The organism is Streptomyces sp. NPDC053513, assembly GCF_044544765.1.
Lineage (GTDB): Bacteria > Actinomycetota > Actinomycetes > Streptomycetales > Streptomycetaceae > Streptomyces > Streptomyces litmocidini.
Genome location: NZ_JBITXP010000002.1, coordinates 1 through 57166, shown reverse-complemented (window position 1 = coordinate 57166; position 57166 = coordinate 1). Strand labels below are relative to the sequence as shown.

The window sequence follows — 57166 nt, the reverse complement described above, 5'->3', positions numbered from 1 at the left end:
AAGCAGTTCGGCGAGAAGACCCCCGAGAACGACGCCATGCTCGTCGGCATCGGCGAGAACGCGGGCGTCGTCGACGTCGGCCAGGGGTACGCGGTCACCTTCAAGGTCGAGTCGCACAACCACCCCTCGTACATCGAGCCCTACCAGGGCGCGGCCACCGGCGTCGGCGGCATCGTCCGCGACATCCTCGCCATGGGCGCCCGCCCGGTCGCGGTCGTCGACCCGCTGCGCTTCGGCGCGGCCGACCACCCCGACACCAAGCGCGTGCTGCCCGGTGTCGTCGCCGGCATCGGCGGCTACGGCAACTGCCTGGGCCTGCCGAACATCGGCGGCGAGGTCGTCTTCGACTCCTGCTACCAGGGCAACCCGCTGGTCAACGCCGGCTGCATCGGCGTGATGAAGCACGAGGACATCCACCTCGCCAAGGCCTCCGGGCCCGGCAACAAGGTCATCCTGTACGGCGCCCGCACGGGCGGCGACGGCATCGGCGGCGTCTCGGTCCTCGCGTCCGAGACCTTCGACGACACCAAGCCCACCAAGCGCCCCGCTGTCCAGGTCGGCGACCCCTTCCAGGAGAAGCTCCTCATCGAGTGCACCCTGGAGATCTTCAAGGAGAAGCTGGTCGCGGGCATCCAGGACCTCGGCGGCGCCGGGCTCTCCTGCGCCACGTCCGAGCTGGCCTCCGCGGGCTCCGGCGGCATGCGGGTCGACCTCGACCTGGTGCACCTGCGCGACGCGACGCTCTCGCCCGAGGAGATCCTCATGAGCGAGTCGCAGGAGCGCATGTGCGCGATCGTCGAGCCCGAGCACGTCGACCGCTTCCTGGAGATCTGCGAGAAGTGGGACGTCATCGCCACCGTCATCGGTGAGGTGACCGAGGGCGAGCGCCTGGAGATCTTCTGGCACGGCGAGCAGATCGTCGACGTGCCGCCGCGCTCCGTCGCCCACGAGGGCCCGACCTACCACCGGCCGTTCGCGCGCCCGGACTGGCAGGACGCGCTCCAGGCCGACGACGCCGGCAAGCTGCCCCGGCCGCAGGACGGCGCCGAGCTGAAGGACCAGGTCCTCAAGCTCGTCTCCTCGCCGAACCAGGCCTCCAAGTCCTGGATCACGGACCAGTACGACCGGTTCGTACAGGGCAACACGGTCCTGGCGCAGCCCGAGGACGCGGGCATGGTCCGCATCGACGAGGAGACCAACCTCGGCGTGGCCATGGCGACCGACGGCAACGGCCGCTACGCCAAGCTCGACCCGTACACGGGCGCGCAGCTCGCGCTCGCGGAGGCGTACCGCAACGTCGCCGCCTCCGGCGCCAAGCCGCTGGCGATCTCGGACTGCCTGAACTTCGGTTCGCCCGAGGACCCGGCCGTGATGTGGCAGTTCGCCGAGGCCACCCGTGGTCTCGCGGACGGCTGCCTCCAGCTGGGCACCCCGGTGACGGGCGGCAACGTCTCCCTCTACAACCAGACCGGTGAGGTCGCCATCCACCCGACGCCCGTCGTGGCCGTCCTCGGTGTGATCGACGACGTCAACCGCCGCACCCCGATCGCCTTCGCGGAAGAGGGCCAGCTCCTCTACCTGCTCGGCGACACCAAGGAGGAGTTCGGCGGTTCGGCCTGGTCCGAGGTGATCCACCAGCACCTCGGCGGCATGCCGCCGGCCGTGGACCTCGACCGGGAGAAGCTGCTCGGCGAGATCCTGATCTCGGCCTCGCGCGACGGCATGATCGACGCGGCGCACGACCTGTCCGACGGCGGTCTCGTGCAGGCGGTCGTCGAGTCCTGCCTGCGCGGCGGGAACGGCGCGCGCCTGGTCGTCCCGGAGGGCCTGGACGCCTTCACGTTCCTCTTCAGCGAGTCGGCCGGCCGTGCGGTCGTCGCCGTCCCGCGCAGCGAGGAGCTCCGCTTCACCGACATGTGCGGCGCGCGGGGCCTGCCGGCGACCCGGATCGGTGTCGTCGACGGCGACGCGGTCGACGTGCAGGGCGAGTTCACGCTCTCCCTGACGGAGCTGCGCGAGGCGCACGAGGCGACGATCCCGGGCCTGCTGGCCTGATCGCTTCCGCGCGGAGCCTGATCGCTCCCGTACGGAACGGAGCCCCCGCCCTTCCCGGGCGGGGGCTCCGTGCTGTCAGCCGGTGCCCCAGAAGGAGTCCGTCTCCGTGATGTCGGCGACGCACTCGTCGATGTCGGAGATCTTGTCGCCGACGACGGTGAAGAAGAGGCCGCCGTCCATCTCGATGCCGCGGTCGCCGCGCTCGGCGAAGAACCGGTGCGTGGCCATGGCGTGGCCGCGGCCGTCCACGTAGACGCCCTTGAGCTCGACGCGTAGGGTGCCGCCGCTCAGCTCACCGAGCATCCGGTAGTAGCCGCCGAGGACGTTGTCGCGCCCTTTGTAGTGCCCGGATATCTGGCTCTCGCCGGGCACGTGGTGGGTGCAGTCGCTGGTCATCATGGAGCCCAGCGTCTCCATGTCGCCGCTGCTGAACGCTTCGTAGCCCCGGCGCACCAGGGCGGCGTGGGGGTGTTCGTGGTGGGTCATGGTCCCGTCGCCTGCTTTCGCTGCGATTGGCTCCGTTCCTTCCAGTCTCGGGGCTAGCCTCGGGCCATGCCACCTGCCAAGAAGCGCCCCCGCAGCTACGACTCCGCCAGGACCCGGGGGGCCGTCCTGGCCCAGTTCCGGAACGTCCGGGAGGCGGTGACCGCGCTCACGCCCGAGCAGCTGGACGGGCCGACGCGCCTGGGGGAGTGGACGGTACGGGACCTGGCGGCGCACCTGACGATGGTGCTCGCGTCCCTGTCCCGGAAGCTCGCCGAGCCCGAGCCCGCGCGGAAGGAACTCGCCCTGGTCGACTGGCCCCTGGCCACGGCGACGGCGGCGGCGAGCATCGACGAGGACACCCGGGCGATCGACACGGGCGACCTGCCGGCGCTGTACGCGGAGACCCTCGCGCGGTACGAGGAGGCGCTCGCGGCCGTCTCCGACGAGCGGCTCGTCCCGAGCCGCTTCGGCGCGATGAGGCTCGGGGACTTCCTCGTGACCCGGACCGTCGAACTCGTCGTCCACACCGACGACCTGAACGCGGCGACCGGCGCCGACGTCCCGTACGACCGTCAGGCGCTCGCCGCCTGCACCCGGCTGCTCGCCGACGCGCTCGCGGCGAAGGCGCCGGGCGGGGCGGTCGAGGTGCGGATCCCGCCGTACGCGGTGGTGCAGTGCGTGGAGGGCCCCCGGCACACCCGGGGCACCCCGCCGAACGTGGTGGAGACGGACCCGCTGACCTGGCTCCGGCTGGCGACGGGCCGTACGGAGTGGGCGGTGGAACTGGACGCGGCGCACGTCAGCGCGAGTGGGGAGCGCGCGGATCTGAGCGGTCTGCTCCCCCTGATGGGCTGACCCCGGAACCGTACGGCCGCCCGATCCGTCCCATCGACATGCCGAAGCCACGCGCACTCGCCGTCCTGGTCCCCCTCCTCCTGCTCACCGCCTGCGGTACGGAAGGAGGGGCGGGGAGCGGCGCGGCCGCGGGAGAGCCCGATCTGCCGGTCGCGGGCACGCACTGGACGGTCGACGCCGTCACGCTCGACGGCCGCAGGTCGGCCGCGCCCGACGGCGCGCGCGTCGACTTCGAGGAGAACGGCGGCGTCACGGGCGACACCGGCTGCAACTCCCTGGACGCCGGTGTGGTGGTCGAGGGCGACACCCTCACGGTCACCCCGCACAGCGTGACCGAGAAGGGCTGCCCCGCCGACCGGCAGCGCTTCGAGGAGGAACTGCTCAAGGCCTTCTCGGGCCCGCTGAAGGGGACGCTGAAGGGCGACGGCCTCCGGCTGGCCTCGGCCGACGGGCGGAACGGCGTGGAGCTGACGGCCGAGGAGGAGGCGCCGCTGCGGGGCACCACCTGGAAGGTCGAGGGGCTGGTCTCGGGCGACACGGCCTCCTCCCTGCCCGCCGGCAGCGGGGCCAAGGCGCGCCTCGTCCTCGGTGCCGACGGCAAGCTCACCGGCAATCTCGGCTGCAACGACTTCTCCGCGACCGCCCGCGTCGACGAGAAGGCCCGGACGCTCACCGTCGAGGGCCCGGCGGCGACGACCCGGATGATGTGCACGAGCCCGCAGATGAAGCTGGAGACGCGGCTGTACGAGCTCCTCGACGGCCCGCTCACGTATCGGCTGAACCACCGAACGCTGACCCTCACCGACGCCTCCGGCGAGGGCCTCACGACGACCGCGACCGCCCGCTGAACGGACGCCGACTGCGGCGTCCGTCACATCGCCGGACCGCCCCGGGCCTGGTACGAGCGTCCGCTCGTCGGGGCCCGGGGGCCGGAATCCCTTACCCCGCCTGCTTCGTGGGCCTCTCCAAGCCGCTTTCGATCATTTCGTGCGATCGCACGAGTGCGGGCACCCCCGCATTTCCTCAATTCGGACCAGTGGTCGAGCCCGTCTACACTCGGAAACGTGCCACGCGGAGACGGTCGACTCAATCACGATCTGCTCCCCGGTGAGAAAGGCCCCCAGGACGCTTGCGGCGTCTTCGGTGTCTGGGCTCCGGGTGAAGAGGTCGCAAAGCTCACGTACTTCGGGCTCTACGCCCTCCAGCATCGGGGTCAGGAATCCGCGGGAATCGCGGTCAGCAATGGCTCCCAGATCCTCGTCTTCAAGGACATGGGACTCGTCTCCCAGGTCTTCGACGAGACTTCTCTCGGTTCCCTCCAGGGTCATATCGCGGTCGGTCACGCCCGCTACTCGACCACCGGGGCCTCCGTGTGGGAGAACGCGCAGCCGACGTTCCGGGCGACCGCCCACGGCTCGATCGCGCTCGGCCACAACGGCAACCTGGTGAACACGGCGCAGCTCGCCGAGATGGTCGCCGACCTGCCCAAGAAGGAAGGCCGCGCGACCCAGGTCGCCGCCACCAACGACACCGACCTGGTCACCGCGCTCCTCGCGGGCCAGGTGGCCGAGGACGGCACGCCGCTCACCATCGAGCAGGCGGCCGCGAAGGTCCTCCCCGACGTCCGGGGCGCCTTCTCCCTCGTCTTCATGAACGAGCACACGCTCTACGCGGCCCGTGACCCGCAGGGCATCCGCCCGCTGGTCCTCGGCCGGCTGGAGCGCGGCTGGGTGGTCGCCTCCGAGTCCGCCGCCCTCGACATCTGCGGCGCGACCTTCGTCCGCGAGGTCGAGCCGGGCGAGCTGATCGCGATCGACGAGAACGGCATCCGTACCTCGCGATTCGCGGAAGCGAAGCCCAAGGGCTGCGTCTTCGAGTACGTGTACCTGGCCCGTCCCGACACCGACATCGCCGGCCGGAACGTGTACCTCTCCCGCGTGGAGATGGGCCGCCGCCTCGCGAAGGAGGCGCCGGTCGAGGCCGACCTGGTGATAGCGACGCCGGAGTCCGGCACCCCGGCCGCCATCGGCTACGCCGAGGCCTCGGGCATCCCCTTCGGTGCCGGCCTGGTGAAGAACGCCTACGTCGGGCGCACCTTCATCCAGCCCTCCCAGACCATCCGCCAGCTGGGCATCCGGCTGAAGCTGAACCCCCTCAAGGAAGTCATCAAGGGGAAGCGGCTCGTGGTCGTCGACGACTCGATCGTCCGCGGCAACACCCAGCGCGCCCTGGTCCGGATGCTCCGCGAGGCCGGTGCGGCCGAGGTCCACATCCGGATCTCCTCGCCGCCGGTCAAGTGGCCCTGCTTCTTCGGCATCGACTTCGCGACCCGCGCGGAGCTGATCGCCAACGGGATGTCGGTCGAGGAGATCGGCAAGTCGCTGGGCGCGGACTCGCTCTCGTACATCTCCCTGGAGGGGATGATCGAGGCGACCACGATCCAGAAGCCGAACCTCTGCCGTGCCTGCTTCGACGGCGAGTACCCGATGGAGCTGCCGGACCCCGAGCTGCTCGGCAAGCAGCTCCTGGAGACCGAGCTGGCCGCCGGCCCGGCCGCCACCGCGGCCTCCGACGCCCTCCGTCGCCCGTAAGACCCCGCTGCACACCCGCAGTACGACACGAAAGTTCTGAACCCATGTCTCAGACCGACAGTGCCGCAGGCGGCGCCAGCTACGCGTCCGCGGGCGTCGACATCGAAGCGGGCGACCGCGCCGTCGAGCTCATGAAGGAGTGGGTGAAGAAGACGCAGCGCCCCGAGGTCCTCGGTGGCCTCGGCGGCTTCGCCGGTCTCTTCGACGCCTCCGCCCTCAAGCGCTACGAGCGTCCGCTGCTCGCCTCGGCGACCGACGGCGTCGGCACGAAGGTCGACATCGCCCGCCAGATGGGCGTGTACGACACGATCGGCCACGACCTGGTCGCGATGGTCATGGACGACATCGTCGTCTGCGGCGCCGAGCCGCTCTTCATGACCGACTACATCTGCGTGGGCAAGGTCCACCCGGAGCGGGTCGCCGCCATCGTCAAGGGCATCGCCGAGGGCTGCGTCCTGGCCGGCTGCGCCCTGGTCGGCGGCGAGACGGCGGAGCACCCGGGCCTCCTCGGCCCGGACGACTTCGACGTCGCCGGCGCGGGCACGGGCGTCGTGGAGCACGACCGGCTGCTCGGCGCGGACCGCATCCGTACGGGGGACGCGGTCATCGCCATGGCGTCCTCGGGCCTTCACTCCAACGGGTACTCGCTCGTCCGGCACGTGGTCTTCGACCGCGCGGGCATGACCCTCGACCAGCGGGTCGAGGAGCTCGGCCGGACGCTCGGCGAGGAGCTCCTGGAGCCCACGAAGATCTACTCGCTGGACTGCCTGGCCCTCACCCGGACCACGGACGTCCACGCCTTCAGCCACATCACGGGCGGCGGCCTCGCCGCCAACCTGGCGCGGGTGATCCCGGACGGGCTGCACGCCACGGTCGACCGCTCGACCTGGACGCCGGGCGCGATCTTCGACCTGGTCGGCAAGGCCGGCCAGGTGGAGCGCCTGGAGCTGGAGAAGACCCTCAACATGGGCGTCGGCATGATGGCCGTCGTGCCGGCCGAGTCCGTGGACGTGGCCCTGGCGACCCTGGAGGACCGCGGGGTCGAGGCGTGGGTCGCGGGCGAGATCACCGAGCGCGGGGCGCACACGACCGGCGCGGAGCTGGTCGGGGACTACGCCAAGTAGGAAGTACGCCGGGGCGCCCCTGAGGGGGCGCCCCGTTCGCGTACCCGCTTCCGCCGGGATCGGCGGGATCCGCAGGAACAGCGGGGTCAGGGCGCGGACAGCACAGAAACCCGGCCGGGTGACCCCGGGGCCGGGTTTCGGTGATTCAGAAGGTCAAGCGCGACGCGGGGACGTGCTCGGACCGGACTGGTCGTCCTCGTCCTCGTCGTCCGTGTTGTAGAGATCCGCGTACTGGGCGTACGGGTCGTCTTCCTCGTCGTCGTCCTCGAACGGCTCGCCATTCGGCGGCTGGCTCGAAGTCGAAGCGCCCAGCTCATTGGCCAGACGCGTCAGGTCCGTCCCGCCGCTGCTGTACTTCAGCTGGCGGGCGACCTTGGTCTGCTTGGCCTTTGCCCGGCCGCGCCCCATGGCTCGACCCCCTCGGTGACGGGGCTCGTCGGCCCCAGAGTCTTGACACGCGTTCATGGTTCGGAACGGACTCTCGACAGAGAGACCGGTCCGTAGGGCTTCAACGGTACCTGTTTCCGTGGGTCTACGGTACGCCGCGCGCATCACATACCCCGGTACAGAACCTTCGAGGTGCCCTTTCCTCGCTGGTCAATCGCGATTTTAACCTCTTCTGGGCCGCCGACCCGCCGAAAGGGGTGAGCGAAGTCTCCCCGGCGACGGGCCGGCGTCCCGTGCTGACGCGCGGCGCGGGATCAGCGGCGGCGGGCGTCCGCCATCCGCTGCTCGGCGATCCGGTCGGCCGCGGCGGCCGGCGGAATGCCATCGGCCTTCGCACGTGCGAAGATCTCCAGGGTGGTGTCGAAGATCTTCGTCGCCTTCGCCTTGCAGCGGTCGAAGTCGAAGCCCTGCAGCTCGTCGGCCACCTGGATCACGCCACCGGCGTTGACCACGTAGTCGGGCGCGTAGAGGATCCCGCGCGCCTCCAGGTCCTTCTCGATGCCCGCGTGGGCGAGCTGGTTGTTGGCCGCGCCGCAGACGACGCTCGCGGTCAGGAACGGCACGGTCTCCTCGTTCAGGGCGCCGCCCAGCGCGCAGGGCGCGTAGACGTCGAGGCCCTCGACGCGGATCAGCGCGTTCGTGTCGGCGACCACGGCGACCTGCGGGTGCTTGTCGGTGATCCGGCGCACCGACTCCTCGCGCACGTCGGTGATCACGACCTCGGCGCCGTCCTCCAGGAGGTGCTCGACCAGGTAGTGGCCGACCTTGCCGACGCCGGCGACGCCGACCTTGCGGCCGCGGAGGGTCGGGTCGCCCCAGAGGGTCTGCGCGGCGGCGCGCATGCCCTGGAAGACGCCGAAGGCGGTGAGGACGGAGGAGTCGCCGGCGCCGCCGTTCTCGGGGGAGCGGCCGGTGGTCCACTGGTTGGTGCGGGCGATCACGTCCATGTCGGCGACGTAGGTGCCGACGTCGCAGGCCGTGACGTAGCGGCCGCCGAGGGAGGCGACGAAGCGGCCGTAGGCGAGGAGGAGCTCCTCGGTCTTGATCTGCTCGGGGTCGCCGATGATGACGGCCTTGCCGCCGCCCAGGTCGAGCCCGGCCATGGCGTTCTTGTACGACATGCCGCGCGACAGGTTGAGCGCGTCGGCGATCGCCTCCGCCTCGGTGGCGTACGGGTAGAAGCGGGTGCCGCCGAGGGCCGGGCCCAGGGCGGTGTTGTGGAGGGCGATGACGGCCTTGAGGCCGGTGGCGCGGTCCTGACAGAGGACGACCTGCTCGTGGCCACCCTGCTCCGAGTGGAACAGAGTGTTCAGTACGTCGCCAGGAACGCCGGTCACATCGGTCACGGTGGTGACTCCCAAGTACGAAGCGGCGGTTTCGGCCCTCCCTGTGGGTGGGGGAGGACCAGTTCGGCAAGAGAGTAAGTCCTACCTGGGCGTAGATCGGCCGCAGTGCCGAGGATCACCCCCTCCGGGGGTACCTCCGTGGAAGGATTTGCGACATGTCGGTCGCCTCCAAGGTCCCCGTTCCCTATGCGTCCTATCTGCGGGTGTACGAGCCGCTGGCCGCGTTCCCCGAGCCGGAGCGGTCCCACTGGGCGCGCTACGCGCGCCGGCCGGGCGTCCCGGGGGCGCAGGAGGAGCTGCGCCGCTCGCTCGCGGACCTGCTGCCGACGCCACCGGTCCCGGTGCCGGTCCACGAGAGCGGCGAGGCCTTCGTCGCGCACCTGGACGGGGTGGTGGTGATCTGCCCGTGGCGGACGCGGCTGCGCGGCTGGCTGGCGATGGAGGAGCTGGCGGCCGGCCCGTATCCGGCGGCGGTGCTCGACGCGATGCTGCCGCCGGTGGTGCGCGCCCAGGTGGCGAGCGACTACGAGCGCTGGCTGAGCCGGAACCCGGACGCGCGGCCGTGGATCCGTACGGGGGTCTGGCAGGTGCCGCTGCGCTGGTTCGCGCTCTTCGGGGACGAGGAGCGGGAGTACGAGCCGGGGGACCCCGGGAGCACGGTCGCGGGCCGGGCGCCGGTGCTGCGTTACCGGACGACGATGGCCCAGGCGCGGCGGCGGCTCGCGCGGGCGCTCAAGGCGCTGCGGGAGTCGATCGACGAGGGACCGATGACGCGGGGCCTGGTCGAAGTGGGGCGCTGGCTGGAGGAGTTCCACCCGCGGGCGCTCGTGGAGCTGGACTTCGGCGGCCTGGTGCACGCGCTGCCGGCGCGTTGGCTGGCGGAGGACCGGTCGGCGGCCCAGTTGGCGGAGGGGATCGCCGCGTTGCGGGACGGGGACGGAGAGGCGGCGAGCGAGGTGTACGGGCGGCTCGCGGAGCGCTGGCGGGCCGTCAGGGACCTGCGGTTCGCGAACTGACACCAGTCGGACAAGTTCGTCAGGTCGGTATCGACAAGACATGTCCGGCGGGTGTAAATGATCTTCGAGGCGGTGGCCGGTTTCGGTGGCCGGATCGATGCCCGTCCGGCCGGCCGGGGCTTTCGCACCGGCGGCGCGGGGACGTTGGTCCCGATCCGGGCCTTTGGCTCAAGCGTGACGGACAGCACGTAACGCACCCTTGCGCCCATCACCCACCCTCGTGCCAAAATAGGACAAGGAGTCCGGGGAGGGTTCCTTCCGCCCAAGTTCGGGCGGAACGCTCAGCATTGCACTCTATGGGGGGTCTGAGGACTCCTGATCGCTCTGTGACTGATCGTCACAGTGGCGTGACTGTCCGTTATGGCATGGTCAGTCGACTTCCGCCGCTGATGAACACCTGCGAGGGCAATTCCATCGGTTTGGCCGACGCGGCTGGACGGATGGTGTAGTTGTAGTGCCGAGGACAAGCCGTTCGTCCTATAACCGACTCGACCCGCTTCTGCCATTTCGGGCATGGCGGGTCAAGGTGCAGAATTTAGAGGAAAGAACCGAGATAGGTTCGGTTCTCCCGAGGAGGCCGCTCATGACCGCTCGCACCCCTGATGCCGAGCCGCTGCTGACCCCCGCCGAGGTTGCCACGATGTTCCGCGTGGACCCGAAGACGGTTACCCGTTGGGCGAAGGCGGGCAAGCTCACGTCCATCCGCACCCTGGGTGGGCACCGCCGGTACCGCGAGGCCGAGGTCCGCGCCCTGCTGGCGGGCATCCCGCAGCAGCGCAGCGAGGCCTGAGGTCGCGCAGAACCCTGCAGCACCCTGCAACACCCCGTAACACCGGGCCTTTCCGGATCCCCCAATCCGGTCGCCCACCCCTAGCACTGCCGACGGACTCCTGCCCCAACAGGTCTCCGTCAACGATCGCGCTGGACTCCGCCGGGTCCAGCGCGATCTTTTTGTGCCCGGCGCCACACTCCCTCCGGGGCGGGACCCTCCGGGGTGGTGCCCAGGCTGGTGCAATTGCACATATTAAATCGGGGTGGTGTAGGGAGGGTGTAAGGACAGGGGTTTCTGAAACTCTTTCAGTGACTCCCGTCACACTGCGGAAGTCTTGCCAAGGAACAGCCTCCCACTTCGCGGAACGCCCCCAACCCGCCGTTGGTCATGGGTCGGTGGGACTTTCGTCCTCGGCGCCGTCCGCCGGCTCCTCGGGCTCCGGAGCCCCCGGCATCGAGATCTCCGGCTCCGGGGCCTCCATGGCGAGCCGCAGGAGGCGATGGCAGACCGGGCACTGGCGGGTGAGGTGTCCGTACCGCGAAGCGGCCGCCAGATGGGCGCGCAGCAGCGCGCGGGTGTCATGTCGTGCTGCGGACGCCGCGGCCATGCGCGACCACCTCCGGTGTGGGCCCCCGACTCCCTGAAGTCCGGGGTACCGGCGGACGCGTGACCCCGTCAAGACACGGGAACACAACGAAGGCCCGCATCTCACGATGCGGGCCTTCGTAGAGGCGATCCTGACGGGACTTGAACCCGCGACCTCCACCTTGACAGGGTGGCGAGCTAACCAACTGCTCCACAGGACCTTGGCTGCGAGAGAGACTGTACAGCAGGTCAGGGGGTCTGGTCGAACTCACCGACGGCGAGGGTCCCACTACGGGGCCGGTGGCGCCTCACGGGGTCTGCCGCGCCCCACGGGGCCGGTGGCGTCTCACCGGGTCTGCCACGCCCCACGGGGCTCGTCGCGCCCCATGAGGCCGGTCCCGTCCCACGGGGCCGGCCCCGCCCCAGGGACCGGCCCCGTCCTACGGTGCCGCCGCGTCGATCGCCTTCACGATCCGCTTGTCCGAGATCGGGTACGCCGTCCCCAGCGCGTGGGCGAAGTAGCTCACCCGCAGCTCCTCGATCATCCAGCGGATGTCGGTGACCTCCGACGGCACCGGCCGGCCCTTCGGGAGCTGCTCCAGGAGCCAGGCGTACTCGTCCTGCATCTCCTGGACCTTCTCCATCCGGGTGGTGTCCCGCTGGACGCCCGTCGGCATCTGCTGGAGCCGCCGGTCCACCGCCACCAGGTAGCGCATCAGGTCCGGCAGCCGCTTCAGCCCCGTACGGGTGACGAAACCGGCCGGCATCAGCCAGGCGAGCTGCGCGCGCACGTCGCTCAGGTTGTTGATCAGCGCCAGGCTGTTCGTCGACTTCAGCCGGCGTTCGCACGCCTGCCAGGCCGCCAGGATCTGCTGGACCTGCCCCACCGTCCGTACCGTCGCGTCGACGAGGTCCGCGCGGACCCTGTCGTACAGCTTCCGGAAGGACTCCTCGTCCCAGGCCGGGCCGCCGTGGTCCGCGATCAGCTTGTCGGCCGCGGCGGTGGCACAGTCGTCGAAGAGGGCCTGGATCGAGCCGTGCGGGTTCGACGACAGGGCCAGCTTCTGCTGGTTGGTCAGCTTCTCCGAGGCGAACTTCGCCGGGTTCACCGGGATGTTCAGCATGATCAGCTTCCGGGTGCCCCGCCACATCGCCTGCGCCTGCTCGGCCTCCGAGTCGAAGAGCCGCACGGCCACGGAGTCGCCCTCGTCGACCAGCGCCGGATACGCCTTCACCGGCTGGCCGCCCCGCTTGGTCTCGAAGACCTTCGTGAGCGTCCCGATCGTCCAGTCCTTCAGCCCCGAGCGTTCCAGGGAGGGCCCGGAGCCGTCCGGGCCCGCCGTGGCCGCCTGGGCGGCCTTGGAGAGCGCCTGACGGGCCTTGGGGCGCAGCTTCAGCCGCAGTGCCTCCAGGTCCTTGTCCTCCGCCAGCTTCCGGCGCCGCTCGTCGACGATCCGGAAGGTCACCTTGAGGTGCTCGGGGACCTTCGCCCAGTCGAAGTCCTCGGCCGTCACCGGGACGCCGACCATCCGCTGGAGCTCCCGGGCGAGCGCGCCCGTCAGCGGCTCCTGGACGGGGACCACGGAGTCGAGGAAGCGGGTCGCGAAGTTCGGCGCCGGGACGTAGTGGCGGCGGATCGGCTTCGGCAGGGAGCGGATCAGCTCCGTGACGACCTCCGCGCGCAGCCCCGGGATCTGCCACTCGAAGCCCTCGTCGGTGACCTGGTTGAGCACCTGGAGCGGCACGTGGACGGTCACGCCGTCCGCGTCCGCGCCCGGCTCGAACTGGTAGGTCACCCGGAACTTCAGCGCGCCCTGCCGCCACGAGTCCGGGTAGTCGTCCTTGGTGACCGCCCCCGCCTTCTCGTTGATGAGCATCTCGCGCTCGAAGTCGAGGAACTCCGGCTCCTCGCGGCGCTTGTGCTTCCACCAGGAGTCGAAGTGGGCGCCGGACACGACGTGTTCGGGGACGCGCTTGTCGTAGAAGTCGAAGAGCGTCTCGTCGTCGACGAGGATGTCCCGGCGCCGGGCCCGGTGCTCCAGCTCCTCGACCTCGGTGAGGAGCTTGCGGTTGTCCGCGAAGAACTTGTGGTGCGTGCGCCAGTCGCCCTCGACGAGCGCGTTCCGGATGAACAGGTCGCGGGAGACCTCCGGGTCGATCCGCCCGTAGTTCACCTTGCGGTCGGCGACGATCGGGACGCCGTACAGCGTCACCTTCTCGAAGGCCATCACGGCCGCCTGGTCCTTCTCCCAGTGCGGCTCGCTGTACGTCTTCTTCACCAGGTGCTGCGCGAGCGGCTCGATCCACTCGGGCTCGATCCGGGCGTTGACCCGGGCCCAGAGCCGCGAGGTCTCCACCAGCTCGGCGGACATCACGAAGCGCGGGGGCTTCTTGAAGAGCGCGGAGCCGGGGAAGATCGCGAACTTGGCGTTCCGCGCGCCCAGGTACTCGTTCCGGGTGCCCTCGCGCTTGGAGCCCTGGCTCTCCTTGCTCTCCTTCACGTCCTTCAGGCCGATGTGGGAGAGCAGACCGGCGAGCAGGGAGACGTGCACGGACTGCTCCGGCGCGTCCTCCTCGTTCAGGTGGATGCCCATCTGCTTGGCGACCGTCCGCAGCTGGGCGTAGATGTCCTGCCACTCGCGGATGCGCAGGAAGTTCAGGTACTCCTGCTTGCACATCCGGCGGAAGGAGCTGGAGCCGCGCTCCTTCTGCTGCTCGCGGACGTACCGCCACAGGTTGAGGAAGGCGAGGAAGTCGCTCGTCTCGTCCTTGAAGCGGGCGTGCAGCTGGTCGGCCTGCGCCTGCTTCTCCGCCGGCCGCTCGCGCGGGTCCTGGATGGACAGCGCCGCCGCGATCACCATGACCTCGCGGACACAGCCGTTCCTGTCGGCCTCCAGGACCATCCGGGCGAGCCGCGGGTCCACCGGCAGCTGGGACAGCTTCCGGCCCTGCTGCGTCAGCCGCTTCTTCGGGTCCTTCTCCGCCGGGTCGATCGCGCCGAGCTCCTGGAGGAGCTGCACGCCGTCCCGGATGTTCCGGTGGTCCGGCGGGTCGATGAAGGGGAACTTCTCGATGTCGCCGAGGCCGGCAGCGGTCATCTGCAGGATGACGGAGGCCAGGTTCGTACGGAGGATCTCCGCGTCCGTGAACTCCGGACGGGTGAGGAAGTCGTCCTCGGAGTAGAGGCGGATGCAGATGCCGTCCGACGTACGGCCGCAGCGGCCCTTGCGCTGGTTGGCGCTGGCCTGGCTGATCGGCTCGATCGGCAGCCGCTGCACCTTGGTCCGGTGCGAGTAGCGGGAGATGCGGGCGGTGCCCGGATCGATCACGTACTTGATGCCGGGGACGGTCAGGGAGGTCTCGGCGACGTTCGTCGCGAGGACGATCCGGCGGCCGGAGTGCGCCTGGAAGACCCGGTGCTGCTCGGCGTGCGAGAGGCGCGCGTACAGCGGCAGGATCTCGGTGTTGAAGAGTTTCTTCTTGGTCAGCGCGTCCGCGGTGTCGCGGATCTCGCGCTCGCCGGAGAGGAAGACCAGGACGTCGCCCGGCCCTTCCTTCTGGAGCTCGTCGACGGCGTCGCAGATCGCGGTGATCTGGTCCCGGTCGGACTCCTCGCTGTCCTCTTCGAGGAGCGGGCGGTAGCGGACCTCGACCGGATACGTACGGCCGGAGACCTCGACGATCGGGGCGTCGCCGAAGTGCCGGGAGAAGCGCTCCGGGTCGATCGTCGCGGAGGTGATGACGACCTTGAGGTCGGGGCGCTTCGGCAGCAGCTGGGCCAGGTAGCCGAGCAGGAAGTCGATGTTGAGGGACCGCTCGTGGGCCTCGTCGATGATGATCGTGTCGTACGCGCGCAGCTCGCGGTCCGTCTGGATCTCGGCGAGCAGGATGCCGTCCGTCATCAGCTTCACGAAGGTCGCGTCCGGGTTCACCTGGTCGGTGAAGCGGACCTTCCAGCCGACGGCCTCGCCCAGCGGCGTCCTCAGCTCCTCGGCGACGCGCTCCGCGACCGTGCGGGCGGCGATCCGGCGGGGCTGGGTGTGCCCGATCATGCCCCGGACGCCCCGGCCCAGCTCCAGGCAGATCTTCGGGATCTGGGTGGTCTTTCCGGAGCCCGTCTCACCGGCGACGATCACGACCTGGTGGTCGCGTATCGCCTCCAGGATCTCGTCCTTCTTCTGCGAGACGGGCAGCTGTTCGGGATACGTGACCGCGGGCACGCGGGCGGCACGCCCGTCGACGCGCTCCTTGGCCTTGGCCGCCTCGGCGGCGATCTCGTCCAGGACGGCCGCGCGGGCCTCGGGCTTGCGGATGCGGCGGGCGCCTTCGAGACGGCGGCCGAGCCGGTGGGAGTCCCGCAGCGAGACCTCGGCCAGGACGGACTGGAGGGCGGCGAAGGAAGTAGACATACGGGATCCAGGATCGCACCTGCGGACGAGAAGCGGCGAACCCATTTACGAGGGGGGCCGGGCGGCGGTGCGTAGTATTTCGGGCATCTGGCCCGGACCGGAGAGGTTTCGCATGTCCCGCACCACCCGCGCGGCGGCGCTCGCCGCGCTCCTGGGGCTGGTGCTCTCCTTCCTGGTCTGCGGCGCCCCCGCGAGTCCGTCGCCGGGGGACGCGCCGGTCGTGGCCGGCGCCGCCGTGCCGGGCTGCGACCCCGGTCACCCCGGTGACGAAGGGGCCGCGGGCCCCGGCGTGCCACCGCGTGCACACGGCTTCGCCGAGCTGCTGCCGGCCCTGGCCACCGACCGGGTGCCGCCCGCGGTCCGGCGGCCGGACACGGCCGGCCCGGTCGCACGGCAGGGCCGGGAGCCACCCGCGCGCGTGCGGACCCCCGTGGAGCTCTCCGTCCTGAGGGTGTAGGCGGACGGCCGTCCCCCGCCGTCCTTCCCTCCCGCCTTCAGGAGCGCTTCCGCATGTCCAGGTCCAAGTCCAAGCCCATCGCGATCGTCTCCGGGGTCGCGGTCGTCGCCGTGCTGGCCGGCGTCGCCTCGTACACGGCCACCAGGCCCCCGTCCCCCGGCTCCTCCGGCCCCTCGTCCGTCGCCGAGGTCTCCGCCGACCCCTCCGCCGGCGTCTACGCCGAGCTGGAGGGGTACGCCCGCCGCGACGCCTCCGACAAACTGGCCCTCGGCCGCGTCGACGCGCCCGTCGTGCTCATCGAGTACGCCGACTTCAAGTGCGGGTACTGCGGGAAGTTCGCCCGCGACACCGAGCCCGTCCTGGTGAAGAAGTACGTGGAGAAGGGGGTCCTGCGCATCGAGTGGCGGAACTTCCCGATCTTCGGCGAGGAGTCGGAGGCCGCCGCCCGCGCCTCCTGGGCGGCCGGGCAGCAGGGCAGGTTCTGGGAGTTCCACAAGGCCGCCTATGCCGAGGGAGCCAAGGAGAAGGGGTTCGGCGAGGAGCGCCTCGCCGCCCTCGCGAAGGAGGCCGGCGTGCCCGACCTCGCCCGGTTCCGTCAGGACCGCCTCGGCGCGGTGTCCCGTGAGGCCGTCAGCGTCGACCGGGGACAGGGGTACGACCTCGGCGTCTCCTCCACCCCGTCGTTCCTGATCAACGGCCGGCCGATCGCGGGCGCCCAGCCCCTGGAGGCCTTCACGGAGGCGATCGAGGCGGCGGCGAAGGCCGCGCCTTCGAAGGGCGCGTCTTCGAAGGGCGCGCGGTGACCTCCGGCATCGGCTACTTCGCCGCCTTCCTCGGCGGCCTCCTCGCCCTGCTCAGCCCGTGCAGCGCCCTGCTCCTGCCCGCCTTCTTCGCGTACTCGATCGACACGCGCGCGAAGCTGGTGGCCAGGACCGGGATCCTCTACGCGGGCCTGGCGACCACCCTCGTCCCGCTCGGCGCGGCCGGCTCCCTCGCCGGCCGGTTCTTCTACGGCCACCGGGAGCTGCTCGTCACCGCCGGCGGCTGGCTGATCATCGGCCTCGGCGTCCTCCAGGTCCTCGGCCTCGGCTTCGCCTCCCGCCGGATCGCCGAGGCGAGCGGCCGGATCCGGCCCACGTCGGCGCTCTCCGTCTACGCCCTCGGCCTGGTCTACGGCCTCGCGGGCTTCTGCGCGGGCCCGATCCTGGGCAGCGTCCTGACGGTGGCGGCGCTGAGCGGCAGCCCGGTGTACGGCGGACTGCTCCTGGCCGTGTACGCGCTCGGCATGGCCGTCCCGCTGTTCGTCCTGGCGCTGCTCTGGGAGCGGTACGAGCTGGGCCGGCGGCGCTGGCTGCGCGGCCGGCCGCTCCGTGCCGGCCGCTTCGAGGTCCACTCCACCTCGCTGCTCTCGGGCCTCTTCTTCATCGCCCTCGGCACCCTCTTCCTGGTCTTCGACGGGACGACCGGGCTGCCGGGCCTGCTCTCGGTGGACGAGTCCTTCGCGGTGGAGGAGCGGGTCGCCGCGCTGGGCCGCTCGGTGCCGGACTGGGCGCTGCTCGCCGGGGTCGTGGCGGTGGTGGCGGCAGGGCTCGCGGTGCGGGGCCGCAGGGCGCGGCGGCACGAGGAGGTCTGAGCCGTACGGGGGAGGGGGCCGGGCCCTTCCCCCGTACGGTCGCACTCGCCGGGAGCGATTCCCCGGGGAATCGCTCCCGGGGAACGACTCCTCAGGAACGAAGAAGGCCCCGTTCTTTCGAACGGGGCCTTCCTTCTGTGGCTGGGGCCGGGGTCGAACCGGCGACCTATCGCTTTTCAGGCGATCGCTCGTACCAACTGAGCTACCCAGCCACGAGGCCGTTTCCGACCTCAGCGATCCTGACGGGACTTGAACCCGCGACCTCCACCTTGACAGGGTGGCGAGCTAACCAACTGCTCCACAGGACCTTGCTTCGTGCGATCACTAGTCTCGCACACGGTAATGCGTGCCCCCAACGGGATTCGAACCCGTGCTACCGCCTTGAAAGGGCGGCGTCCTGGGCCACTAGACGATGAGGGCTAGAGGCTCACCTGCGCACTTCTCAGTGCGTCGGGGACGTGAGAAGCATATGGGATGCCGGCCGCTATCGCCAAAACGGTTCCCGAGCGGGGGAGAATGGGCCCGTGCTGGAGATGACGCGCGAGGAGTTCGAGGAGCTCGTCGCCGAGGCCCTGGACCGGATTCCGCCGGAGCTGACACGGCTCATGGACAACGTCGCCGTGTTCGTGGAGGACGAGCCCTCCCCGGACGACCCCGAGCTGCTCGGGCTCTACGAGGGGACGCCGCTGACCGAGCGCGGCGAGTGGTACGCCGGGGTGCTGCCCGACCGGATCACGATCTACCGGGGGCCGACGCTGCGGATGTGCGAGTCGCGCGAGGACGTGGTCGAGGAGACCGAGATCACCGTCGTGCACGAGATCGCCCACCACTTCGGCATCGACGACGACCGGCTGCACGCGCTCGGCTACGGCTGAGCGGGGCGGGCCCGGGCGTCGGCGCGGGCCGCGACCAAAGCGCGTGGCTCCGGCCGGATCGGGGGCGCGGGCCGCGACCGGATCGGAGGCGTGGCCGGATCGGGTGCCGTGGGGCCCGGCCGGATCGGACGGCGTGGGGCGTGGCCGGATCGCGTGGCTTCGGCCGGATCGGGAGGGTGCGCGGGGGCCGTGTCCCTTGTGGTGCCCGGGGAGTTGGGCAGTGCGACGCGTTCCGTTCCTGCCTGTTGTGTCCTGGAGGTGCCCCCCGTGCGCCATTTGCCCACCCCGGTGAGATGGGCCGCCACCGCGCTGGCCGTCGCGGCCTGTGCCGGTCTGAGCGGCTGTATGAGTGTGAGTGACGAGGAGGCGAAGCCGGCGCCCGGCGCGTCCGGGGGGAAGCACGGTGCGGCGGTCGGGACCGACGACGGCGGCGGTGCCCGGGGCGGGGACGGCGGGCCCTGGAACGGCAGGCCGGAGAGGGGCGGCCCGGCCCCGGCCGGCGCGGGCAAGGAGTCCCCGGTCCCGAGCGGCTCGCCGTCGGGCACGGCGAAGCCCTCGCCGGGCGCGGTGCTGCCGGTGGAGGGCCCCGGCGGACCCGGAGGGCCCTCGAAGCCGCAGCCGGCCGCCGGTGGCCACGAGGCCACGGGCGGCGGCGGGAGCGGTGGCGGAGGGAACGGCGGCGGGAGCGGTGGCGGGGGGAACGGCGGCAGCGGCGGAGGCGCAGGGGGCCAGGACGGCGGCGGGTCCACGCCCACGCCCGAGCCGACCCCGCCGGACCCCGAGCCGACGCCGGAGCCGACCTCCGAACCGACGCCCGAGCCGACGCCGGAACCGACCTCCAACCCCACCGATCCGCCGAGCTCCGGCACCGACACCCAGATGGGCGCGATGCGGGCGGCGGACGGGCCGGGGGCACCCCCGGAGCCGACGGCATCCCCGCAGGTCGGGCCGGTGTGACGTAGTCCGATTTGCCACAGGTGGGGGAGGGTGCGTATGGTGGTAGATCGTTTGATCCCATTGCCCGGCGCCGACACAGAAGAGCGCCGTGTGGCGCGTACTCTCCCTAGCCGTGGCTGACCGCATTGAGGCGGTCGTTTGCGAAATCACGGAGTTGACGGGCGCGTGCCGAGACTCCGGAAGGTTTCGCATTTCGCATGTCCATTTTCAGTTCTGACCACGCCGTCATGCCCGAGAACGACGAGATCGTCGAGGCCGTAGAGGCCACCGAGACCGTCGCCGTCGAGGCCGACGACACCGCCGAGACGGTCGTCGAGGAGACCGTCTCCGACGAGCCCACCATCACCTTCGGCGACCTCGGTCTCCCCGAGGGCGTCGTGCGCAAGCTCGCGCAGAACGGCGTCACCACCCCCTTCCCGATCCAGGCGGCGACCATCCCGGACGCCCTGGCCGGCAAGGACATCCTCGGCCGCGGCCGCACCGGCTCCGGCAAGACCCTCTCCTTCGGTCTGCCGCTGCTCGCCACCCTGGCGGACGGCCACACCGAGAAGAAGAAGCCCCGCGGCGTCATCCTCACCCCGACCCGTGAGCTCGCGATGCAGGTCGCGGACGCCCTCCAGCCCTACGGCGACGTGCTCGGCCTCAAGATGAAGGTCGTCTGCGGCGGTACGTCCATGGGCAACCAGATCTACGCCCTGGAGCGCGGCGTCGACATCCTCGTCGCCACCCCGGGCCGCCTCCGCGACATCATCAACCGCGGCGCCTGCTCCCTGGAGCAGGTCCAGGTCGCCGTCCTCGACGAGGCCGACCAGATGGCCGACCTGGGCTTCCTGCCCGAGGTCACCGAGCTGCTCGACCAGGTCCCCGAGGGCGGCCAGCGTCTCCTCTTCTCCGCCACCCTGGAGAACGAGATCGACACCCTCGTCAAGCGCTACCTGGTGAACCCGGTCACGCACGAGGTCGACCCGTCCGCCGGTGCCGTCACGACGATGACCCACCACGTCCTCGTCGTGAAGCCGAAGGACAAGGCCCCGGTCACCGCCGCCATCGCCGCGCGCAAGGGCCGCACGATCATCTTCGTCCGCACCCAGCTGGGCGCGGACCGCATCGCCGAGCAGCTGCGCGAGGCCGGTGTGAAGGCCGACGCCCTGCACGGCGGCATGACCCAGGGCGCCCGTACGCGCACCCTGGCCGACTTCAAGGACGGCTACGTCAACGCGCTCGTCGCGACCGACGTCGCCGCCCGAGGCATCCACGTCGACGGCATCGACCTGGTCCTGAACGTGGACCCGGCCGGCGACCACAAGGACTACCTGCACCGCTCGGGCCGCACCGCCCGTGCCGGCCGCTCCGGCGTCGTGGTCTCCCTGGCCCTGCCGCACCAGCGCCGCCAGATCTTCCGCCTGATGGAGGACGCGGGCGTCGACGCCTCGCGCCACATCGTCGGCGGTGCCGGCGCCTTCGACCCGGAGGTCGCCGAGATCACCGGCGCCCGTTCGCTGACCGAGGTCCAGGCCGACTCCGCGAACAACTCGGCCAAGCAGGCCGAGCGCGAGGTCGTCGACCTGACCAAGCAGCTGGAGCGCCTCCAGCGCCGCGCCGTCGAGCTCCGCGAGGAGGCCGACCGTCTGGTCGCCCGTGCCGCCCGCGAGCGCGGCGAGGACCCGGAGGCCGCCGTCGCCGAGGTGACCGAGGCCGCCGAGGCCGAGGTCGCGGCCGCCGTCGTCGAGGCCGAGCGCGCCGCGAAGGCCGAGGAGCGCCGCGAGGAGCGTTCGACGTTCCGCGACGAGCGGGGCAACTTCGAGCGCCGTGACCGCGGTGACCGCGGTGGCTTCAACCGTGAGGACCGTGGCGGCTTCCGTCGCGACGACCGTCCGTCGGGCGGCTTCAACCGCGACGACCGCGGCGGCCGTTCCTTCGAGCGTCGTGACAACGACCGTCCGTCCGGCGGCTTCCGCCGCGACGAGCGTCCCTCCGGTGGCTTCCGTCGTGACGACCGCCCGTCGGGTGGCTTCAACCGTGAGGACCGTGGCGGCTTCCGTCGCGACGACCGTCCGTCCGGCGGCTTCCGCCGCGACGACCGTCCCTCCGGTGGCTTCCGTCGTGACGACCGCCCGTCGGGTGGCTTCAACCGCGACGACCGCGGCGGCCGTTCCTTCGAGCGTCGTGACAACGACCGTCCGTCCGGCGGCTTCCGCCGCGACGACCGCCCGTCGGGTGGCTTCAACCGCGACGACCGCGGCGGCCACCGTGGCAGCGACCGTCCGTTCAACCGCGACCGTCGTGACGACCGCCCCGCCGGCGGCTTCCGCTCGGGCGGCGACCGCCCGTACGGCCGTCGTGACGACCACCGCGGCAGCACCGGCTCGACCGGCGGCTCCTTCGGCCGCCGCGACGACAAGCCGCGCTGGAAGCGCAACGGCTGACACAGCCCGCCCCTTTGAGACAGGGCCCGTACGAGCACCCCGGTGCCTGTACGGGCCCTGTCCCGTACGAGCACCGCGCCCCTCGCCCTTCCCGCCACGCCCGCGCCACGGCCGGTGTCGGATACCCGATCGGTTCCCGGCCCCTCTCGGGCTATGCTGCTCGGGTGTGCTTGTCCACGGGCCGTTAGCTCAATTGGCAGAGCAGTGGACTTTTAATCCATTGGTTGTGGGTTCGAGTCCCACACGGCCTACGCGAGGCAGGCGAGGGGATCCCCTCTGACCTGCTACGGAGCGCCCCTCCCGGTTTCGACCGGGCGGGGCGCTCCGTCGTTCGGGGGATCGTGCGTGAGCGGACGGTCCGGGCAGGAGATCGAACCCTGGACGCCCGCCCGTCAGGCGGTCGAGTCGAGCGGTCACGCGACGCTCACGCGCCTCCTGGACGGGGGAGCCGACGTGAACGAGGTCTGCTCCGGCATGACTTTGCTGACGCACGCCATCGCACTGGAAGGGGACTCGGCTCTTCAGCCAGGGCAGCCGATCGACAGTGCTCTCACCGCGATCGTCCTTGCCCACGGTGCCGACCCCACCGCCACCCCCGACGGCGGAAGCAGTGCTTACGAGATGGCCCGGTTCTACGACCACGACAGGGCGATCCGGCTGCTGGACCGGTTCACCGCTCGGCACGGCTGAATCGTCCGGCACCCGGGCGACGCGGACCCGGCCGGGCGGTCGGTGCCGCTCGGCGTTTCCTGACGGGCGTCCGGGAGATCATGGCTGCGGACCAACCGGGGGAAGACGCAGGGGCAGGGGAATCATGGTCGCGTTTTACGCATCCGCTCTGGATGGAGTCGCCCGCAATCCGGCGCTGCCGACGCCGTTGCTGTTGCGCCTGCTCGCCTTCGACGAGGGCGGCGGCCATCCGCCCCGTGACGCCGTCCAGCGGGCCGGACTCCCCGAGCCGGCCGTCGGGGTGATCCTGGCCCACCCGGATCCGGGCGTCCGGATCGACTTCGCCATGAGCGCCAGGGCGGAGCCCGCACAGCGGGCCCGGCTCGCGGACGACCCCTCCCCCAAGGTGCGGGCCGCTCTCGCATACGGCCCCGAGCGCCTTCCGCGTACGACGGTCGAGCCGCTGCCGGACGCCGTGTGCGCCCGCCTGCTCGACGACCCGGATCCTTCCGTCCGCGCGGCCCTGCTGAACTCGCCCCATCTGGCGCCGTCGTTCGTGGCCTCGATGGCCGCTCACCACGATCCGGAGGCACGCCGGTGCGCGGTGCGCGCATGGGAGATCCTGCCGCCGGGCGAGCAGGCGGCGCTGCTGGCCGACCCCGATGCCGAGGTGCGGCGGGCCGCCGCACTTCGGGAGTGCCGGCGGGACGCACGAGTGACCGCCGAACTCCTCCGCGATCCCGAGTCCGCCGCCGAGGCGCAACGCTGCGGGCTCCTCGTCCGCGCCGACGCCGAGCGGTGCGTCGCAGAGCGGACGCACCCGGCGGCCCTCGCCGAGAACCCGTCGCTGCCCGCCGACCTCGTGGAGCGGCTCGCCGTGGACCCCGACGAGGCCGTACGGCTCGCGGTCTCCCTCAGGCCCGAGCTGGACGAGACGCGGCGCATGGCGATCGACTTCACGGCCGGGGACTTCGACAGGGGAGACGGCGTGCGGTGGGTACGGGACGGGCTCGCCGACCCCGAGGTGCTGCGTCGGGCCGCGACCTCCGCCCACCCGCTGCTCCAGCGCGCCGCCGCCAGGAGTCCGCACCTGCCGCCTGACCTTCTGCGCCTCCTCGCACGCGTCGAGGACCCGGTGTTGGAGAACCTCCTGGGCATTTACCACCCCGACACCCCGGAGGAGGTCCTGATGCGTGTGTTCGCGCGGCTCGGCGGGACGTTCTCCGCCTGGATGGCGGAGACGCATCCCCGCTTTCCCCGCGAGGGTCTCGCCGCGCGCTACGCGGACCACCCGGACGGGAACTACCGCCGGCTGGCCGTCCGGGACCCCGCGGCCACGCCGGAGCTGATCGAACGGCTCAGCCACGATCCCGCGGTCTGGACGCGTCAGGCGGCGGCCGGTGACCCGCGCCTCCCACTCCACCGGCTCCGCGAGGCCCTCCACGTCCCCGAACTGGCTTCCAGCGCGGGCGCCAACCCGGCGCTCCCCGAGGCCGAGATGGCCGCCGTCCTGGAACGGGCCGGCGTTCCCGCCTGACCTCTGAACCGAGCCTCTCCCCGGTGTCGGCCCGATGTTCCGTCGAGCCGGGCACCCTACGGTGTCCGTTCCCTGCTCGATCGGTCTCACGGGCCGTTACCGCGTCCTCTGTGCATCCGAAGTCGCTGCCGAGAGACTTCGAGTCCCACACGGCCTGCCGAACGGCGGGGGTGGGCGGCGCCGGTCCGTGGAGGGGCGGCTGCCGGGGAGCTGTCGTCCCTCTGAGAACCTTCCACCGGGTTCCTGCCGTCCTGTCTTCCCGGAGGCTTTCCTCCGAACGGGGTCGTCCCGGGGGCGGGCGGGGGGAAGGTGGGGAAGCGTGGACGCGGAGTGCGGAGGTGGGGTCGGTGACGGCGAGCGGTTCCGGTGATCCGGCGGGGGAGGCCCAGCGGCTGGCCCGCTGGGCGCTGATCGCCATGGCGGTCGCGGGCTCGGCCCTGCTGGCCGCGCTCGGCAGCGGGCCGCTGGTCCTGTTGAGCGGGCTCGTGGGGCTCGTCGCGTCGGCCGTCGGCGTCTGGTGGTTCCTCGCGCACCGCGGGCCGCTGCGGCTGCTCGGCGGGGCGCTCGCGGTGGCCGCGCCCCTCGTGACCCTCTACCTGTACGTCGTCGGGGGCGTCTGGGTGAACGCCCTCGTGGCCCTGGGGTCGTGGGGCGTGGCGCTGTCCTGCGCCCGGTCCGCCCTGCGCCGGCCGGAGGACGAGCGGAACGCGCTGATGCGGGGCGCGGCCGTTCCCCCGCCCCGCCGGCCCGTCCTGATCATGAACCCGAAGTCCGGCGGCGGGAAGGTCGAGCGGTTCCGGCTCGTCGAGCGGGCGGAGGCGCTCGGGGCCCGGGTGGTCCTGCTCGACCCGTCCGCCCCGGCCGACGTCGCCGGCCTCGCCCGCAAGGCCGTGGCGGAGGGCGCCGATCTGCTCGGGGTGGCCGGCGGCGACGGCACGCAGGCCCTGGTGGCCGAGGTCGCCGCCGAGCACGACCTGCCGTTCCTGGTGATCTCGGCCGGCACCCGCAACCACTTCGCCCTGGACCTGGGCCTCGACCGCACCGACCCGTCGCGGTGCCTCGACGCGCTGACCGACGGCGAGGAGCTCCGGGTCGACCTCGGCGACGTCGCCGGCCGCCCCTTCGTGAACACGGTCTCCTTCGGGGTGTACGCGGACGTGGTCCAGCACCCGGAGTACCGCGACGACAAGGCCGGCACCGCGATCGACGTCCTGCCCGATCTGCTCCAGGGCGGTGAGGGCGACCGGCTCGACGCGCTCGCCGACTCCACCCCGCTCACCGGGCAGCAGGCGCTCCTCGTCAGCAACAACCCGTACGCGGCGCCCGATCCGTTCGGCACGGTCGCCGCCCGCCGGACGCGTCTCGACGGCGGCGAGCTCGGGGTGATCGGCGTCCGGGTGGACGGGGCCGCCCAGGCGGCGGAACTGGCGGTCCTGGGCACCCAGGCCACCGGCCTGAACGTCCTGACGGCCCGTAGGGTGGAGGTCGGGGGCGGCCCCGGCGCGGGCGCCGTCATCTCCGTCGCCGTGGACGGCGAGGCGCTGACCCTGCCCACGCCCGTGGTCTGCACCCTGCGTCCGCGCGCCCTGCGGGTCCTCGTGCCCCGTGACCGGCCGGGGTCGCCGGTGCCACCGCCGCGCCTGGACTGGCGGCGCCTGACCCGGCTGGCCTTCCCCGAGGAGCCGGGCCGGAGCGGCCCGTGGGGCTCCCGCACGCCTTGAACTCCCGTACCACCGAACCCTCTAGGAGCGGAGCATGACGGACGACACGACGACCGGGACCTTCCGGGCGGTCCTGCACGACATCCGGGCCGTCGACGGTGCCGTGTACGCCGCGGTGGCCGCCACCTCCACGCCCACGCTCGACACCGCGCTCCGCCGGCTCTCCACGGCGGCGAACCACTCCAAGATCTCCTTCTCCGTCGCGGCGGCCCTCGCGCTGGTGCCGGGCCGGCCGCGGCGCGCCGCGCTCGCCGGGGTCGGGGCGATCGCGGTGGCCTCGGCCTCGGCGAACCTGCTGGGCAAGCGGCTGGTCCGCAGGCCGCGGCCGGACCGGGAGGCGGCCCGGGTGGTGGTGGGCCGTCACGTCCCGATGCCCACCTCGGCGTCGTTCCCCTCCGGGCACACCGCGTCGGCGGTCGCCTTCGCCACCGCCGTGGGGTCGGTGCTGCCGCCCCTGTCGCTGCCCCTCGCGGCCCTGGCGTGGACCGTGGGCTACTCCCGGGTCCACACCGGGGTGCACTACCCCGGCGACGTCGCGGCGGGCGGCCTCCTCGGCATCGCGAGCGCGGGCGTCTCCCTGGCGGCCGGGAGCTGGTGGGCCGCCAGGAAGAGGTGACCGGGCGTCAGGCGCCAGCGCCAGGAGCGGTGGCGCCTGACGGTGCCGGTGGCGCCTGACGGTGTGGTCGGTGCCGGTGGTGCCGGTGGTGCCGGTGGTGCCGGTGGTGCCGGTGGTGCCGACGGTGCCGACGGTGCGGGCAGGGCCGGCGAGGCCGGTCAGTACGTCGCGCGGGCCAGTTCCTCCTCCGTGAAGCCCAGCGTGGCCACCCGCTCCGGGTCCGCCAGGATGTGCAGCTCGACGATCCGGTCCTCGACGATCGTGAACGTCATGAGCGAGCCCGGGCGCCCCTCGACGACCGACAGGACCGCGGGCTGGCCGTTGGCCACCACCTGCAGCACCCCCGTACGGAACTTCGCGTACGTGAGGGCCTGCGCGATGACGGCCTCGGCGCCCCGGACGACCCGGGAGACGGCCGCGAGAGTCCTGCCGCCGTCCGCGCGCAGCACCACGTCCGGGTCGAGGACGGCGAGCAGCCCCTCGAAGTCGCCGCCGTGCGCCGCGGCGAGGAAGGCGTCGGCGATCTCCCGCTGGCGCCGGGCGTCCGGGCCGGGGGCCGGGGTGGCGTCCTGGACCCGGCGGCGGGCGCGGCTGGCGAGCTGGCGGGTCGCCGCCGGGGTGCGGTCCACGATCTTCGCGATCTCGTCGAAGGAGACGGCGAACATGTCGTGCAGCACGAACGCGAGCCGCTCCGCCGGCCCCAGGGTGTCCAGGACGACGAGGAGCGCGAGCCCGACGGATTCGGTGAGCTCGGCCGCGTGCTCCGGGTCGGTGGTGTCGGCGACCCGGACGACCGGGTCGGGGACGTAGTACTCCAGCGGGTCCTCGCGGCGCGAGCCGCGCGAGCGCAGCATGTCCAGGCAGACGCGGCCGACGACGGTGGTCAGCCAGCCGCTGAGGTTCTCCACCCCGCTGACGTCGCTGCGGCTGAGCTTGAACCAGGCCTCCTGGACGGCGTCCTCGGCCTCGCTGAGCGAGCCCAGCATGCGGTAGGCCACCGCCCGCAGATGGCCGCGGTCGGCGTCGAAGCGCCGGGCCAGGAATTCCTTGTCGGATCCCCGGCCGACTGCCGTTTCGTGGTCCACTCGTCGATCTCCCCGTTCGCGTCCCGTCATGCCGTCATGACGGATGGAATGCTGCGGATGTGACAGCGGGGACAGGGCTTCCGGATTTCGGTACGTGAGATCCCCGCCGTCTCCCGGCGAACGCCCGGGATTTCCCGGTCGATGCCCCCGATCGCCGTGAATCCCCACTTCAGCACGGTGATCTTCATCCGTAGATTGATCACCATGACGACGACGACGCCGCAGGTCAACCCCGTACTCCGCACCCCGCCGGCCTCTCCCGCCGCGGCGGCCGCCTACTTCTCCGCCAGCCTCGCCTTCCACGCCGACGTCTCCGACGTGGCCTCCGCGCTCGCCACCGCCGCCGCCGAGGGCACCGACCCGGGCTTCGTGGTGATCGACTCCCGGTCCACCGCCTCCTGGGACCAGGGTCACGTCCCCGGCGCGGTCCACCTGCCGACCGCGCTCATCCCCGAGCAGGCCGAGCAGCTGCTCGACAAGTCCGTGCCGGTCGTCACGTACTGCTGGGGTCCCGGCTGCAACGGCGCCACGCGCGCCGCGCTGGCCCTCGCCGAGCTGGGCTTCCAGGTGAAGGAGATGCTCGGCGGCTTCGAGTACTGGGTGCGCGAGGGCTTCGCGTACGAGACGTGGGAGGGGCCCGCGGAGAAGGCCGCCGACCCGCTGACGGCGCCGGTCGACTCCGATGACTGCGGGTGCTGAGGAAAACCGATTTCGTGATCGCCCCGTCCATGCCGTAGAGTCGTGTTCACCGACGCGGGGTGGAGCAGCTCGGTAGCTCGCTGGGCTCATAACCCAGAGGTCGCAGGTTCAAATCCTGTCCCCGCTACTCAGTAGCAACGAAGGCCCGGATCCAGTCACTGGATCCGGGCCTTCGTCGTGTCCGGTTCTTCTCCGCTTGACCTTGACGCAACGTCAAGATCTAGCGTTCTCGGCATGGAGTGGTCGATCCAGGAGATCGCCAAGAAGGCCGGCACCACCAGCCGCACCCTCCGGCACTACGGAGAGCGCGGGCTGCTGGAGCCGAGCCGGATCGGCGCGAACGGTTACCGGTACTACGACCAGGCGGGACTCGTGCGCCTGCAGCGGATCCTGCTGCTGCGCGAGCTGGGGCTCTCCCTGCCCGCCATCGCCGAGGTCCTCGCCGGGCAGCGGGACACCTCCGCCGCCCTGCGCACCCATCTCGCCCTCCTGGAGCAGGAGCGCGAGCGCATCGGACGCCAGATCGCGTCGGTGCGGACCACTCTGCGGAAGACCGAGGAAGGAGAGGAACTCATGGCTGAGGAAGTGTTCGACGGTTTCGACCACACGGTGTACGAGGAGGAGGTCACCGAGCGCTGGGGCCGCGACGCGTACGAGAAGGGCGACCGCTGGTGGCGCTCGCTCGGCGACGAGCGGAAGAAGGCGTTCATGGAGGAGCAGGCCGGCATCGCCCGCGACTTCGGACGGGCGGCCCGGGACGGCCTGGCCGCCGACAGCGACGAGGTGCAGGCGATCGCGCGGCGCCAGGTCGCGTGGCTGTCGACGACCACGACGCCGAGCAAGGAGTACGTGATCGGCCTCGGGCAGATGTACGTCGACGATCCGCGCTTCACGGCGAACTACGACAAGCACGGAGAGGGCACCGCGGTCCTCGTCCGGGACGCGATGAAGGTGTACGCGGAGCGGAACCTCTGACGGACCCGTCCGAGCAGGACGGAGCTGCCTTGAGCAGGACGGAGCTGCCTTGAGCGGGGCGGACCCGTCGGAGCAGGACGGAGCTGTCCTGAGCAGGACGGGCCTGTCTGAAGTAAACGGTGGCCAAAACCGTGCCTGCCTCTTTGGAGGCAGCCCCCACCCCACCGTAATCTCGCGCGCACCATGAGTGACGAGCGTGTGAGCGATGCGATCCGGCGGGCGCCCGCCGTGCTCGTCCTGCTCGCGCTCCTCGCCCTCCTCGTGAGCGTCTGCCACGGCTCCCACGGGCACGTGCTGCCGACCTCCGGCACCGCGACCGTCTCCGCCCCCGCGCTCCCGCACGGCTGCGAGCGGTCCGGGGAGGCCTGGACCTTCGACGCCCACCTCCCCGCGCAGGCCCCCGCCTCCCCGCTCGCCGCGCCCGACGCCGGCGGGGCCGCGGTCCCGTACCACGCGGCGGACCTGCGCACCGATCCCCGCGCGCGCTGCGTCCGGTACCGGGCCGGCCCCGGCCCCGAGCCGGGCCGGCTGCTCGTCGCCCTCGGAGTGGACCGGAACTGAGCCGGGTCCCGCACTCGCGTGACCAGGTTCCCTTCCGCGTACCCACCCCGAGGACACCTCCCCATGACCGCACCCCTGACGCTTCCCGTCGACGGACAGACCGTCGGCAACACCCCCGTCCTGTGGACGGACGACGGCTACTGGGCCAAGCTCGAAGGCTTCAACTTCGGCGGCATCAAGGACCGCGCCGCCCTCTACATGGTCGAGCAGGCCCGCCGCCGCGGGGACCTGCGGCCCGGCGCCCCGATCGTCGAGTCGACCTCCGGGACCCTCGGTCTCGGCCTCGCCCTCGCGGGCGTGCTCCACGGCCACCCCGTGCACGTCGTCACCGACCCCGGGCTCGAACCGATCGTCGAGCGGATGCTCGTCGCCCACGGCGCCCGGGTCCACGTCGTCCCCGAGCCCAGCCCGCGCGGCGGCTGGCAGCAGGCCCGGATGGACCGGGTCGCCGAACTGCTCGGGAGCCTCGACGGGGCCTGGTGGCCCGACCAGTACGGGAACCCCGACAACCCCGCCGCGTACGCGGGGCTCGCCGCCGAGCTGTCCGCGCAGCTCGACCGGATCGACGTCCTCGTCTGCGCGGTCGGCACCGGCGGCCACTCCGCCGGGATCTCCCGGGCCCTGCGCGCCGGCTCCAGCCCGGCCCTGGAGCTGGTCGGGGTGGACTCCGTGAACTCCACCGTCTTCGGCCTTCCGGCCGGGGAGCGGCTGATGCGCGGCCTCGGCTCCTCCATCCACCCCGGGAACGTCGACCACGCGGCCTTCGACGAGATCCACTGGGTCGGCCCGGCGGAGGCGGTCCGCGCGGCCCGCCGACTGGCCTCGCGGCAGTTCGCCACCGGTGGCTGGAGCGTGGGCGCGGTCGCGCTGGTCGCCGGCTGGCTGGCCCGCACGCGGCCGCGCGGGACCCGGATCGCGGCGGTCTTCCCGGACGGGCCGCAGCGGTACTTCGACACCGTCTTCAACGACGAGTTCTGCGCGGCGCACGGGCTGCTCGACGGTCCCGTACGGGAGGACCCCGCCGCGTACGTCTCCGACGACACGGTCACCGGCTGGACCCGCCGGGTCCTGGAGCGTGTCCGGTGACGACGACGGCGACCACGCCCGCGAAGGCCAGGGGCGGCATCTGGCGGCAGACCCGCACCTTCGAGCCGGCCGTGCGGCTCCTCTTCCTCAACCAGCTCACCATCAACCTCGGCTTCTACATGCTCATGCCGTACCTGGCCGCGCACCTCGCGGACGGGCTCGGCATGGCCGCCTGGGCCGTCGGTCTCGTCCTCGGCGCCCGGAACCTCTCCCAGCAGGGCATGTTCCTCGTCGGCGGGGCGCTCGCCGACCGGCTCGGCTTCAAGCCGCTCATCGTGGCCGGCTGCGCGCTGCGGACGGTCGGCTTCGGAGCGCTCGCCTTCGCGCAGTCGCTGCCGACGCTGATCGCCGCCTCGCTCGCGACGGGCCTCGCGGGGGCGCTGTTCAACCCCGCCGTGCGGGCCTGTCTGGCGGCGGAGGCGGGGGAGGAGCGCCGGGTGGAGGCCTTCGCGCTGTTCAACGCGTACTACCAGGCGGGCATCCTGCTCGGGCCGCTCGTCGGGGTGGCCCTGACGGGGGTGTCGTTCCGGCTGACGTGCGTGGTCGCGGCGGTGCTGTTCGCCGGCCTGACCCTCGTACAGCTCCGGCATCTGCCCGTACGGGTCTCCGAAGCGCCCAGGGAACGACGGGGGCAGTTCCGCACGGTGCTCTCCCACCGCACCTTCTGGCTCTTCTCGCTCGCCATGACCGGCTCGTACGTGCTGTCCTTCCAGGTCTATCTGGCGCTGCCGCTCGCGGCGGGCGGCACGGGCGTGACGACCGCGCTGTTCGTGGTCTCGGCGCTCGTCGCGCTCGCAGGGCAGCTGCGGATCACGGCCTGGACCCGGCGCCGGCTCAGCCGGGAGCGGTGTCTCGTCCTCGGGCTCGCGCTGATGGGCGGGGCCTTCCTCGTCCCGGCCGTCCTGGGTCGGGGGCCGGTGGGTCTGCTGCTGTGCGCGGCGGTTCTGGCCGTCGCGAACGCGGTGCTCTACCCGTACGAGATGGACACGCTCGTCGCCCTGTCCCGGGGACGCTGGGTGGCCACCCACTACGGGCTCTACAACACGGTGTGCGGGATCGGGATCACCCTCGGGAACCTGGGGACCGGCGCGCTCCTCGACGTCACCGGCTGGTCGGCGGCGCCGTGGCTCGCGCTGTGCGCGGTGGGCCTGGGGTGCGCGGCGGCGACGGCGCTCCTCGCCCGGGGCGGGCGGCTCGCGGCCGGCTGACCCCGTACGCCACTCGGCCCCGTGGGGGTCGCCGCCGCGGGCGGCGGCGGCCACTCTGGGAGGGCGCGGTGCGGACGGACCGCGGCCGGGGTCGGACCGGGCAGGAGAGCACAGGTGGGGAACCCCCTAGGAGCGGCGGGCGGAGGACGGCGGGGCGGCGGGGACCGTCCCGAGTACGGCGGTGCCCGGCGGTTCATCCGGGCGCTGCCCCCGCTGGTCATCGTGGGTGGGGTCGCCTTCGACCTGGCGACCCCGCCCGCGTACACGGCGTCGCCGCTCTTCTCCGCCGCCCCGCTGATCGCCGCGCCCTTCTTCTCGATGCTGACCACCCTCCTCACCGGGATCGGCGCCGTCCTCGCCTCCGTGGGGCTGCACCTCTACAACGGCACCGCCGACGAGGTCCCCGCCCTCACCGAGACCCTGACCGTGCTCACCGTCTCCGTGCTCGCCCTCCTCATCAACCGGGTCGTGCGCCGCAGCGGCGAGCGGCTCGCCTCGGCACGGGTCATCGCCGAGACCGCGCAGAAGGCGGTGCTGCCGACGCCCGCCGAGCGGATCGGCGGGCTGCAGTGCGCGGCGCGGTACGAGGCGGCGCAGGCCGACGCGTTCATCGGCGGCGACCTGTTCGCCGTCCAGGACACCCCGCACGGGGTGCGGCTCGTGGTCGGGGACGTCCGGGGCAAGGGGCTGGACGCGGTCGAGGCCGTCGCCGTCGTCATCGGGGCCTTCCGGGAGGCGGCCGAGCAGGAGCGGACCCTGGAGGGCGTGGCACAGCGCCTGGAACGGGCCCTGGCCCGGGAGGGCACCCGCCGGCACGGTCTCGACGCCTTCGAGGGGTTCACCACGGCCGTCCTGGCCGAGATCCCGCGCACCGACGGGAGCGGGACCTTCGGCGGTTTCGTACGGGTCGTCAACCGGGGGCACCCGCCGCCGCTGATGCTGCACGCCGACGGGCGGCTGGAGTCGCTGGAGCCGGGCGAGGCGGCGCTGCCGCTCGGCATGGGCGACCTGGCGGCGTGGCCGGACCGGGCGGAGGCGCGGCCGTTCCCGCCGGGCGCGACGCTGCTCTTCTACACGGACGGCCTCTCGGAGGCGCGGAACGCGCACGGCGTCTTCTACGATCCGGCGGCGCGGCTCGCCGGGCGGATCTTCCCGGGGCCCGAGGAACTGCTCGACGCGCTCGTGGACGACGTACGGCTCCACACGGGCGGCGGGTCGACGGACGACATGGCGCTGCTCGCGGTGAGCCGCCCGGCGACGGGGCAGCCCGAACGGCGCCGGACGATGCCGGTGGTGCCGCCGGGCGGGCCCGGTCACCGGGCGTAGTCGAGGGGTGTCACTGAGATAACAATTGACATAACGTCAGGTCGCGAGGGTTTCGCCCCGCCCCCCTTATGCCTCTCTGAAGGGGGGTCAACTCGGGCGATACACCATCAATTCAATGAATGATCAAGGGGAACGGCTTGGAATCGGGACCCCCTGTCTATTAACGTTCGATAACGCAGCGCGGTCGTCCCAGCCGTCGCAAGAGGCGGCACCGTGCGCACGCGCCGAATCCTGAAAAGGAACCGGGGAACCACCACTTGGGGTGAATCGGGCCCCTTCGCACCCGTGCGAACCACGCACGCGCGCGGTCGAGCCCGTAGGAGACCTTCCTGCTCCGAACCCGTCAGCTAACCCGGTAGGCGAGAAGGAAGGAAAGGAGCGCGCCCCCGTGGCGTCCAACACCCCCGCACCCGAAGCCCCCTTCGACGCGTTCGGTGGCGGTGCGGGCCCCGCCGCCGCCTCCGACACCGAGTGGAACCCCACCGAGGGCTCCCTCCGCGCCGAGAGCCGCTCCGGCGGCCGGCACCGGGTCGTCAAGCAGCGCTCCAACTTCGCCCGCTCCTCCACCGTCCTCGGCGTCGGCGTCATCGCGGCCGTCGGTGCGGGCGGCCTCGCCACCGCGCAGGAGAAGCCCCCGGTCGCCATATCGCTGCCGGACCTCCCCGACCTGGACCTGCCGGACGCCCACGACCTCCCCGGCGTCGGCGACCTCCTCCCCGAGGAGCACAGCGCGCCCGTCGCCGCGGACCGCGTCAACCCGAACCCGCTCACCGCCGCCGCCTACACCACCGCGGCCGACGAGCGCACCGAGCAGACCGCCGCCCCCGCCGCGGGCGAGGCCCTGCGCGCCCGCATCCTCCAGCAGGCCGAGCAGCAGCAGGCCTCCGCCGACGCCGCCGAGAAGGCCGCCGCGGAGAAGGCCGCGGCCGAGAAGGCCGCCGCGGAGGCCAAGGCCAAGGAGGCCGCCGCGGAGAAGGCGGCCGCCGAGGCGAAGGCGAAGGCCGAGGCGGAAGCCAAGGCCAAGGCGGAAGCGGAGGCCAAGGCGAAGGCCGAGGCCGAGCGCCTCGCCCAGCTCGCCGCCAGCTACTCGCTGCCGGTCTCCTCGTACACCCTCACCGCCACCTACATGCAGTCCGGCTCGATGTGGTCCTCCGGCTACCACACCGGCCTCGACTTCGCCGCCCCCACCGGCACCCCGCTCAAGGCGGTCCACGGCGCGACCGTCAAGTCGGCGGGCTGGTCCGGCTCCTACGGCTACCGGATCGTCCTGGAGCTGGAGGACGGCACCGAGATCTGGTACTGCCACCTCTCGTCCATGCTGGTCAGCGCCGGCCAGACCGTCTCCACCGGCGAGACCGTCGGCCGCGTCGGCGCCACCGGCAACGTCACCGGCGCCCACCTCCACATGGAGGTCCACACGGCCGGCGGCGACGGCATCGACCCGGCGTCCTGGCTCCGCTCCAAGGGCCTGAGCCTCTAGCCACCCCACGGAATAGGCCCGGCGGCGGGGACGGTTGATCCACTCATGACCTCTCTCCGCCGACTGGGCACCTCCGACCTGCACGTCTTCCCCGTGGCCCTGGGGGGCAACGTCTTCGGCTGGACCGCCGACGAAGCGCAGTCCTTCGCCGTCCTCGACGCCTACGCCGCCGCCGGCGGCAACTTCGTCGACTCCGCCGACGTCTACTCCGCCTGGGCCGAGGGCAACGAGGGCGGCGAGTCCGAGACCGTCATCGGCCGCTGGCTCGCCTCCCGGGGCAACCGCTCCGACATCGTCGTCGCCACCAAGGTCGGCGCCCACCCCCGCTTCAAGGGACTCTCCGCCACCACCATCAAGGCCGCCGCCGAGGAGTCGCTCCGCCGCCTCGGCACCGACCACATCGACCTCTACTACACCCACTTCGACGACGAGTCCGTCCCCGTCGAGGAGATCGTCACCGCCCTCGACCAGCTGGTGAGGGACGGCAAGGTGCGCGCCGTCGCCGCCTCCAACATCTCCCCCGAGCGGCTGCGCGCCTCCCTCGACTTCGCCGAGGCCGAGGGCCTCACCCGGTACGTCGCCCTCCAGCCGCACTACAACCTGGTCTCGCGCGACACCTACGAGGGCCCGCTCCTGGAGACCGTCGAGCACGCCGGGCTCTCCGCCGTCCCGTACTACGGACTCGCCGCCGGCTTCCTCACCGGCAAGTACCGCCCCGGCGCCGACGTCGACAGCGTCCGCTCCGCCGGCGCCGCCAAGCACCTGGACACCGAGCGCGGCCGGGCCGTCCTCGCCGCCCTCGACACGGTCGCCGGGGCGCACGGGACGGAGCTCGCCACCGTCGCCCTCGCCTGGCTCGCCTCCCGCCCCACCGTCGCCGCGCCGATCGCCTCGGCCCGCACGGTCGAACAGCTCCCGGCCCTGGTCGCGGCGGCGGACCTGACGCTGACGGAGACCGAACTGGCCCTCCTGACGGAAGCCTCCGCGCTCTAGCTCCGGTACGGGTTGTAGCCGTCGTAGTCCAGGTACTGCGGCGGCGCCCAGGCCCGGCCCGTCGCCCGGGCCGCGTACGTGAGGGCCGGGGAGGCGACCTCGCGGCGCTGCCACAGATGGTGCAGCAGCTCCTGCTCCCGGGCCGGGAAGTCGGGCCCCGCCGTGCCGCGCCGGGCCCGGTCCCGCAGGAACGCGAGGGTCGTCGCGAAGGACTCGTACTCGCCGACCGCCCGCGCGGCCGACGGCCCGTACGTCCGGGCGGCGAACGAGCGGGCCACCTGCCGGGCGCGCATCGAGGACAGCGCGAGCGGCTCGGCGGGCGCGAGCCAGCCGGCCGCCGCGTACGCCGGGAGCACCCCGGATATCGTGCGCAGCTCGCGCTGCCGGCTCCACACCGCCAGCCAGGTCAGCAGGCCGAAGGCCGGGACCATGAGCGCCCCGTACACCGCGTAGAAGACCAGCGGGCCGCCGAAGGTGGCCGAGCCGTTCCAGGCGGAGTGCAGGCCCATGGCGAGCAGCAGCCCCGCCAGGGGCAGCAGCACCCGGCGCAGCCGCTTCCCGCGCGGCGCGAGGGCGGCGAAGCCGAAGCCGATGCCGGTGAGCACGGTGAACAGCGGATGCGCGAACGGCGACATCACGGCCCGTACGAAGAAGGTCGCGGCGGTCACCGAACCGATCCCCGAGGAACCGAACTCCTGGTCCTCGCCGAAGGCGTTCCCCAGGTAGAGGATGTTCTCGGTGAAGGCGAAGCCGGTCGCGGTGAAACCGGCGACCACGACCCCGTCGACGAGCCCGCCGAAGTCCCGCCGCCGGAAGAGGAAGAGCAACAGGATCGCCGCCGCCTTCGCGCTCTCCTCCACCACCGGGGCGACGAGGGTGGCCCCGAGGGTGTCGGCGGAGTCCGGATCGGCCGTGGCGGTGGCGATCCAGCGGACCGCGAAGGAGTTCGCCAGGATCGCGACGAGCGCGGCGGCGAAGGCGCCCCAGGCGAAGGCGAACAGCATGTTCTTCCAGGGCCCCGGCTCCACCCGGTCGAGCCAGCGGAACGCCGACAGCAGCAGAGGTACGGGAAGCACGGCCAGACCCAGACCCACGAGGAAGCCCTGCGTGCCGGTCTGCTCGCGGACCAGCGCCAGGATGACCAGGGCGCAGAGCGCGAGCAGCGTCACGAGGGTGATCGCGCGGACCAGCCGGCTGCGCCAGAAGGCCCGGCGGGGCCGGTAGCGCCACTGGGAACGGTCGGCGGCGGCGGGGAAGGCCGGCTCCTCGGTGTCCCGGTGCGGGACGGGAGCGGCGTCCGGCGGGGCGCCGGTGGCGAAGTTCGACACGTGAGCGACCCTAACGACCCGCACCGACACCGGCGACGGAGTCAGGCCCTCTCCTCTGCTTCCCCCGCTTCCTCTACTTCCTCCGGAAGAGCAGGTCGTGCACGACGTGCCCCTTGTCGAGCCCCTGCCCCTCGAAGCGGGTGAGGGGACGGAAGTCGGGGCGCGGCGCGTAGCCGCCGTCGGCCTGGGTGTTCTCGTAGTCCGGATGCGCGGAGAGCACCTCGAGCATCTGCTCGGCGTACTCCTCCCAGTCCGTGGCGCAGTGCAGCACGGCCCCGGACTTCATCCGCGGCGCCAGGAGGCTGAGGAACTCCGGCTGGATGAGCCGCCGCTTGTGGTGGCGCGCCTTGGGCCACGGGTCCGGGAAGTAGACCCGGCAGCCGTCGAGGGAGGCGTCCTGGAGCATCTCGCGCAGCAGGATGACCGCGTCGCCGTTGGCGACCCGGACGTTGGTCAGGCCGTTCCGGTCCGCGAGGCCGAGCAGATTGCCCTGGCCCGGGGTGTGCACGTCCACGGCGAGGATGCCGGTGCCGGGATCGGCGGCCGCCATCTGGGCGGTGGCCTCGCCCATGCCGAAGCCGATCTCCAGGACGACGGGCAGCCCGCCGAACATCTCGTCGAGATCGAGAACCCGCTTGCCGTCGATGTCGAGGCCCCAGTCGGGCCAGCGCTTCAGCATGGCCTCGGCCTGCCCGTACGTGACACGGCTGCGGCGCGGCTGGAAACTGCGGATCCGCCGCTCGTGGTGGGCCCCGGCGGGGTCGGGCATGGGCCCCTCGCCGGGGGCGAACATCCGACTGCCCCGCCGCGCGACGGGCTGTGCGGGGTCGGCGACGGGCTGCGGGCCGTTCTCAATCTGCTCAGACACAATGCGCCCGATTCTACGGCGCCCCGCCCCGAGGGGCCTCTCCACCGGAACCCCCTCCACCCCGGGCCCCCGTGGAACGACCGCCCGCAACGGGGCGGGCGGGCTACACGTGGGCCAGGGCCCGGGTGGCGATCTCGCGGCCGATCGGGAGGGACGCCGTCGCCGCGGGCGAAGGCGCGTTCAGGACGTGCACCGTCCGGGGCGCCTCGCGGAACAGGAAGTCGTCGACGAGCGTCCCGTCCCGCAGCACCGCCTGCGCCCGCACCCCCGGCGCCGCCCGCCGCAGGTCGGACTCCTCGACGATCGGCAGCAGCCGCCGCACCGCCTCGGTGAAGGCCCGCTTCGAGAGCGACCGGTGCAGTTCGCCCGCGCCGTACCGCCAGTGCTCCCGGGCGATCGCCCACGAGCCGGGCCACGCCAGGGTGGCGCCCAGTTCGCGCGGACGGACCACGGACCAGCCGTACCCCTCCTTCGCGAGCGCCGGGACCGCGTTCGGCCCGATGTGGACGCCGCCGTCGATGCCCCGGGTGAGGTGCACCCCGAGGAAGGGGAAGGCCGGGTCCGGGACGGGGTAGACCAGGCCGCGGACCAGCGACGGGTCCGCGAGCTCGTAGTACTCCCCCCGGAAGGGGACGATCCGCATGCCCGGGTCGTCGCCGGCGAGCCGGGCGATCCGGTCGCAGTGGAGCCCCGCGCAGTTCACCAGGACCTTGGCCCGCACCACGCGCCCGTCGGCGGTCCGCACGGCCACGCCGAACGGCCGCCGGTCGACGGCGGTGACCTCCGCGCCGTACAGGATCCGGGCCCCGGAGGACTCGGCGAGGCGCTCCGCGACCGCCCCGTAGTCGCAGATGCCGGTCGTGCCGACGTGGATCGCGGCGAGGCCCCGCACCCGCGGCTCGTACTCGCTGATCTGCGCCGGGCCGAGCTCGCGCACCGGGATGCCGTTCTCCCTGCCGCGCTGCACGAGCGCGTGCAGCCGGGGCAGCTCCTCGCGCGTGGTGGCGACGATGAGCTTCCCCGTCACCTCGTACGGAATGCCCCACTCCGCGCAGAACTTGACCATTTCGGCCGCGCCCTGGACCGCGAACCGCGCCTTGAGCGACCCCGGCCGGTAGTAGATCCCGCTGTGGATCACCCCGCTGTTGCGGCCGGTCTGGTGGCGCGCGAGGGCGTGCTCCTTCTCCAGGACCGTGACCCGGGTGCCGGGGGCGGTGCGCGTCAGGGCGTACGCCGTCGACAGACCGACGATCCCGCCGCCGATCACCAGCACGTCACAGTCAAACACCAGCCCCACCTCCCGTCCCCGATAGTGCACTGGCCCACTGACAACGCGGCTAAACGCCCACCTCGTGGGACGCGCGTCACTTCCGGGACGCCCCTCACGCCGGCGCGACGAGCAGCGGCCGGGCCCGCTCCCGCAGCTCCATGACGCGCGGCTCGTCCCCGTACGGTTCGAGCCGGTGCAGCAGGTCCCGTACGTACTCGGTCGTCCGCGCCGAGGAGATCCGGCCCGCCACCTCCACCGCGCGCGTGCCCGCCGCGCAGGCCGCGTCCAGGTTGCCGGACTCCAGTTCCGCGACGGCGGAGACGACGAGCCGCAGCCCGTGCGAGCGGACGAACTCCTCCGTCGGCCGGGACAGCGCCTGCTCGGTGAAGCGCCGCACCTCCCGCGGCATCCGCAGGTCCCGGTAGCACTCGGCGGCGTCGGCGCAGAACCGGTCGTACGAGTAGAAGCCGAGCCAGGTCGGGTCGGCGTCGCCCTCCCGGGAGCGCTCCAGCCAGCCCTCGGCGGACTTGAGCGCGGCCGCGGCGGCGGCCCCGTCGCCGGCCTTGGCGTGCGCGCGGGCCTCGACGAGCCGGAAGAAGGACATGGTGCGGGCGGTGGCGAGCCCCCGGTTCCGCTCCAGCGCGGCCTGGGCGAGGTCGACGCCCTCGTCGGCGAAGCCCCGGTAGGTGGCCTGGAGGGACATGGAGGCGAGGACGTATCCGCCGAGGGGCACGTCGGCGGCGGCGCGGGCGAGCCGCAGCGCCTGGATGTAGTAGCGCTGGGCGGCCTCCTGCTGCCCGGTGTCGAAGGCCATCCAGCCGGCGAGCCGGGTGAGCTCGGCCGTCGCCCCGAACAGGTTCCGGCCGACCTCGTCCGAGTACGAGCCGAGCAGCAGCGGGGCCGCGTCCACGCGTAAGCACTCGGGCACCATCGACGAACGCCAGTCCCCGCCGCCGTACTTGGAGTCCCAGCGCCGCGCGTCCTCGGCGGCCTCGCGGAGCTTGGCGACGTCGCTGTGGCCCACGCGCGCGTGCTCCACGGCCGCCGTGCCCGCCGCGGCGAGGCCGGTGCCCGCGCCGGGACGCGGGGCCTCGCGCTCCACCGACGGGTCGGCGGGGGTTATCAGCCAGCGGGAGGTGGGCGTCGCGTACGCGCTGACGGAGAAGGACCCGGCGAGCGACTGCCAGATGCCGCCCCCGCCGGCCCGCCGCCCGGCGAGATCCAGCCGGTACAGGTCGGTGGCCGAGCGGACCGCCTCGCCGACGTCGCGCGGGAAGGCGAGCCCGACCTCGGGCGCCGGGTCGGCGTCCGCGAGCCCGATCTCGTGCAGCGGCACGGGCCGGCCCAGCTTCTGCCCGATCGCGGCGGCGATCAGGTGCGGGGCGGCGCCCTGCGGCACCATGCCCTTGGACACCCACCGGGCGACCGAGGTCTTGTCGTATCGAAGCGTCAGGCCCCGCTGCGCACCGAGGTCGTTGACGCGCCGGGCGAGCCCGGCGTTGCTGATTCCCGCGAGGGCGAGAACCGTGCCGAGCTTTTCGTTCGGCCCGCGTTGCTCCCTGGACATGACGCCACCCCTCGACAACCCAGACGGCCGCCACGACGCCGGGCATAGGCGTGCGGCATTCGTAAACACAGCGTAGTTCGCCGCATCCCTACCGTTAAGGGGCGGTGTTCCGTATGGCGAGATTGTTGTGTGAACGTGCGACCAACGGGCCCGGCGCGGCGACCCGTGCCCCCGCCGTGTGGCCGTGCGCCCGGCCGTGCGCTCTCGTCCGGCCGGTGGGGGAGCGCTTCCATGAGTACCGCGTGGGTCGGCCCGCTCGGCCGGGAAGGTGTCCCGGACCAGTGGGCTGGGGGACACCGCCGCCCCATTCCCCGCGGGCGGCGGACGGCACCGGGAGGCGGGAACGCCTCCCGGACCGCCGATGGCCGGCCTTGTGCCCGGATGCCCGTCGAAACACCCACAGGGGATCGATATTTGGCCGAATGACGCCGGTGCCCTGCCGAAGCCCAACCGGCCCATGCCAGGGGCGCATTCGGCTTTCGCGCGCGTGCGCCCGGACCCCGCCCCGTGCGCCGTTGTCGTGGCAGCATGTCCTCCACCGAAACGGATGTGGAGGCGCCGATGCGATGGCTGGTGGGCTGGAGCAGTGTCGCCGCGAGCTTCGCAACGACCGCGGCGGGCCGGGCGGGAACGGCGCACGGCGCGTACGGCTCCGGGCGCGCCCCCGGCTCAGGACCCGCCTCCCCGTACGACCCCGGATACGACCCCGGCTCCCCGTACGGCTCCGGCACCGGCCCCGCGGCCGAGGGGCGCACGGTGCAACCGGTGGGCGCACAACTCCTGTGGGACGGCCCCGACCCGCTCTGGGCGGTCGGCGACTGGCGCCCCGACGAGGTCCGCGTGATCGCCGTCGACGACCACACCCGCCTCGCCGTCCTCGGCTGCTGCGCCGCGAGCGACGAGGAACTGCGGATCGGTCTGCTCACCGCGCGCGGGGGAGCGCTGCGGCACCTGACCGCCTGGCCCGGCAGCTACACCGCCGTCGTGAAGGCCGGCCGCCGCGTCACCGTCACCGGCGACCTCGCGGGCGCCCGGCCCGTCTTCCACACCCCGTGGGCGGGCGGCACCGCGTACGCCACCGCCGCCCTGCCGCTCGCCGACCTCGTCGAGGCCCAGCTCGACATCGGCCACCTCGCCGCCCTGCTCGCCTGCCCCGAGACCCCCGAGGCCCTGCGCGACTCCACCCCGTACGAGGGCGTGCGCCGGGTGCCCCCCGGCCACGCGCTGATCCTGCGGGAGGGCTCGCGCGAGATCACCGGCTACGAACAGGTGGCCTCGCTCGCCGTCGCCACGCCCGAGGCCGACCCCCGGCAGGCCGTCGAAGGGGTGCGGGACGCCCTCGTCGAGGCCGTGCGCGCCCGGCTCACCGCCCCCCGGCACGCCCCCGAGACGCCGCTCCCCGACCCGGGCCCGGTCCCCGGCATGGGTCCCGCCGACCGGCGCGCCGCCCGGGGCGCGGGCCCCGCGCCCGGCATCGGCGCCGACCTGTCCGGCGGCAGCGCCTCCGGCACGCTCGCCCTGCTCGCGGCGGGCCTCCCCGGGGTGCCGGGCACCATCACCGGGCAGGGCACGGGCGCGGGGGAGCGGCTGCTCGCCGTCACCTTCAACGACCTGGCGACCCGGGCCGGCGCGCGCCGCACGGCGGAGCTGGAACGGGCCCGCGCGATCGCCGCCGACCCCCGGCTGCACCACGTCGTCGTCGCGGGCGGCGAGGAGGCCCTGCCGTACGCGGCGCTCGACGGACCCCTCACGGACGAGCCGGGCCCCGCGCTCGTCACGGCGGAACGGCACCGCAGACGCCTCGCCGGCGGCAGCGCCGACCACTTCACCGGCATGGGCGCCAAGCAGGTCCTGGACGCGCACCCGGCGCGCCTCGCCGACCTCCTGATGGACCGCAGGCGCCGCTCCCTGGTGCGGCCGGTGACGGCGCTCGCGAAGGCCTCGGGCCCCTCGGCGGGTTCGCTGCTCGTTCCGCTGACGGTGTACCGGGCGGCGCGGAGACTGGCCCGCACCCCGTACCGGACGGGCCTGGAGGCGGCGGCGCGGCGGGTCCTGGAGGCGAACCGCACGGCCCCCGGCGGCTTCGGGCCCCTGGAGGCCTCGCTCTCCGCCCTCGCCTGGTCGCGGCCGGGCCCGGCCGCGCGCTGGCTGACGGGCGAGGCCCTCGCCGAAGTATCGGTTCGCCTGAACCGGGCGGCGACCCTCCCGGCCGCCGTCCAGCGCCCGGGCGAGGCACGCGCGCGTGCCGCCCTCGTCCGCGCGGCGGCCGACCACCGGGTCCTGGAACAGGCGGCGGAGATCCGGGGCCAACGCCTCCACGCCCCGTTCCTCGACAACCAGGTCGTACGGGCCTGCCGCGACCTCCCCGAATCGCTCCGGGTCCAGCCGGACGCCCGGGCCGGCGTCCTGCGCACGGTCCTCTCCGGCGCCGGCGTCCACGACGTCCCCGCCGGCTGGGGCGCCCCCCACCCGGCCGTCCCGGCCGCCGCCACGCGCGCGGGCCTGCGCGCCGCGCTCCCGCAACTCCTCGCCCTCTTCGACGCGCCGCTCCTCGCGGACGCGGGCCTGATCGAGGCCCGCGTCGTCCGCAAGGCCCTGCGCGCGGCGGCCGACGGCGCCCCCGTCCCCCTCGACGGCCTCGCCGACCTCGTCTCCACCGAACTCTGGCTCCGCCGCCTCCTCGCCCGCCGGGGCTCCTGCTGGACCGACACCACGGCCCCCCGCCCTCCGCGTGCGGCCCGGGGACCGCTGATCCCGGCATCGAGGCGGTCGCTGCCGGCGTGAGGCTCCGCCGAGCGGGCGAAACGTCACAGCACGCTCGTTCGAGTGAACGCGTTCCGGACTTCGACTCGACGCCGGACCTAAGCTGAAACCGTCGCACCCGAGCGAAGGAGGTCAGCTATGGCTATGCCGTTGCCGGTCCCGGAGGACGCGCACTCCGAGGTGCTGCCCGACCGTGAGGGCGCGAGTACCCAGGAGACCTTCGAGCTGTTCAGTGCGCTGGCCCCCAAGGGCTGGCGCGTGGAGCTGATCGAAGGGGAGATCTACGTGGTGCCTCCGGCCAACGGCGAGCACGAGAAGATCGTGACCGAGCTGGTGGAACAGGTCATTGCCCGCCGTGTCGACAAGGAACTGCGCAACTCCACGGGCATCGGCCTGCGCCTTCCCGGAGCCACCGGCACCGTGCGCGTCATCCCGGACCTCGTGATTGCTCCCAGGGACAGCTTCGACGACCAGCAGGAGTGGCACGACCCCCACCCCGTCCTCCTCGTCGCCGAGGTGACCTCCTCTTCCACCGCCGGTCGCGACCGTGTACAGAAGATCCGAGCCTACGCCCGGGCCGGTATCCCGGTGTATCTGATGATCGACCGCGAGACCGGCGAGGCCGTCGTCTGCTCCGAGCCCGTCGGGGACGACTTCGCCCACAAGCACATCCACAAGCTGGGGACGATCGTCCCGCTTCCCCACCCCCTCGGCTTCGACCTGGACACCGGCGCCTTCTAGGGGACCCACCGGGGTAAACCCCGAGGCGCCCCCCGCGCCCGCCCGACACAATGGGCCGGTGCGGTATCTCATCCTCGGCACCACCGAGGCCCTCCGGCCCGACGGCACCCCGCTGCCCCTCGGCGGTGCCCGGCTGCGCGCGCTGCTCGCCGCGCTCGCGCTGCGCGGCGGACGGGCCGTCTCCATCGGCGAGCTCGCCGACGACGTGTACGGGGACGACCCGCCGCAGGACACCCCCGCCGCCCTCCAGGCCCTCGTCGGCCGCCTCCGCCGCGTCCTCGGCCGGGAGGCCGTCGCCTCCACCCCCGGCCCCGGCTACCGGCTCGTCGCCGACCCCGACGACATCGACCTGTACGTCTTCCGGCGCCGGGTCGGGGAAGGCGCCGCCCGCCTCGACGCCGGCGACCCCGACACCGCCGCCGCCCTCCTCCGCGAGGCCCTCGGCCTCTTCCGCGGCCCCGCCCTCGCCGACCTGCCCGACCCGGCGGGCGTCCGCCCCGAGGCGCAGCGGCTCGCGGCGCTCCGGCAGCGCGTCGAGGCCGACCTGCGCCGGGGCGCCACCGACGGACTCGTACCGGAGCTGACCGAGCTCACCACCACGTACCCGTACGACGAGGCCTTCCGCGCCCACCTCATCCGCGCCCTGCGGGCCGAGGGCCGCCACGCCGACGCCCTCGCCGCGTACGAGACGGCCCGCCGCACCCTCGCGGACGCCCTCGGCGCCGACCCGGGCCCCGAGCTCACCGCCCTCCACCACGAACTCCTCACCGGAGCCACCCCGGACCCGGTTCCGGCCCCACCCGCGACCGAGCCCCCGGCGCCACCCGCCCTGGCCCCGCCCGCCCCCGAAGCCGGCAACATCCGGCCCCGGCTCACCTCCTTCGTCGGGCGCGAGCCCGAACTCGTCGCCCTCCAGGCGGACCTGGCCCGCTCCCGGCTCGTCACGCTCACCGGACCCGGCGGCTCCGGCAAGACGCGGCTCGCCGAGGAGGCCGCGCTCCGGGCCGCCGGCCCCGCCGCCTGGATCGCCGAACTCGCCCCGCTCGACGACCCCGACGCCGTCCCCGGAGCCGTCCTCTCCGCGCTCCGCCTCCGCGAGGTCAACCTGATCACCCGCGAGGGAGCACAGCTCCAGGACGACCCCACCGCCCACCTCGTCGAGCACCTGGCCCGCCGCCCGCTGCTCCTCGTCCTCGACAACTGCGAGCACGTCATCGACGCGGCCGCCGCCCTCGCCGAGACCCTGCTCACCCACTGCCCGCAGCTGCGCGTCCTCGCCACCAGCCGGGAACCCCTCGGCGTCCCCGGCGAGGCCGTCCGCCCCGTCGAGCCCCTCCCGCCCGACCCCGCCCACCGCCTCTTCGCCGAGCGGGCCCGCACCGTGCGCCCCTCCTTCGACCTCGCCCGCGACGGCGGCGAGGCCGTCGACGAGATCTGCCGCCGCCTCGACGGCCTGCCCCTCGCCATCGAACTGGCCGCCGCCCGCCTCCGCCTCCTCACCCCGCGCCAGATAGCCGACCGCCTCGACGACCGGTTCCTCCTCCTCACCTCCGGCTCACGGACCGTCCTGCCCCGCCAGCAGACCCTCCGCGCCGTCGTCGACTGGTCCTGGGACCTGCTCGACCCGGCCGAGCGCACCCTCCTCCGCCAGGTGTCGGTCTTCGCCGGCGGCTGGGACCTGGCCGCCGCCGAGGCCCTCTCCCCGGACGCCGCCGACTCCCTGGGAGCCCTGGTCGACAAGTCCCTCGTCGTCGCCACCCCCACCGAGGACGGCGAGATGCGCTACCGGCTCCTGGAGACCATCCACGAGTACGCCGCCGAGCGCGCCGCCGAGGAACCCGAGCTGCTCGCCGCCGCCGAAGCCACCCACACCGCCCACTTCACCGCCCTCGCCGAGACCGCCGAACCCCGCCTCCGCTCGGGGGAGCAGCTCCCCTGGATCGACCGCGTCGAGCGCGACCTCGACAACATCCGCGCCGCCCTCCACCGCACCCTCGTCACGTCCCCCAAGCTCTCGGCTTCGTCCGAGCAGGGGGGACCCCCCTCCGACGAGGCCGCCGCCCTCCGCCTCGTCTTCGCCATGGGCTGGTTCTGGTGGCTGCGGAACTACCGCCCCGAGGGCCTGGCCTGGGTCGAGCGCGCGATCGCCCTCGGCGAGGACCCGTCCGACCCCGCCGACCCCCGCCACTGGCCCCGCATGCACCTGCGGATGCTGCACTTCTTCCTCGCGGTCGAGAGCCGGACGATGAGCGACTTCCAGGAGCCGGAGACCCTCGCGCTCGTCCGGCGCGTCCGCGAGGCGTTCGGCGCGGACCCCGGCCCCGAGGCGGCCCGCTTCCCCGGCCTGCTCTGGCCCTTCACCGCGTACCTCACCGAGGACCCGGCCGCGGTCCGCGCCCTCCTCGACGCCGCCGTCGACAACTGCCGCCGCCACGGCGGCGACTGGGAGCTCGGCGTCACCCTCATGTTCCGCACGCACATGGCCGTCGACATGCCCGGCGGCATGCCCGGCGTCGACGAGGCCCTGGCCGAACTCCGCGGCATCGCCCGACGCGTCGGCGACCGCTGGATGGGCGCCCAGATCGCGAGCGCGGCGGGCGAGTCGTTCACGATGCGGGGCCGGCACGAGGAGGCGGGCGAGGCGTACGAGGAGGCCCTCGGGCTCGCCCGCGAGGTCGGCGCCCACGCCGAGGCCCCCTTTCTCCTCGCCCGCCTGGCCGAACTCTCCTACCGCACCGGCGACCTGGAGACCGCCGAGCGGACCCTCGACGAGGCCGCGCGCGAGGCCGACCGCTACCACGTACGGGACACCCAGACGTACGTCTGCTTCCTCCGCGCCGCCTTCGCCCTCCACCGCCGTGACGTCCCGGCGGCCCGCGCCCAGCTGGAGGAGGCGGGCCGCACGGTCGCGCTCGGCACCCCGCCCCCGCACTTCGAGGCGGCGGTGACCGGGATCGCCGCCCGCGTCGAGGCGTACGAGGGCAGGGGCGCCGCCGCCGTCGCCACGGCCATCACCGCGCTCCGCACCGCACGGGACGCGCAGTGCGCGGACTTCGTCACCACGGGCCTGGGGGAGGCGCTCGCCATCACCCTGGTCGAGGCGGGCGAGACCGAGCTCGCCGTACGGGTCCTGGCCGCCGTCGACCGATGGCGCCGCGACACGCCCCGCTCGGTCCCCGAGCTGAAGGACGTCGAGTCCGTGACGGCCCGGGCGCTCGCCGAGCTCGACGCGTCGGCCCTGGCGGCGGCCCGCGCCGCCGGCGCGGGCCTCGGCCTCGACGAGGTCCTCGACCTCGTCGAACCCTTCGCCCCCGCCGGGGCGGGCGTCAGGAGCAGCTGATGCGGGACTCCGCCCAGTCGGCCACCGCGGCCCGGCCGAACGGCGTGTGCTCCTCCACCACGAGCCGGATCGTGGAGATCCCGGAGAGGTCGACGTGCACCGGGACCGGCGGGTCGCCCGCCTGGACGACCCGGGAGCGCCAGAGCCGCGCCCCGTCCCCGTAGACGGAGAAGCGGACGCCGCCCACGCCGAGCCGGGCGCTCAGGTCGTCGACGCCGACGATCGCGTCGTAACTCGCGCACTGCCGGTTGAGGTCGATGAGCAGCGAGGACGGCGCGTGGACGCTCACCCCGTGCGCGTACTGCGTGTCGCTGATGGACAGGCCGTCGCGCTGCCACATCCAGCTGCTGTCCGAGAGGGACACCTCGGGCTCGGTGCCGTCGCCGAAGGTGGCGTACCGCAGCTCGCTGACCTGGTAGACGGCGGGCGCGGGCTTCGGGGCGGGCTTGGGGCGGGGCTTCTCGCGGGTGGGCGCCGGCGTGGGCTTCGGGGACGGCTTGGGCGTCGGCTTCGGCGCGGGCCTGGGCGTCGGTGTGGGGCTGGGCTTCGGGGGAGGCGGCGGGGTGGGCGCGGGCGGCTCGGCGGCGGGCGGGGCCGGCGGCTTCGGCTTCGGCTTCGGGGAGGGCTTCGCCGGCGGCGCGGGCTTCGGCGGCACGACGGGGGTGACGACCGGCTGGGTGGGCCGGGGCGCGGCCACGGGTTGCGGGTCCCCGGCCATCGCCCAGACGAGGCCGGCCGCCGCGGCGACCGCCACGGCCGCCGCGATGCCGGCCTTCGCGGGCGCGCCGAGGCCCTCGGCGGCGACACCGCCCGAGGCGGCGCCCCCGGAGGACCCGGAGGCGGCGGCCGCCGCGCCCGCACCGGCCGCGGCGGCGGTGCCACCGGCGACGACGCCGGCGGCCTTGAGCGAGTAACCGGCGGCGAACCAGCCGATGACGGCGACCGGCAGGAGCGCGGGGATCCCGGCGTTCACATGGGCCAGCTCACCGGCGGCGAGCCGGCACTTGGCGCACTCGTCGAGGTGTTTGCGCAGGCCGCGCTCGGCCCGCATCCGCAGCCCGCCGCGCGCGTAGGCGCCGAGCCGGTCCGCGTAGCGGGCGCAGTCGCCGCCCGCGGTCAGGGACTGGCTGACGTGTGCCTGGAGGTAGGCCTGCTTGAGGCCCTCACGGGCCCGGCTGGCGAGCACGGCCGTGGCGTTGGCGGTCAGTCCGAAGAGCGGGGCGACCTCGCTCGGGGACTCCTCCTCGACGGTGGTGTGCCAGAGCACGGCCTGCCAGCGCTCGGGCAGCGAGCGGAAGGCCTGCATGGCGAGGGACTGCTCGGCCTCGTGCATGGCGCGGACGTCCGCGCCGAGGTCCGTCCCCGCTCCGAAGGACGCGGTCTGGTCGGAGACCTCGGAGGCGCGGGCGGCGTCCGCGGCGAACACCGCGAAGTCCTCGACGAGGTGCTCGCGCTTCTGGGTCCTGACCCAGTTCGCGGCGACCCGCCGGACGGTGGTCATGAGGTAGGCGCGCACGGCCTGTTCGGGCCCGGCGCCGCCGCGGACCGCCTGGAGGGTGCGGGCGAAGACCTCGGCGGTGAGGTCGTCGGCGGTGTGCGCGTCCCGGCAGCAGGTCCTGGCGTAGCGGCGGACGGCCTCGGAGTGGCGGCGGAACAGCTCCTCGTACGCGGAGTCGTCGCCGTCCCGCATGAGCTGGACGAGCTCGGCGTCGGAGGGCGGCAGCTCGCGCGGCGGCGGAAGGACGGTGTCGGGCTCGCCGGGGTCGGCGTCGTCGTGGACGTCGCCGTGACCGCCGTGCGCGTCGCCCTCGTGGACGTCGCCGTCGGCGTGACCGCCGTGCACGTCGCCCTCGTGGACGGCCCCGTGGACGTCGTCGCCCTCGCTGTCGGAGGCGTCTCCGTCGGTGGGTCTCGCCCCGCCGTCCGGCCCCCCGGGCCTGCCCTCGCGCTGCTGGGGGACGCTCGCGTCGAGCGACTCGGCGTGTCCGGCCGGCGCTCCCGGGGGGCCCGACGATCCGGCCACGGCCCCGGCCGGTCCGGCCGATGACGACGGTGCGCCGGAGAGACCTCCCGGCCCGCCCTGGCTCGGCACCTGCCGGGAGGGAAGGCCTCCGGTCTCCGCGCCGCCGCCGCTGCCCAGCGGATCGTCCCGACTGTCACCGCTCATCGCGGAAGCCCCCGTACGCACGCTCAGACCCGAATACCGGCCAAGCGTGCCACAGCGCGCGGGCACGCCGAAGCGCCGCGTCCACTTACCACTCGTCCGGGGCGACTTCGTGTATCCGGGCGTAACCGCTCACGCGTTCGTGTCATGCTCATGGGTCCGCCCGGACCACGAGAAGCGCTGTCATACGAGAACGACCGCACGGAAACGGCCGTACGAGAACGACCGAGGACCTCCTACCGGGAGCGCAGACCCTCGAGCAGGATGTCGAGGAGCCGGGCCGAGGCCGCCGCCTGCTGCACCGCGTCCGGCAGCGCCGGCGCGGCGGTGGCGATGACGAGGAGGACGTCCGCCACGGTCACGTCCGTCCGCAGCTCACCCGCCTCACGCGCCCGGTCGACCAGCCGCCCGACGACCTCCAGGAGCTCCGAGGCCCCCGCGTCGTCCCGCTCGTCGACCGGCACCCCGCGCGGCGCGACCACGCGCGCGTCGCCCTGCTCGACACCGCCCCGCTGGTACGGCACCCGGGCCGCCTCGTCCGCGTCGTCCCCGACGAGCGGAGCGCCCGGGTCGTCCACGCCCACCCGCAGCACCTGCGGCGGCAGGAGACGGCCCGCACCCGAGGCCACCGAGGTCCGCAGGAACCGGGAGAGCGCCGACCACGGCTCCTCCTCCTGGCCCAGCGCGGCCCGCGCCTGCTCGGTCAGCCGGGAGGTCTCCTCCTCGGCTATCCGCCGCACCAGCACGTCCTTGCTGGGGAAGCGGCGGTAGACGGTGCCGACGCCGACCCGGGCGCGGCGCGCCACGTCCTCCATCGGAGCCCCGTAGCCGAGCTCGCCGAACACCTCGCGGGCGGCCCGCAGCACGTGCTCCAGATTGCGCTGGGCGTCCACCCGCAGCGGCGCGGCCCTGCCGCCCGCCACCGGCGCCCCGTTACGCGCGTCGGCCGCCCCCGGGACGTGCCCGTCGACGACGGTCGCCGTCCCGGCGCCCGACTGCCACCGTGAATCCTGAATCTGCATAAGCGTTCCCCCGCTCATGATGTCTCCCCCCGGAGACTTCCCCGCCCTGACACGGGGCCTCCGGCGGACGAGCGCTTCGGTCCACGCGCGCTCCGATCCGACACCCCGACGAAGTACGAACATAGTTGAGTCGGGGTCAATTCAGAAGGGGGAGTTCCGTCCGGTGCGCCCCCCGATCGGAGCAAGGCCCGGAAGGCTCCCGATTCCGACCCCTCTCCGAACCGCCCCCACCCGCCGTGACCTGCGCGGTTCGCCCCGGGCGCCCCTCGCGCGCCACCCCGCGCCTCCGTACCCCTCCGGTCACACAATTTGCCGAGCCTGTGGACAAACAACGGACGGGGGTGCGTCATGGGACAGTGACCGAACCTGCGCGCATTCTCGTGGTCGGCGGTGGCTACGTCGGCATGTACACCGCGCTGCGCCTCCAGCGGCAGCTCAGGACGGAGCTCGGAGCCGGCACCGCCGAGATCGTGGTGGTCACCCCCGAGCCGTACATGACGTACCAGCCGTTCCTGCCGGAGGCCGCGGCCGGCTCCATCTCCCCGCGCCACGTCGTCGTGCCGCTCCGCCGGGTCCTCGACCACTGCCGCATCGTCATCGGCGAGGTCCACTCCGTCGACCACGCCAAGCGCACCGCGACCCTCTCCACCCTCGCCACCGAGGAGGAGGGCGCCGGCACCCTCGACCTGACGTACGACGAGCTGGTCATCGCGCCCGGCTCCGTCTCCCGCACCCTCCCGGTCCCCGGTCTCGCCGACCACGGCATCGGCTTCAAGACCGTCGAGGAGGCCATCGGCCTGCGCAACCACGTCATCGAACAGATGGACATCGCCTCCTCCACCCGCGATCCCGCCATCCGCGACGCCGCCCTCACCTTCGTCTTCGTCGGCGGCGGCTACGCGGGCGTGGAGGCCCTCGCCGAGCTGGAGGACATGGCCCGCTACACCGCGCGCTACTACCACAACGTCAAGCCCGAGGACCTGCGCTGGGTCCTCGTCGAGGCCTCCGACCGGATCCTCCCCGAGGTCGGCGAGGAGATGGGCCGGTACGCCGTCCGGGAGCTCCGCGGCCGGAACATCGACGTCCGCCTGCGCACCCGCCTGGAGACCTGCGAGGACCGCGTCGCCGTCCTCAGCGACGGCACCCGCCTGCCCACCCGCACGGTCGTCTGGACCGCCGGCGTGAAGCCCGCGCCCGTCCTCGCCGCCACCGACCTGCCCCTGAACGAACGCGGAAGGCTCCGCTGCACCGCCCGGCTCACCGTCGAGGGCGTCGAACACGCCTGGGCGGCCGGCGACGCCGCCGCCGTCCCCGACGTGACGGCGAAGGAACCGGGCACGGAGTGCGCGCCCAACGCCCAGCACGCCGTCCGCCAGGCCAAGGTGCTCGCCGAGAACATCGCCGCCTCCCTGCGCGGACAGCCGCTCAAGGAGTACGCGCACGCGTACGTCGGCTCCGTCGCCTCCCTGGGCCTCCACAAGGGGGTCGCCCACGTCTACGGGCGCAAGCTCAAGGGATACCCGGCCTGGTTCATGCACCGCGCCTACCACCTCAGCCGGGTGCCGACCTTCAACCGCAAGGCCCGGGTCCTCGCCGAATGGACCCTGTCCGGCCTGTTCAAACGGGAGATCGTCTCCCTCGGCTCGCTGGAACACCCCAGGGCCGAGTTCGAACTCGCCGCGGCCCCACCCCCCGGCGACGGCGACAAGCCGCGGTCCTGACATCACTGTCAGTGCACTCGTCCACACTGGACGTGTGACCATAGGTGGGCTCACACCTGCACAGCGTGACTCTGCACGGCACCGACACCGCGAGGCATACAGATCCGTGAACTTCACCCGTTGGAGCGCCCGGCTCCCCGGCACGCAGCGCCGCGCGGCGCGGGGGACCGAAGGCTCCGTGCCCGCCGCCCGCGGTGAGTACGGTCAGCAGTTGGAGCAGCTCACCGACAGCGCCGAGGCCGCCGACGTCCCCGCCCTGGAGGACTTCTCCGTACGGGAGCTGCTCGGCCGCCTCCCCGGGCTCGTCGCGCTCGTGTACGGCCCGGAGCACCGCATCGCGTACGTGAACGACGCCTACGCCGCCGCCTTCGGCCCCCGCCCCGCCGGCGCCACCGTCGCCGACACCTGCCCGGAGGCCGAGGACCTCGGCCTGCTGCCCCTCATGGACCAGGTGCTCCGCAGCGGAAAGCCCCGCACGGTCAAGTCCCGCCGCACCCGCGACGGCGGCTCGTACACGGTCACCTGCCTGCCCGTCGACAGCCCCCGCCTCGACGGCGGCGGAGTCCTCGTCCACGCCGCCGACGTCACCGACCACGCCGAGGCCGCCGAGCGGCTCCGGGCCAGCGAGCGCAGACACCGCGAGACCGCCGTCACCCTCCAGCGCTCCCTCCTCCCGCAGGAACTGGAGCAGCCCGACGACCTGCGGATCGCCGCCACCTACCAGCCCGGCGTCGCGGACGCGGCCGTCGGCGGCGACTGGTACGACGTGATCACCCTCGGCGCGGGCCGCACCGCGCTCGTCATCGGCGACGTGATGGGCCGGGGCGTGCGCGCCGCCGCCGTCATGGGCCAGCTCCGCACCGCCGTCCGGGCCTACGCCCGCCTGGACCTGCCCCCGCACGAGGTCCTCCAGCTCCTCGACGGCCTCGCCGCCGAGATCGACGCCAGCCAGATCGCCACCTGCGTGTACGCGATCCACGACCCCAACGAGGGCAAGCTGGTGTACGCGTCCGCGGGCCACCTCCCGATCCTCGTACGGGACGAGGACGGCACCGTCCGTCGCGCCGAGGACCCGACCGGCCCGCCGCTGGGCACCGGCGGCTGGCTGCACGCCTCGGGCTCCATCGCCCTGCCGCCCGGCTCCACCGCCGTCCTCTACACCGACGGCCTCGTCGAGCGCCGCCGCGAGGACATCGACGAGGGCGTCGCCGCCCTGGCCCGCGCCCTGGCCGGCGCCGACGGCACCCCGCAGGTCGTCTGCGACCGACTGCTGCGCGCCCTCGGGGTCACCGCCGAGCACGACGACGACGTCGCCGTCCTGGTCGTCCAGCACCCCTCCCGGAAGGGCTCGGACGCCGAGCTCTTCCACAACGCCGCCCTGGAGCTGCTCGGCGGTGTCGAAGCGGCCCCCCGCGCGCGTGCCTTCGCCTCCGGTGTCCTCTCCTCCTGGCGCTTCCCGGTCGAACTGCGCGACCTGGGCGTCCTCGCCACCAGCGAGCTCGTGGCGAACTCCCTCCAGCACGGCACCCCGCCCATGCGCCTGCGGCTGCGGCGCACCGACCGGCGCCTGATCATCGAGGTCACGGACGGCGACGACCACCTGCCGCGCCGCCGCAGGGCGGAAACGGAGGACGAGGCGGGTCGCGGCATCTCGATCATCGCGACGATCGCCTCGTCCTGGGGGAGCCGCCGCACACCGGGCGGCGGCAAAGCGGTCTGGTGCGAGTTCGCCCTGCCGGACTGATCCGGCCTAGGCGACCGCGGTCTCGTTCTCGCGGACCGGCTCGTGCCGAGCGACCACCTTCGACGGCCTGAGGGCCAGGGAGGGCTGGTCCTGCTCGGGCGTGAGCCGCCGGCCCAGCCGGACGGCCAGGAAGGTGATGCCGAGCGAGAAGAGCACGAAGGTCACGATGTACGGCCCGTGCAGCGCGGCCCCCATGGGCCCGCCCACGGCCGGACCGACGGCCAGCGCCAACTGCTTCACCAGGGCGAAGGCCGAGTTGTACGACCCGACCATCGACTCCGGCGCCAGATCGGCCACCAGCGGCGCCACGGTCGGCGACAGCATCGCCTCACCGAGCCCGAAGAGGGCGTACGTGGAGACGAAGGCCGCCGTCGCCATGGTCTGGCTGCCGTGCCCGAGACCCGCGTATCCGGCGACCATCCAGGCCACGGCCCAGATCAGACCCACGGCCGCGATCACCCGGGTCCGCTTCCGGCGCTCGACGAACCGCAGCACCAGGAACTGGGCGACCACGATCACCGCCGTGTTGGCGGCCAGCGCGATCCCGAGCGACGACGGCTGGATGCCGGCGGCCTCCGTGCCGTACGCGGCGAGGCCCGACTCGAACTGCCCGTAGCAGGCGAAGAACAGCACGAAGCCGAGGACGCACAGCTGCACCATCGCCTTGTGCCCGAGCAGCGCGCGGACCCCGCCCGCCTTTCCGTCCTCGGACGGACGGGTGTCCTGGAGCGCGGGGGAGCCCGGCACCCGGACGGTCCCCACGACCGCGGCGAGCACGAGGAACATCGCCGCCTCGATCGAGAACAGCAGGATGAAGCTGCCCGGCCGGCTCGTGTCGACCAGCAGACCACCGATCAGACCGCCGATGCCGAGCCCGAGGTTCTGCAGGAAGAACTGCATCGCGAAGGCCCGGGTGCGCCCGGTCGGCGCCGAGCACCAGACGATCATCGTGGCGAGGGCCGGCTGGAGCACGGCCGTACCGGCACCGAGCAGTGCCGCCGCCCCCACGGCCGCCGGCACGCTGGAGGCGAAGCCCATCGCCACCGCGCCCACCGCCGCCAGGACCGAGGCCACCAGCAGGACGGGCACGGGCCCGCGCCGGTCGATGGCCCGCCCGCTGAAGGGCAGCACCACCAGTGCGGCCATGGCGAAGACGGCCAGCACGATTCCCGCCGTGGCCGCGCCCAGATCCCGCACCTGCGCCACGTACACATAGAGGTACGGCACGGTGAAACCGAGTCCGAACGCGCTCAGCGCGCTGCCTGCCTGAATCCGGCGCATCGCCGCGCCCCTCGCCTTGGTCACACTCACCCACTTCGGTCGCGGGTTCAGGCCTGTAGGACTGAACCCTGAAGACTTCAACGCTAAAGTTAACTCCTTAACAGTACACACTGAAGGACTTCAACGCCAACGAGGCCCGTGGGATACTCCCCGCATGTCCGACACCGCTCCCCAGGAGCCGAGCCTCGACGAGCAGATCGCCGCGTATCAGCGCGAGTACCGCGACCTCGACCCACAGGTGGAGAAGGTCGTCTCCGCCCTCGGCCGGCTGAACCGCCGCATGAACGTGGCGTACGGCCGCCAGCTCGCCGACCTCGGCATCAGCAACGCCGAGTGGGAGGTCCTCAAGACGCTGGTCCTCTCCGGAGAGCCCTACCGCCTGGGCCCCGGCGAACTCGCCAAGCGCCTGGGCCTCACCCCGGCCGCGATGACCCACCGCATCGACCGCATGGCCGGCGAGGGCCTGGTCACCCGCGACCGCGACGAGAACAACCGCGTCCGCGTGATCGTCGAGCTCACCGACGAGGGCCGCTCGAAGTGGCTGGAGGCCATGCGCATGGCCACCGACTTCGAGGAGGACCTGCTCCAGGACCTCACGACGGAGGAGAAGGGCGTCCTCGGCGATGTCCTCATCCGCCTCCTCCGCCGCGTGGAACTCACCCAGCCCGACGCCGGCGGCCGCCTGACGGACCTCGACTGACCTGCGGGACGACCAGTCCGCCGACCTGCGCGACACCCCGTCGGCCGGCCTGCCGGACGCGGCCGAACGGGGGACGGCAGAGGGACGACCGGGGGTTGACACGCCCCTCCCGGATGCGTAGTGTTCTCCGAGTTGTCACGGAGCCGGAACGGTTCTTCGACAACCACTCCAGCCGCTGATGCGGCACCTCTTACTCAGCACAGACTCCCCACCGGGATGAATTTCGGCATGCCGAAATTCATTTCGAATGGCTCGATTATGAGTCGCCGGGGAAACCCGCTAGAGTTTGAGACGTCGGAACGGCCCAACAGCCGGAAAGACAAACCCCGCTGACTGGGAATCAGACGCCGAAAGGATCTGATAGAGTCGGAAACGCCGGAAGGGCCCGGAGCGAAAGCGAACGGGACCGGAAAGCACCGAGGAAATCGGATCGGAAAGATCTGATAGAGTCGGAAACGAAGGAAGCGCCCGGAGGGCCCGGAAACGGGACCGAAGGAAGCGTCCGCACCTTGAGAACTCAACAGCGTGCCAAAAATCAACGCCAGATTAGTTGATACCCCGTCCATCCATCACGGATGGCCGAGGTTCCTTTGAAAAAGTCCACCCTCTCGGGGGTGGCGACACTACAGCGAGGACGCTGTGGACATCCGGCCCTATTCCGGCCGTG

44 protein-coding genes, 6 tRNA genes and 1 riboswitch (1 of these 51 cut by a window edge) are annotated in these 57166 nt (G+C 73.0%); of the genes, 33 read left to right on the top strand and 17 right to left on the bottom strand.

Going from position 1 to position 57166, the window contains the following annotated elements; all coding sequences use genetic code 11:
* Positions 1-2055, top strand: the 3' portion of a protein-coding gene (gene purL / locus ACIGW4_RS03415) for a phosphoribosylformylglycinamidine synthase subunit PurL (protein WP_123453840.1). It extends 195 nt beyond the left edge of the window; 2055 of the gene's 2250 nt are visible here — the last part of the coding sequence; the start codon falls outside the window, past its left edge; the stop codon is at positions 2053-2055.
* Positions 2056-2130: 75 nt separating this feature from the next.
* Here purL and ACIGW4_RS03410 read toward each other — a convergent pair whose 3' ends face one another.
* Positions 2131-2541, bottom strand: a complete 411-nt coding sequence (locus ACIGW4_RS03410) for a nuclear transport factor 2 family protein (RefSeq protein ID WP_359590943.1) — start codon at positions 2539-2541, stop codon at positions 2131-2133.
* A 66-nt stretch (positions 2542-2607) separates the two neighbouring features.
* On the opposite strand from ACIGW4_RS03410, the gene ACIGW4_RS03405 reads away from it, so the two are divergent.
* The 4 genes from ACIGW4_RS03405 (at position 2608) to purM (ending at position 7111) form a co-directional block, all read left to right on the top strand.
* Positions 2608-3396, top strand: coding sequence for a maleylpyruvate isomerase family mycothiol-dependent enzyme (locus tag ACIGW4_RS03405; RefSeq protein ID WP_123453843.1), 789 nt, complete (start codon positions 2608-2610; stop codon positions 3394-3396).
* Between the two features lie 38 nt (positions 3397-3434).
* Positions 3435-4244: an META domain-containing protein gene (locus ACIGW4_RS03400; RefSeq protein WP_399578229.1), complete on the top strand. Its 810-nt coding sequence runs from the start codon at positions 3435-3437 to the stop codon at positions 4242-4244.
* Between the two features lie 216 nt (positions 4245-4460).
* On the top strand, positions 4461-5987 hold the full coding sequence (gene purF, locus ACIGW4_RS03395) for an amidophosphoribosyltransferase (protein ID WP_123453847.1): 1527 nt from the start codon (positions 4461-4463) through the stop codon (positions 5985-5987).
* 44 nt (positions 5988-6031) lie between these two features.
* The gene (gene purM, locus ACIGW4_RS03390; RefSeq protein WP_123453849.1) at positions 6032-7111 is read left to right on the top strand and encodes a phosphoribosylformylglycinamidine cyclo-ligase; all 1080 of its coding nucleotides are present in this window, start codon (positions 6032-6034) and stop codon (positions 7109-7111) included.
* A gap of 153 nt (positions 7112-7264) precedes the next feature.
* Here the strand turns inward: purM and ACIGW4_RS03385 are convergent, their stop codons facing one another.
* Together ACIGW4_RS03385 and ACIGW4_RS03380 are read right to left on the bottom strand one after the other, a co-directional pair.
* Entirely contained in the window at positions 7265-7519 is a 255-nt protein-coding gene (locus ACIGW4_RS03385) for a DUF3073 domain-containing protein (protein WP_123453851.1), read from the bottom strand.
* Positions 7520-7812: 293 nt separating this feature from the next.
* Positions 7813-8904 (bottom strand): Leu/Phe/Val dehydrogenase, encoded by a 1092-nt coding sequence (locus tag ACIGW4_RS03380; protein WP_399578225.1) that lies wholly within the window; start codon positions 8902-8904, stop codon positions 7813-7815.
* Between the two features lie 155 nt (positions 8905-9059).
* On the opposite strand from ACIGW4_RS03380, the gene ACIGW4_RS03375 reads away from it, so the two are divergent.
* Both ACIGW4_RS03375 and bldC read left to right on the top strand, forming a co-directional pair.
* Positions 9060-9920, top strand: coding sequence for a hypothetical protein (locus ACIGW4_RS03375; RefSeq protein ID WP_123453855.1), 861 nt, complete (start codon positions 9060-9062; stop codon positions 9918-9920).
* A gap of 583 nt (positions 9921-10503) precedes the next feature.
* A complete protein-coding gene (bldC, locus tag ACIGW4_RS03370) occupies positions 10504-10710 on the top strand; it encodes a developmental transcriptional regulator BldC (RefSeq protein WP_003949541.1) in 207 nt (68 codons plus the stop codon).
* A gap of 367 nt (positions 10711-11077) precedes the next feature.
* On the opposite strand, the gene ACIGW4_RS03365 is transcribed toward bldC, so the two are convergent.
* The 3 genes from ACIGW4_RS03365 to hrpA all read right to left on the bottom strand — a co-directional run bounded on the left by ACIGW4_RS03365 (position 11078) and on the right by hrpA (position 15686).
* A complete protein-coding gene (locus tag ACIGW4_RS03365) occupies positions 11078-11299 on the bottom strand; it encodes a DUF6274 family protein (protein WP_123453857.1) in 222 nt (73 codons plus the stop codon).
* Positions 11300-11424: 125 nt separating this feature from the next.
* A tRNA-Asp gene (locus ACIGW4_RS03360) sits at positions 11425-11498 on the bottom strand.
* Between the two features lie 219 nt (positions 11499-11717).
* Complete coding sequence (gene hrpA / locus ACIGW4_RS03355; RefSeq protein ID WP_399578221.1) at positions 11718-15686, bottom strand: ATP-dependent RNA helicase HrpA; 3969 nt, start codon at positions 15684-15686, stop codon at positions 11718-11720.
* A gap of 112 nt (positions 15687-15798) precedes the next feature.
* On the opposite strand from hrpA, the gene ACIGW4_RS03350 reads away from it, so the two are divergent.
* From ACIGW4_RS03350 to ACIGW4_RS03340, 3 genes are read left to right on the top strand one after another with little or no spacing between them, the layout of a single operon-like run.
* The gene (locus tag ACIGW4_RS03350) at positions 15799-16143 is read left to right on the top strand and encodes a hypothetical protein (RefSeq protein WP_398707832.1); all 345 of its coding nucleotides are present in this window, start codon (positions 15799-15801) and stop codon (positions 16141-16143) included.
* Between the two features lie 53 nt (positions 16144-16196).
* The gene (locus ACIGW4_RS03345) at positions 16197-16946 is read left to right on the top strand and encodes a DsbA family protein (protein WP_399578218.1); all 750 of its coding nucleotides are present in this window, start codon (positions 16197-16199) and stop codon (positions 16944-16946) included.
* A complete protein-coding gene (locus ACIGW4_RS03340) occupies positions 16943-17776 on the top strand; it encodes a cytochrome c biogenesis CcdA family protein (protein ID WP_399578215.1) in 834 nt (277 codons plus the stop codon). The genes ACIGW4_RS03345 and ACIGW4_RS03340 overlap by 4 nt, the downstream gene beginning before the upstream one ends.
* 138 nt (positions 17777-17914) lie before the next feature.
* Here the strand turns inward: ACIGW4_RS03340 and ACIGW4_RS03335 are convergent.
* From ACIGW4_RS03335 to ACIGW4_RS03325, 3 genes are all read right to left on the bottom strand, one after another.
* Positions 17915-17988, bottom strand: a tRNA-Phe gene (locus tag ACIGW4_RS03335).
* A gap of 22 nt (positions 17989-18010) precedes the next feature.
* Positions 18011-18084, bottom strand: a tRNA-Asp gene (locus ACIGW4_RS03330).
* A gap of 39 nt (positions 18085-18123) precedes the next feature.
* Positions 18124-18196 (bottom strand) — tRNA-Glu (locus ACIGW4_RS03325).
* Between the two features lie 104 nt (positions 18197-18300).
* Here ACIGW4_RS03325 and ACIGW4_RS03320 point away from each other — a divergent pair.
* From ACIGW4_RS03320 to ACIGW4_RS03285, 8 genes are all read left to right on the top strand, one after another.
* Positions 18301-18651 carry a metallopeptidase family protein gene (locus ACIGW4_RS03320; protein WP_185094583.1) on the top strand — a complete coding sequence of 117 codons (351 nt, stop codon included), beginning with the start codon at positions 18301-18303 and terminating at the stop codon, positions 18649-18651.
* 267 nt (positions 18652-18918) lie between these two features.
* Positions 18919-19608, top strand: coding sequence for a hypothetical protein (locus tag ACIGW4_RS03315; RefSeq protein ID WP_398707825.1), 690 nt, complete (start codon positions 18919-18921; stop codon positions 19606-19608).
* Between the two features lie 197 nt (positions 19609-19805).
* Entirely contained in the window at positions 19806-22034 is a 2229-nt protein-coding gene (locus ACIGW4_RS03310) for a DEAD/DEAH box helicase (protein ID WP_399578212.1), read from the top strand.
* 178 nt (positions 22035-22212) lie between these two features.
* A tRNA-Lys gene (locus ACIGW4_RS03305) sits at positions 22213-22285 on the top strand.
* A gap of 94 nt (positions 22286-22379) precedes the next feature.
* Positions 22380-22724: an ankyrin repeat domain-containing protein gene (locus ACIGW4_RS03300; protein ID WP_399578209.1), complete on the top strand. Its 345-nt coding sequence runs from the start codon at positions 22380-22382 to the stop codon at positions 22722-22724.
* A gap of 124 nt (positions 22725-22848) precedes the next feature.
* The gene (locus ACIGW4_RS03295) at positions 22849-24240 is read left to right on the top strand and encodes a Mucin-2 (RefSeq protein WP_399578207.1); all 1392 of its coding nucleotides are present in this window, start codon (positions 22849-22851) and stop codon (positions 24238-24240) included.
* Between the two features lie 347 nt (positions 24241-24587).
* On the top strand, positions 24588-25961 hold the full coding sequence (locus ACIGW4_RS03290; protein WP_399578205.1) for a diacylglycerol/lipid kinase family protein: 1374 nt from the start codon (positions 24588-24590) through the stop codon (positions 25959-25961).
* Between the two features lie 34 nt (positions 25962-25995).
* Entirely contained in the window at positions 25996-26577 is a 582-nt protein-coding gene (locus ACIGW4_RS03285) for a phosphatase PAP2 family protein (protein ID WP_123453875.1), read from the top strand.
* Between the two features lie 158 nt (positions 26578-26735).
* On the opposite strand, the gene ACIGW4_RS03280 is transcribed toward ACIGW4_RS03285, so the two are convergent.
* Positions 26736-27692 carry a sigma-70 family RNA polymerase sigma factor gene (locus tag ACIGW4_RS03280; RefSeq protein ID WP_123453877.1) on the bottom strand — a complete coding sequence of 319 codons (957 nt, stop codon included), beginning with the start codon at positions 27690-27692 and terminating at the stop codon, positions 26736-26738.
* Between the two features lie 174 nt (positions 27693-27866).
* On the opposite strand from ACIGW4_RS03280, the gene ACIGW4_RS03275 reads away from it, so the two are divergent.
* From ACIGW4_RS03275 to ACIGW4_RS03235, 9 genes are all read left to right on the top strand, one after another.
* Positions 27867-28361: a rhodanese-like domain-containing protein gene (locus ACIGW4_RS03275; protein WP_123457398.1), complete on the top strand. Its 495-nt coding sequence runs from the start codon at positions 27867-27869 to the stop codon at positions 28359-28361.
* 53 nt (positions 28362-28414) lie between these two features.
* Positions 28415-28488, top strand: a tRNA-Met gene (locus ACIGW4_RS03270).
* Positions 28489-28595: 107 nt separating this feature from the next.
* Positions 28596-29336, top strand: a complete 741-nt coding sequence (locus tag ACIGW4_RS03265; protein WP_123453879.1) for a MerR family transcriptional regulator — start codon at positions 28596-28598, stop codon at positions 29334-29336.
* 183 nt (positions 29337-29519) lie between these two features.
* The gene (locus ACIGW4_RS03260) at positions 29520-29897 is read left to right on the top strand and encodes a hypothetical protein (protein WP_359590954.1); all 378 of its coding nucleotides are present in this window, start codon (positions 29520-29522) and stop codon (positions 29895-29897) included.
* Between the two features lie 63 nt (positions 29898-29960).
* Complete coding sequence (locus tag ACIGW4_RS03255; RefSeq protein ID WP_359590955.1) at positions 29961-30983, top strand: PLP-dependent cysteine synthase family protein; 1023 nt, start codon at positions 29961-29963, stop codon at positions 30981-30983.
* Positions 30980-32191 (top strand): MFS transporter, encoded by a 1212-nt coding sequence (locus tag ACIGW4_RS03250; RefSeq protein WP_123453885.1) that lies wholly within the window; start codon positions 30980-30982, stop codon positions 32189-32191. Before ACIGW4_RS03255 ends, ACIGW4_RS03250 begins: the two co-directional genes overlap by 4 nt.
* A gap of 114 nt (positions 32192-32305) precedes the next feature.
* Entirely contained in the window at positions 32306-33517 is a 1212-nt protein-coding gene (locus ACIGW4_RS03245) for a PP2C family protein-serine/threonine phosphatase (RefSeq protein ID WP_123453887.1), read from the top strand.
* Positions 33518-33729: 212 nt separating this feature from the next.
* Positions 33730-33894: riboswitch (cyclic di-AMP (ydaO/yuaA leader) on the top strand.
* A gap of 11 nt (positions 33895-33905) precedes the next feature.
* Positions 33906-34997, top strand: coding sequence for a M23 family metallopeptidase (locus ACIGW4_RS03240; protein ID WP_359590957.1), 1092 nt, complete (start codon positions 33906-33908; stop codon positions 34995-34997).
* A gap of 45 nt (positions 34998-35042) precedes the next feature.
* Positions 35043-35990, top strand: coding sequence for an aldo/keto reductase (locus ACIGW4_RS03235; protein ID WP_399578203.1), 948 nt, complete (start codon positions 35043-35045; stop codon positions 35988-35990).
* Here ACIGW4_RS03235 and ACIGW4_RS03230 read toward each other — a convergent pair.
* The 4 genes from ACIGW4_RS03230 to ACIGW4_RS03215 all read right to left on the bottom strand — a co-directional run bounded on the left by ACIGW4_RS03230 (position 35987) and on the right by ACIGW4_RS03215 (position 41023).
* On the bottom strand, positions 35987-37318 hold the full coding sequence (locus ACIGW4_RS03230; protein WP_398707757.1) for a PrsW family intramembrane metalloprotease: 1332 nt from the start codon (positions 37316-37318) through the stop codon (positions 35987-35989). The two genes, ACIGW4_RS03235 and ACIGW4_RS03230, sit on opposite strands and share 4 nt — an antisense overlap.
* Before the next feature lie 73 nt (positions 37319-37391).
* Positions 37392-38111: a tRNA (guanosine(46)-N7)-methyltransferase TrmB gene (gene trmB / locus ACIGW4_RS03225; protein ID WP_399578672.1), complete on the bottom strand. Its 720-nt coding sequence runs from the start codon at positions 38109-38111 to the stop codon at positions 37392-37394.
* A gap of 178 nt (positions 38112-38289) precedes the next feature.
* A complete protein-coding gene (gene lhgO / locus ACIGW4_RS03220) occupies positions 38290-39474 on the bottom strand; it encodes an L-2-hydroxyglutarate oxidase (protein ID WP_123453895.1) in 1185 nt (394 codons plus the stop codon).
* Between the two features lie 94 nt (positions 39475-39568).
* A complete protein-coding gene (locus tag ACIGW4_RS03215; RefSeq protein WP_399578201.1) occupies positions 39569-41023 on the bottom strand; it encodes an MFS transporter in 1455 nt (484 codons plus the stop codon).
* Positions 41024-41584: 561 nt separating this feature from the next.
* Here ACIGW4_RS03215 and ACIGW4_RS03210 point away from each other — a divergent pair.
* From ACIGW4_RS03210 to ACIGW4_RS03200, 3 genes are all read left to right on the top strand, one after another.
* A complete protein-coding gene (locus tag ACIGW4_RS03210; RefSeq protein ID WP_398708418.1) occupies positions 41585-43807 on the top strand; it encodes an asparagine synthase-related protein in 2223 nt (740 codons plus the stop codon).
* A gap of 123 nt (positions 43808-43930) precedes the next feature.
* A complete protein-coding gene (locus ACIGW4_RS03205; protein WP_398708417.1) occupies positions 43931-44527 on the top strand; it encodes a Uma2 family endonuclease in 597 nt (198 codons plus the stop codon).
* A 58-nt stretch (positions 44528-44585) separates the two neighbouring features.
* Positions 44586-47867, top strand: coding sequence for an ATP-binding protein (locus ACIGW4_RS03200; RefSeq protein ID WP_399578200.1), 3282 nt, complete (start codon positions 44586-44588; stop codon positions 47865-47867).
* On the opposite strand, the gene ACIGW4_RS03195 is transcribed toward ACIGW4_RS03200, so the two are convergent.
* The gene (locus ACIGW4_RS03195; protein ID WP_399578199.1) at positions 47854-50034 is read right to left on the bottom strand and encodes a sigma-70 family RNA polymerase sigma factor; all 2181 of its coding nucleotides are present in this window, start codon (positions 50032-50034) and stop codon (positions 47854-47856) included. The two genes, ACIGW4_RS03200 and ACIGW4_RS03195, sit on opposite strands and share 14 nt — an antisense overlap.
* Positions 50035-50267: 233 nt before the next feature.
* Positions 50268-51053, bottom strand: a complete 786-nt coding sequence (locus ACIGW4_RS03190; RefSeq protein WP_398707751.1) for a TetR/AcrR family transcriptional regulator — start codon at positions 51051-51053, stop codon at positions 50268-50270.
* Between the two features lie 356 nt (positions 51054-51409).
* Here ACIGW4_RS03190 and ACIGW4_RS03185 point away from each other — a divergent pair, with 356 nt between their 5' ends.
* Both ACIGW4_RS03185 and ACIGW4_RS03180 read left to right on the top strand, forming a co-directional pair.
* Positions 51410-52774 carry an NAD(P)/FAD-dependent oxidoreductase gene (locus ACIGW4_RS03185; RefSeq protein ID WP_359590964.1) on the top strand — a complete coding sequence of 455 codons (1365 nt, stop codon included), beginning with the start codon at positions 51410-51412 and terminating at the stop codon, positions 52772-52774.
* 106 nt (positions 52775-52880) lie between these two features.
* A complete protein-coding gene (locus ACIGW4_RS03180; RefSeq protein ID WP_359590965.1) occupies positions 52881-54518 on the top strand; it encodes a SpoIIE family protein phosphatase in 1638 nt (545 codons plus the stop codon).
* 6 nt (positions 54519-54524) lie between these two features.
* Here the strand turns inward: ACIGW4_RS03180 and ACIGW4_RS03175 are convergent, their stop codons facing one another.
* Positions 54525-55799, bottom strand: a complete 1275-nt coding sequence (locus ACIGW4_RS03175; RefSeq protein WP_398707748.1) for an MFS transporter — start codon at positions 55797-55799, stop codon at positions 54525-54527.
* A gap of 154 nt (positions 55800-55953) precedes the next feature.
* Between ACIGW4_RS03175 and ACIGW4_RS03170 the strand changes: the two genes are divergently transcribed.
* Positions 55954-56499 carry a MarR family winged helix-turn-helix transcriptional regulator gene (locus ACIGW4_RS03170; RefSeq protein ID WP_030694509.1) on the top strand — a complete coding sequence of 182 codons (546 nt, stop codon included), beginning with the start codon at positions 55954-55956 and terminating at the stop codon, positions 56497-56499.
* The last annotated feature ends 667 nt before the right edge of the window (positions 56500-57166 follow it).

What these genes read in the sequence shown, in the direction of transcription:
- ACIGW4_RS03410 (WP_359590943.1), bottom strand. Translation starts at nt 2,541, where the DNA reads ATGACCCACCACGAACACCCCCACGCCGCCCTGGTGCGCCGGGGCTAC.
- ACIGW4_RS03405 (WP_123453843.1), top strand. Translation starts at nt 2,608, where the DNA reads ATGCCACCTGCCAAGAAGCGCCCCCGCAGCTACGACTCCGCCAGGACC.
- ACIGW4_RS03400 (WP_399578229.1), top strand. Translation starts at nt 3,435, where the DNA reads ATGCCGAAGCCACGCGCACTCGCCGTCCTGGTCCCCCTCCTCCTGCTC.
- purM (WP_123453849.1), top strand. Translation starts at nt 6,032, where the DNA reads ATGTCTCAGACCGACAGTGCCGCAGGCGGCGCCAGCTACGCGTCCGCG.
- ACIGW4_RS03385 (WP_123453851.1), bottom strand. Translation starts at nt 7,519, where the DNA reads ATGGGGCGCGGCCGGGCAAAGGCCAAGCAGACCAAGGTCGCCCGCCAG.
- ACIGW4_RS03375 (WP_123453855.1), top strand. Translation starts at nt 9,060, where the DNA reads ATGTCGGTCGCCTCCAAGGTCCCCGTTCCCTATGCGTCCTATCTGCGG.
- bldC (WP_003949541.1), top strand. Translation starts at nt 10,504, where the DNA reads ATGACCGCTCGCACCCCTGATGCCGAGCCGCTGCTGACCCCCGCCGAG.
- ACIGW4_RS03365 (WP_123453857.1), bottom strand. Translation starts at nt 11,299, where the DNA reads ATGGCCGCGGCGTCCGCAGCACGACATGACACCCGCGCGCTGCTGCGC.
- hrpA (WP_399578221.1), bottom strand. Translation starts at nt 15,686, where the DNA reads ATGTCTACTTCCTTCGCCGCCCTCCAGTCCGTCCTGGCCGAGGTCTCG.
- ACIGW4_RS03350 (WP_398707832.1), top strand. Translation starts at nt 15,799, where the DNA reads ATGTCCCGCACCACCCGCGCGGCGGCGCTCGCCGCGCTCCTGGGGCTG.
- ACIGW4_RS03345 (WP_399578218.1), top strand. Translation starts at nt 16,197, where the DNA reads ATGTCCAGGTCCAAGTCCAAGCCCATCGCGATCGTCTCCGGGGTCGCG.
- ACIGW4_RS03310 (WP_399578212.1), top strand. Translation starts at nt 19,806, where the DNA reads ATGTCCATTTTCAGTTCTGACCACGCCGTCATGCCCGAGAACGACGAG.
- ACIGW4_RS03295 (WP_399578207.1), top strand. Translation starts at nt 22,849, where the DNA reads ATGGTCGCGTTTTACGCATCCGCTCTGGATGGAGTCGCCCGCAATCCG.
- ACIGW4_RS03285 (WP_123453875.1), top strand. Translation starts at nt 25,996, where the DNA reads ATGACGGACGACACGACGACCGGGACCTTCCGGGCGGTCCTGCACGAC.
- ACIGW4_RS03280 (WP_123453877.1), bottom strand. Translation starts at nt 27,692, where the DNA reads ATGACGGGACGCGAACGGGGAGATCGACGAGTGGACCACGAAACGGCA.
- ACIGW4_RS03275 (WP_123457398.1), top strand. Translation starts at nt 27,867, where the DNA reads ATGACGACGACGACGCCGCAGGTCAACCCCGTACTCCGCACCCCGCCG.
- ACIGW4_RS03265 (WP_123453879.1), top strand. Translation starts at nt 28,596, where the DNA reads ATGGAGTGGTCGATCCAGGAGATCGCCAAGAAGGCCGGCACCACCAGC.
- ACIGW4_RS03260 (WP_359590954.1), top strand. Translation starts at nt 29,520, where the DNA reads ATGAGTGACGAGCGTGTGAGCGATGCGATCCGGCGGGCGCCCGCCGTG.
- ACIGW4_RS03255 (WP_359590955.1), top strand. Translation starts at nt 29,961, where the DNA reads ATGACCGCACCCCTGACGCTTCCCGTCGACGGACAGACCGTCGGCAAC.
- ACIGW4_RS03235 (WP_399578203.1), top strand. Translation starts at nt 35,043, where the DNA reads ATGACCTCTCTCCGCCGACTGGGCACCTCCGACCTGCACGTCTTCCCC.
- trmB (WP_399578672.1), bottom strand. Translation starts at nt 38,111, where the DNA reads ATGTTCGCCCCCGGCGAGGGGCCCATGCCCGACCCCGCCGGGGCCCAC.
- ACIGW4_RS03215 (WP_399578201.1), bottom strand. Translation starts at nt 41,023, where the DNA reads ATGTCCAGGGAGCAACGCGGGCCGAACGAAAAGCTCGGCACGGTTCTC.
- ACIGW4_RS03210 (WP_398708418.1), top strand. Translation starts at nt 41,585, where the DNA reads ATGCGATGGCTGGTGGGCTGGAGCAGTGTCGCCGCGAGCTTCGCAACG.
- ACIGW4_RS03205 (WP_398708417.1), top strand. Translation starts at nt 43,931, where the DNA reads ATGCCGTTGCCGGTCCCGGAGGACGCGCACTCCGAGGTGCTGCCCGAC.
- ACIGW4_RS03195 (WP_399578199.1), bottom strand. Translation starts at nt 50,034, where the DNA reads ATGAGCGGTGACAGTCGGGACGATCCGCTGGGCAGCGGCGGCGGCGCG.
- ACIGW4_RS03190 (WP_398707751.1), bottom strand. Translation starts at nt 51,053, where the DNA reads ATGCAGATTCAGGATTCACGGTGGCAGTCGGGCGCCGGGACGGCGACC.
- ACIGW4_RS03175 (WP_398707748.1), bottom strand. Translation starts at nt 55,799, where the DNA reads ATGCGCCGGATTCAGGCAGGCAGCGCGCTGAGCGCGTTCGGACTCGGT.
- ACIGW4_RS03170 (WP_030694509.1), top strand. Translation starts at nt 55,954, where the DNA reads ATGTCCGACACCGCTCCCCAGGAGCCGAGCCTCGACGAGCAGATCGCC.